Source organism: Levilactobacillus spicheri DSM 15429, from assembly GCF_001435095.1.
In the GTDB taxonomy this organism is placed as follows: Bacteria; Bacillota; Bacilli; order Lactobacillales; family Lactobacillaceae; genus Levilactobacillus; species Levilactobacillus spicheri.
This window is the reverse complement of record NZ_AZFC01000018.1, coordinates 19118-66854: the sequence shown is the minus strand read 5'-3', so window position 1 is coordinate 66854 and position 47737 is coordinate 19118. Positions and strand designations below refer to the sequence as shown.

Sequence of the window (47737 nt, the reverse complement as noted above, 5' to 3'; positions counted from 1 at the left end):
CTCGGCCTGATTGTAAGCCAGCAAAAGACGCTGACTAACAATCATTTCACCACGGGAAAAACGCCGACGCCACGTTGCTGGATGGCGACTAACCAGTACGACTGGTCGGTTGCGATGGTTCTGGCACCGGGACGTTACATGGCGGCTGCCTAAATGAGGTCGTTGCGGTGGACTGTCTTGTGAGACTTTATCGAAAGTGATACTCGCTTTTAACTAATCAGAGCCACCTGAACCGCCTTAACGGACGCGTCAGGTGGCTCTTTGCGTTCGGTGACCGGTTGACCAAAATTGGTTGGGAACGTCCTGGATATCAGGTTAGCCTGCTTACGGAATAGCCGATAATAGACGGTGGGGACAATAGGAGCAAATGGCACCGTCACTAGTCGCCAGATGAGTCCGTTGATGAGAACCAACTATTATATGAGCGCAACAGAGGCGACTTGATGACCGTGGTGAAATTGATGTTACCTGGCGTTTTGGGCCAGGTTACATCAAGGCCGAGCTTCGGAGACTCGTGGTTTTTCGAGGCTTCGAAGTCGTGCCCACCTCGGTCATCTTGCTCGCCGGCGTGGAGCGACCACCAACGACCAGCATAGCTGGTGCGAGTGGTTTGCTAGTGGTTGCGACTAATCCCCTCCCGAAAAAGATTAAAAAACCATTGCAATTCTCATAATTGGTGCTTATAATCAGTACCAATAACAAAATGACGTTGAAGAAAAAAGTAGCCAGCACGGCGATGCCCAGTGAGTCACGGTGAGTGAGAAGTGACCGTCTAGTGTGCGCGAAAATCATTTCTGAGTTCGGTGCTGAATTTGTAGGTTACCGTGGCAGCCACCATTACCAGGCTAGCGGATGTTGGTCCGTGATGAGTGTGGTGTCGCTGACGCCACAAAAAGGTGGTACCGTTCTACTGAAAGTGGAGCCCTTTTCCCGTTCGCGGGAGAAGGGCTTTTTGACGTTTACAGGACCTAAAGGAGGACGCAAAGATGGAACAAGCGACACAAACGAAACATAACTTTTGGCAATTATTAGTGGTGAGCTCCCTGATTTTCGGGATGTTCTTTGGGTCCGGTAACCTGATCTTCCCGGTCCACCTGGGGCAAATGGCCGGGCAGCACTGGTTCACTGCCGCGCTGGGGTTCGCGGTCTCCGGGTCACTGTTTCCCCTGCTGGCCATCCTGGCCGTGGTCGTGACCAAGAGTGACGGGCTCTACGACCTGGCCAAGCCGGTCGGTCGCCACTACGCCGCGCTGTTTCTCGTCCTGGTCCACCTGACCATCGGACCGTTCTTCGGCACGCCGCGGACCGCCGCAACCGCCTACCAGATGGCGGCGGAACCGTTCCTGCCCAAGGCGTGGGCAACGGCCGGTCAGTGGGCCTTTACCGCCGTCTTCTTCGGTCTGGCCTACCTGATTGCGACCCACCAGAACAGCCTGATCAAGTGGGTGGGGAAGTACCTAAACGCGGTCTTCCTGGCCCTGCTCGCCGTAATCTTCGTGGTCGCCTTTTGGCACCCGATGGGCGGGCTGAACCATACGCCCACGGCCGCTTACCAGAGTGGGGCGGCCATCAGCGGCCTGTTGGAAGGGTATAACACCATCGACGCCGTGGCCCTGTTGGCGTTGAGTGTGACCTTCGTCCACGCCGTGCGCGGGCTGGGCTACCACGACCGGGAGCTGACCCGGTTGACGGCCAAGGCCGGCACGCTGGCCATCGTCGTCGAGGTCCTGGTGTACTTCGGCTTGGTCCTGCTGGGCGCCTTTAGCCTGGGCGAACTGACCCTGTCGGATAACGGGGGCGCGGCGCTGTCGAAGATCGTGGGTCACTACTTCAGTAACTTCGGCACGGCCTTTCTGGGGGTCCTGGTCACGCTAGGAGTCTTCACCACGGCGCTGGGCCTGGTGACCTCCTTTGCCCAGGACTTCCACAAGCTGTTCCCCAAGGTCAGCTACCTGAGCTGGTTACGGGTCACCACCGTCGCGTCGTTTCTGGTTGCCAACGCTGGGTTGGACAACATCATCGCCTGGTCGTTACCAGTTCTGATGCTGCTGTACCCGCTGTCCTTGGCGTTGATCCTGGTCTCCCTGACGGTCGCCAAGTGGACCTATGCCGGGGTGGTTTATAAGCTGACCATCGCCTTTACGGTGGTGCCAGCCGTCCTGGATATGCTTGCTAACTCACCAGCTGTCGTGACCCACTGGGCACCGGTCGCCAGCCTGCTGCACGTGTACCACACGGTGGTGCCGCTGGCGAGCCTGGGCCTGGGGTGGCTGGTGCCGACCTTGGTCGGGTTCGTGCTGGGCATCGGCGTGGGTTACCTGCGCGCGGTCTCCCAACGGACCACGGAAGAGGTTTAATGAGAAAAGGAGGAACGGGCCCCGCAGCTAGCGGACGGGGTGCTCTCAACAGATTCAGGGTGACGGTCACGTGACGTGGCGGTCACCTATTTTAGGCCGTGGCAGCTTTTTGGAAAAAGGGTCCCGTTTCTCGCCAGTCAGCGTGCGTTTCGGGTACAATGGAAGAAACGATTCTGATGGAGGGAACATCATGGCAAAAAAGATGGTCGATGAGATGTGGGCTGGCTTTCGGCAATCCCCGGCGGATTGGACGCCCGTGGCCTGGCAGGACTTCGGGCAATGGCTACGGTCCACGGGGCAAGCGGACATGACGGAAAGCGCCGTGACCCTCTTGACCCAGCTGGCGACCATGCTGATCGACGAGCGGACCCCCACCCGGGACAAGGGTGAGCAGTTGATCCGGGCCATTCAGGACGACCCGGCGCCGCAAACGGGCAACGTGCTGTCCTTCAAGGAAGCGCAGAAACGTAAGCGGCGGTAGCTCGATTTTGCTGAAAATGGTCGTCATCTATTAAACAGTATTATGATAATTAGGGATGGACACGATCATTATCGGGTCCATTTTTTATGAAAATGATTATATTGCGCTAGACGCTAGTTGGTTATCTTACTAAAATGGTGATAACAAATCATTTTTGGTGAAACGAAAGGCGAAAAAACGTATTTAACCTTTTAGAAGCGTCGCGTTTGTCCTCATTCTTCTATATACTGAAAGGGATTAGTGACGCCTCGTAAGCCTGTTAATAGAAAGTGGGAGAGTTAGATGCCTCAATATAGTGCGACACTAATCGGATACTCTTTTTGGTTCAAGGAATTTAGTCAGTACATCGCCCTGCTCAATCAAGGCGTACAACCAGACGACATTCGTGAGATGGGCCTGGAAGAAAACTATTTTCAGGAACAGACAACTTCTCGCGTTGTAAAGATGCTGCAATCGGTGCAGCGTCGGGTGGAAACGTTAGACGCGGACTATTTGGACCTATTTCCAATGTTAGATTTAGCCAACCAAAAGGTTTTAAACTTGCTCACCGTGATGTTTTCGGACCAACTATTTAACGAGTTTATGTATGAGGTGTATCGCAGTGAGCTATTGTTGGGCGATGCAAAGCTGCACCCGTACGAAATTGAGGCTTTTTTCAATCGTAAGCAACTAGAGAATCCACAGATCGCGCATTGGACGGTCCAGACGGTTCACCGCCTGGAATCTGCTTTTCAGAGTTTCTTGCGGGAGGCTGGTTTGTTGGCAAAAAATGATGATTACGATTCGGTACAGCGGGTCTTGCTAGATACACGGCTGGTGATGTTACTACGGGCTAAGCACGCTAATCGAGAATTGGCGGCACTATTGGGGAGATAAGAATGATTGAAACAGCAACTAAATTAAAGCATCTGCGGGAGAAAATTCAGGACCCGGAATTTCAACAAAGCCGGGGACTTTCGAATGAAGTGTCCTACTATATTCTGGCCTTTGATCCGCAAGACCAGCCACTGGTAACAGAGGAAGTTAGTCGGATGGAACGGCAATTTAACCGTGATACGGTGGGGGTCGACATCGTCGAATTTAATCTCTACCAAATCATGTGGGAACTATTAGCGGATATGGGCATTCAGGATGACGTACTTGCCATGGAAGAATCAGATGGCATCGATTATCTGACGGAACAGCTCAACAATGCATTAGAGATGACCAGTTTAAATAATCCGTTCATCACCTACATGCAAAGTCGGATTCCCAATGATCAAACCATCGTTTTTGTGACGGGAATCGGAGAAATCTTTCCGTTAATTCGGGCACACAAGGTGCTAAATACGATGCATCAGGTTATCACAAATGTTCCCGTGATTTTCTTCTATCCGGGCGTTTATGATAGCCTGAGCTTGACGATGTTTGGAGAATCTAAAGAAGATAACTATTATCGGGCATTTCAACTGAACTAAGGGGAGTGGTAGCGAATGAAGATTAAAGATATTTTTGCGAAATCCATTGATCGGGATATCAAGGGTGTTATTACAATTGGGGACGAACAGGATGCGGATGTTAAGCAGGAACTAGAAGAGTACGTGGTTACTAAGGAGTTACGCACCCATTTTAAGGACTTTTTCGCAGCGTATGCTAACGGTATCAATCACGAGACCACCAAAATGGGTGTTTGGATTTCGGGATTCTTCGGTTCTGGGAAATCGCACTTCTTAAAGATCTTGGCGTACTTATTGGAAAATCGAGAAGTTGCGGGGAAGCGCGCCTTAGATTACTTTATCGATGACCACAAGATTAGCGATGAAGCGACTCTGGCCAATATGCGTTTGGCTACAACGGTTCCCAACGAGGTGATGTTATTCAACATTGACTCAAAGGCTAAGAATGGAAATAAATCCCAAAAGGATGCGATTCTAAACGTCTTTTTGCAGGTCTTTAACGAACAATTAGGGTTGTTCGGCGCCGACTTTTGGATTGCGGACATGGAACGGGACCTGATTGCCCAAGGGAAATATACAGCCTTTCAACAAAAATTCCAAGAATTGGATAAGCAACACCGTGACTGGCACTCTGCGCGGAATGCGTACGCCTTTTTGAAGGGGACGATTCGAGAGACTCTGGTGGCGATTGACTATATGTCACCTGAGAATGCAGATGGTTTCATCGACCAGTTACGCACAGAGTATCCGGTAAGTGTGGAGAGCTTTGCCAAGTTGGTCAACCAGTACATAGAGTCTAAGGGTCCCAATTATCATATGGCCTTTCTGGTCGATGAAGTGGGGCAATACATCGGGGGAAGTCAACAACGCATGCTGAACCTGCAGAGCATCGTTGAGGACTTAGGAACCTACACCCACGGTAAGGCGTGGGTCATCGTTACCAGTCAGCAAGCGATTGACCAAGTGACGGATCATCTCAATGGGCAAGACTTTTCTAAGATTCAGGGCCGGTTTAACACCCGAATTGCGATGTCCTCTGCTAACGTTGACGAAGTGATTCAAAAACGGTTGCTGGCGAAAACAGCGGAGAGCCATGAATTATTGGAACAAACGTTCACTGACAACCAGCATACGATTAACAACCTGATTAGTTTTGATGGGAAAGAAGAACGTAAACGGTATGAGAGTGCGCAATCCTTTGCGGACCTCTATCCGTTTGTGCCGTATCAAATCTTCCTACTTCAGGACACCCTGACGGCCATTCGAGAAAATGGGTCCGATGGTAAGCACTTGGCCAACGGGGAACGGTCAATGCTGGCGGTGTTCCAGGAATCCGCACAGCGGCTGGAAAACCAGGATACCCGGACGTTGATTCCGTTTAGCCTGTTCTTCCAGGGCCTCAGCCATTTTCTGGACCATACGCATATGATTGTGATTCAACGGGCCCAGAGTAACGACTTGATTAACCCGAATAGCGAAGAGCATCCCTTTGCAGTTCAGGTCTTAGAAACGTTATTCATGGTGAAATACGTACAGGACTTCGATGCGACGTTGAATAATTTGGTGACGCTGATGATTGACTCAATCGACGTGGACCGAATCGACCTGGAAAAACGCGTCAAGGAGGCCTTGCAGACGTTGCAGGACCAAAACATCGTGGAAAAAACGACCAGTGGGTATGAATTCTTAACAGATGCCGAACAAGACATCAGTAAGCAAATTCAAAAACAGAGTGTGGATGCAAGCGAAATTTCACAGGCGATTGGGGATTTCTTATTCAGCCCAACTGCCATTTCACGGCGCTATACGTACCCGAAGCTCAATCAGCAGTATAACTTTACGTTTAATCAGTGGGTCGATGATCGACCTATTGGACAGATCAATCCAGGGATGGGTCTAAAGCTAGTGACGCCGGAAAGTGAAGCTAGTCAGGACGACTTGATTTTACGGCAACTGTCGAGTTCGCCAGATCAGCCGCAAATTGTAATTAATCTACCCAATAATCGAAAGTACATTGATGATCAGGAACAAGTCTTACGGATTGAAAAATTCATTTTAAACCCACGGGAGCAGGCAAAGGATGCCCGGTCACAACAGATTATTGATGTGAAAAAAATCGAGTTAAACGCGTTGAAAGAACAGGTTGCTCGAGAACTGGAGACGGCATTACAGGCTGCAGACATCTATGTTCAGGGCGAAAAACTAGCGGCTTCGAAGAAAGACTTTTTCACCCAATTGGCACAAGCTCAAGAACGGCTGGTCGGGGAAGTTTATCGAAACTTGAGCTACATTGAAGCGGTTAAGCAAGAAAACGATGTAGTGGCCTTGTTCAAGCAATCTTCTGAGATGGTAAAGGATGAGACAAACTCGCACGCGGCTCAAAAAGTCTTTGATCGGGTCAATAAAGGTTGTAGTGATGGACATGGTAAGGTTGCTTATAAATCCATTTTGGATCGGTTTAAGGGAATCCCATACGGATATCGAGAAATTGATACAGAATGGCTAGTGGCGAAACTTTTCGCTGATTCGAAGCTAAAAGTTTACGTGAATGGCGAACAGCTGAATCTTCGCGACAACTACTCAGCCAACGAATTTGCGAACTTCTTCTTGAAGCGAAGGATGATTCCAGCGGTGCAGTTGGAGCCGCGGCAGGCAATCAGCCTGCAGAAGCGGCAAGCTTTAAAGTCGGTGGCCCAAGACGTTTTTAACAAGCGAGTCTTTAGTGACGAAGAGGACGACACCCTGGTTAACGAATTACAGGATCGTATGCAGGACGAGTTGAAGACGCTGGAAATGTACTTGCGGAAGCCGGCCTATTACCCAGGGCGAAATTTCCTGGAGGATGGTCAAAAACTGATTCAGCCTCTGTTGGCCCAGCACGATCCGGAGCGGTTCTACGACTTGATTGCCCAAAAGGAAGAGGACCTGCAAGACTGGAACGATGACATGCTGGACTTTGGTATCAATGAATTCTATCAGAGTGAAATACAACAGGAAATTTGGGAAGCGGCGCAGAAAAAGCTGGCGATTTACCAGGATTCAGAAGAGTTCTTGGTGGGGCACCAGATCAAGCAATTGAACGACCAGATTCAGGCGATTATGACGTTAAACAAGCCCGAAGGTAAGATGCAAGAGCTGAAGGCGTTGAATACACAGTTCAATGATGCGTACACGCAAGAGTTTGATTCGGGATTAGTAGAAGTTAAGGCATTTGTTCAAACGGAAAAAAAGACAGCTATGCGGTACAGTCAAGACTGCAATGTGACGGAAGACTATGCCCACCAGATTAACCGTAAGTTCGATACGCTCATCCAAAATGCGGAAAAGGCGCCAACACTGAATAACCTGTACGTCATTGAGCAACAAGCTACAAAACGGCGGAAAAGCATCACGCAAGCGATTGACCGGATGATTGCCCAACGAATCAAAGCTCAGCAGGCGCAAACAGAACGGACGAAAGGTGACGACCAAACACCTGCCCATTCATCTGATAATAAAACGGCCACGCCACCAACGACGAAGAAGCCGGTAGCGCCACGTGAAGTGCACGTCCAGACATTAGGAATCGACCAGACCTGGCAACTTGAAAATTCTGCGGACGTGGACGCCCAGTTGGAACGGTTACGGAAAGAGTTACTGGAAAAGCTACAGGAGAATGGTGGTAAAATTAACTTTACCCTGTAGGTGAGTCAGGGATGAGAGGATACTATGGATAAAACAGCGATTAAGAAATTTGCGGTCAACGCTCGCAAAGACATGATTGAACAAATCAAGTTAAAGGCCCGTTCCGTGGGAATCACGGCGGATGAAATTCGTCCTAAGACGGAAGCATCAACTCATGAGATTGAATACTACCGGTTAGATAAAACGGACGAACAAAACGCGCTTACGGGGAAGGACATTGTTAAGCGACAGAAGTTGGTCGCCGAACTACGTCAACGAGAGCAGAAGTCGGATCTCGCCACGGCGTTTAATGACCTGGTTGAAGAGGTTGCCTATACCTGGTTTAACCGGATTATTGCAATTCGATTCATGGAAGTGAATAATTACCTCCCTAGCCGAACCCGGGTGCTTTCGAGTACGTTAGACCGGCATGAACCAGACATTATGGTCATGGCGATGGAATCTAGCGCAGATTTGGAAGATAGCTTGGGAAAGTTTACGCCGGCTGAACGGCAATTGATTGCCCAAGCCCGGGAAACAGAACGGCCGGTGGACATGGATGCTCTGTATCGGATGTTGTTTATCAAGCAGGCCAACGCATTGAATGAAAACCTGCCTTATCTGTTTGAACCCACGGATGACTACGCCGAATTATTGTTCACGCCCAGCTATAACGACGGCGTGATTCACCATCTGATTACCGACGTTAGCGAGGACGATTTTAACGTTGCCGTTGGCGGACAGGTCGAGATTATTGGATGGCTGTATCAGTATTACAATACGGAACCTAAGGATCGCGCGTTCAAGAAGAGAAAATATACAGAAACTGACATCCCTGCAGTTACCCAACTGTTTACGCCTGACTGGATTGTAAAATACATGGTCGAAAATTCGCTAGGACACTATTGGGTACGAGTCTTACAAGCGAAGGGTGATGCCCGTAGTGAGCAAGAAATCGCTACAGCTATGGGATGGGATTATTTAATGCCAACGGCTAGTCAAACATCAGAGGTTGCGTTGGAAGTTAAAACCGGTTCATCCGACTTGACGGTTATTCAACCGGAAGATATCACTTTGATTGATGCCGCGATGGGGTCTGGCCATATTCTAGTTTACGCATTTACTATGTTTATGCAGATTTATAGCCAAGAAGGTTACTCACAACGAGACGCTGCGAAACTCATCATCGAAAAGAACTTGTGGGGATTAGATATTGATACGCGTGCCTTCCAATTGACGTATTTTGCATTAATGATGAAAGCTCGTCAGTTCAACCGACGTTTCCTAAAACTTGGAATTTGCCCTAACGTTTTTGATATTCCAGATTCACAGGGACTTTCCATAGATGATTTTCAAAGTCTCATTCGCGATGAGCAGGAAAAAGAAGATCTTGCGGCTGCACTCGGCCAATTTAAATATGGGAACGAGTACGGTTCGCTCATTATCCCGGATGCTACTATCAATTGGGATGAGTTACATCAGTTAGCGAGCCGTGAGTTGGCGAAGGGACAACTGTCCTTAGACTCAGCTTTGTTGACGGAAAAACAAGCGCGTTTAAAAGATATCGTAACCGTTGGGCAAGTTTTGAGTCGCCAATACACCATCGGCGCCATGAACCCACCGTACATGGGTTCTGGCAAGATGGATGCAACGTTATCCAAATACGTTAAAAAGCACTTTCCTAACAGTAAATCGGACTTATTCGCCGTATTTATAGAACGACTACGAGCGCTAACGATGCAGGACGGCTATTTTGCCATGGTCACCCAACACGCTTGGATGTTTCTTTCTAGCTTTGAGAAGCTACGCCAAACCTTACGTCAGGATATGCTTTTAAATATGGCCCATCTGGGAACACGGGCATTTGAGGAAATTGGCGGTGAAGTCGTTCAATCGACAACCTTCGTGTTTAAGAAACAGCAGATTTCAAACTTTGTGGGAACGTATGAACGATTAGTCAGCTTTGATTCGCAGAATAAAAAGGAACAAGCGTATCTTGAAGCAGTTAAAAATATGACGACCCCTTACCTTTATCGAACTAACCAAGCGAACTTTACCAAGATTCCGGGGATGCCAATTGCTTATTGGGCTAGTGAGAATTTGCTGCATGATTTTGAGATTGGAACCCGAATGGACGATGTAGCTAGCCCTCATGTTGGGTTGCAAACTGGTAATAACACTAAATTTTTACGGCAGTGGTTCGAAGTTCCTTTTGCTAAAATCGATTTCCACGCCAAATCGATTTCTGATGCTGAACAATCGGGTAAAAAATGGTTTCCTTACAATAAGGGCGGCTCGTATCGGAAATGGTATGGCAATTATGATTATGTTGTGAACTGGGAACATAATGGTCATGAAATTCGTAATTTTACTGACGCTAATGGCAAAGTTCGATCTCGTCCCCAGAACACTGATTATTACTTTCATGAAGCGATAACTTGGTCCGATGTAAATAGCGGCAAATTTTCATTAAGGTATCGTAGTGCAGGTAGTATACATGATGTTAAGGGAATGTCAGCATTTACTAAGAATCATAAAATGATTTTAGAGCTTTTAGGATTAATGAATACTAAAATTGGAAACTACATTTTTAATATGATCAACCCTACCATTTCTCTTCAAATTGGCAACTTTCAATCTTTCCCTGTAATTAAAAGCCACACGGCAAATACAAAAGTATCGGAAACTGCCATTCTTTTGGCCAAGTATGATTGGGATTCTTTTGAAACTTCCTGGGATTTTCAAAAGCACCCTCTACTTCTCCACATCGCTGACGAGAAGCAAAATGAAGTGGACGGTAAGCTGCAGAACGCCTTTAAGTTATGGCAAGATGAGACGCAGTCACGTTTTGATCAGTTGAAGGCGAATGAAGAGGCGCTTAACCGAATTTTTATTAATTTATACGGTCTGAACGATGAATTATCACCAGAGGTGGCTGACAAAGACGTCTCGGTTCGGTTATCCGATGAGACGCGAGATATTAAATCGTTCTTGTCGTACTTTGTCGGAGTTGTATTTGGACGTTATTCATTGGATACGCCAGGGTTAGCCTTTGCGGGGGGACAATGGGATGCAACTAAGTATCATTCGTTTATTCCCAACCAGGACAATCTTCTGATGTTGAACGATGCCGATTACTTTGGGGATTCACGTGATATTATGTATCGCTTGCGTGAGTTCTTGGCAGTGACATTTGGGGCAGATACTGTCGAAGAAAATCTGGCGTACATTGCTTCCGTCATTGGGAAGAAGGCCGATTCTGATGAAGCCGCCATTCGTAAGTACTTTGTTGACGACTTCTTTAAAGATCACAATAAGTTGTATCAAAAACGACCAATTTATTGGGAATTCTCAACTGGACGAAACGATGGCTTCAAAGCGTTGATGTACCTTCATCGGTACGACGCAAATGAGCTAGCAATGGTTCGGACAAACTACCTACATCCGTTGCAGGGAAAGTACGAGACCCGGTTGGCCCAAATCACGGAAATAGCTGCGAATGAACCAGTTATTAGTCAAAAGAAGCGTTATGAAAAGACACGTAAACATTTGGAAAAGCAATTAGATGAGGTTAGGAAGTACGACGCGCCGCTGCAACATTTAGCTAGTCAGCAGATTGAATTAGATTTAGATGATGGTGTGGTGGTTAACCATCAGAAATTGCAGAGCGATGAAAAGATTTTAACGAAATTGAAGTAAGCGAAAAACGGGTCTTCCAATCATGGGAGACCCGTTTTGTGCCAAAAGATGTGCCAACTATTTCGAGGCTTTTTCGAGGATGGAAATGATACGATCTTGGTCTTGAGTTTCAAGTTCTTTGATGATGTGCAAGTAGGTAGACTGCGTGGTCGTGATGCTACTATGACCTAGCCGACGGGACACGGAAAGGACACTAACTCCCTTGTAGAGCAGAATTGAAGCGTGAGTGTGCCGAAGGCCATGAAAAGTGATTCTGGGAATCTTAAGCGTGTGGAGAATTTCGGTCAGTGAGTGATTGATCTCGGCACTCACGAAAACATGACCCTCGGGTGTCATGAAGATTGGACGATGGGGTGTGGCGGGAAATTGCTGCAAATAGGTTTTGAGCATGGCGACAGTGGTAGCATCAATTGAAATGTCGCGAACGGAAGAAGGCGTCTTGGTCTTCATGAAGCCAGTTTTATACTTGTAGTCCCATGCCTTATTAACGCTGATTTTATGGTGTTGGCAGTCGATATCGGCAGCGGTTAGTCCGACTACTTCGCCGTAGCGCATGCCGGTAACGGCGGCGATATAAATAATCATGTGGTCGATTCTGGTGGCGGAAAGGTGTGTAATCAATCGTTGCCAGTCTTGATAACTCAAGACTTTTAGTCGTTTGGGGCGTTCGACACCGGTCACAACGGCTTTACGCGTGGGGTCAGAAATAATAATCTTTTCGTCTAGCGCTTCTAATAGGCAGGCCCGGAGTTGTTTATGGAAACAGGATACTGTTCGGCGGGCGTGGGTCCGGGCAAATTCGTTTAGTTTTTCTTGATAAATCAGTTTAGTTAAATCCTTCAACTTGAGATTACCAAAGAGCTCTGCGGCATGTTTGGCAGTGTTTTGGTATTTGTTATAAGTGATCGGGGTGACGGCTTCTTGCTTGTAAACCTTGATCCACCGGCGATAATAGGAGACTAGTGATTCACTTCCAGATTGAACCGTTGTTAAATTAGGGTGTTCGGCCTGAACTTTACTAGCAGCCAAAATGGCTTCTGATTTTAATAGAAAACCAGATTTGCGAAGCTTTTTGTAGTGGCCATTGATGTCTTTATAGGAAATTTCATACTGCCAGGCATTGCCACGTTTACGATAACTAACCATTATTTTCCCTCCATTGATGAGTAAGTTGGCACAATTTTGTCACAATCCAACTTGTTCGCCAATGGGAGAACGGCAGTGTGCGAGCTTCTCGTCAGCGATGTGGAGAAGTAGAGGGTGCTTTTGAAAACTCCAGGAAATTTCAAAAGCATCCCAGTCTCCTTTAGCCAGTTCAATACAGTTATCAACCAAAAACATATTACTTTTATTTCTTGGCTGAATTACTGGGAACATAGTTAAATTACCTATTTGAAGATTTATAGTGGGATTAACAATTTTAAAAATATAATTTCCAACTGGAGAATTCACCGCCCCTAAAACTGTTTTCAATTGGTCGGATTCATCAGAAAAGGCTGACATTCCAGAAACATCATGAATACTTCCGTAATTTCTATATCGCATACTAAAGTTTCCACTTGTTATAAGAGACCAAGTTATCGCTTCATGAAAGTAATAATCAGTGTTCTGGGGACGAGATCGAACTTTGCCATTAGCGTCAGTAAAATTACGAATTTCATGACCATTATGTTCCCAGTTCACAACATAATCATAATTGCCATACCATTTCCGATACGAGCCGCCTTTATTGTAAGGGAACCATTTTTTACCCGATTGTTCAGCATCTAAAATCGATTTAGCATGGAAATTGATTTTCGCATAAGGAACCTCAAACCATTGACGCAGGAATCGATTGTTATTTGCTGTAGCTAATCCTTGTTTCGGCGTTACTATTTCGTCCATTCGGGTTCCAATCTCAAAATCATGCAGTAAATTCTCACTAGCCCAATAAGCAATCGGCATCCCCGGAATCTTAGTAAAGTTCGCTTGGTTAGTTCGATAAAGGTAGTTAATCTGGGGATTCGCAATGGCCTCTAAAACTTTATCTTTTTGAACGTCCATCCCGCCCTTAAAGGCAGATAGTCGTAGATAAGTTCCAGGTTGTGGCTTATCCTCATTCTTCAAGACAAACGTGTTAATTGGCACCGTCGCTTCTTCAAATGCCGAATATTCCATTTGAATGAGGCTATCAATTTGCTGAGTATCGATGAGGTATTTCCGTAACTTCTCATACGTCTTAATAAACATCCAGACGAATGGTGTCATGAAGGCGGAGTAACCACCCGGCGTTACTAACTGGCTATTGTGATAAATAAATACCGAGAATAAATCACTGGAATAATTAGCGTAGTGTTGCTTAACATATTTCTTAAGTGCTGGATCCAGCTTGTTCATGTAGGGCGGGTTAGTAACGGCAATATCGTAAGGCGTCGTCATGACTTTTGCAATCGTTAACGTTCGTAGTACCGTATCCCTTTGGCGCTGTAAGTCAAAAAGGTCTAATGAGTCAATTGCCGTCGCCATGACCGCCTGCTTAAGCTGCTCCCAATCGTAATAATGATCTGTGAAGTCAATGATGGAGCCTAGTTCCCGGGCGTTGCTAAATTGAGTGACGATATCCCGAATGGCGTCACCGTTTTCTCCAGTAATTCGATTCAAGAAGTCGTCCGAAATGCTATCCGTATCTTCAAAAACGTAAACGTGAGGAGTGACTGATTCATCTTTTAAAATTCGACGGTTATACTGTCGTGCTTTCATCATGAGTGCAAAGTAAGCCAGTTGATAGGCACGTTGATCAATTTCTAACCCATAAAGGTTATTTTGCAATATAAGTTTGGCTGCTTCTCGAGACGAATACCCCTGCTCCAAATATATCTTCATCAAAACATCGAACGCGTAGACCAGAATATGACCGGATCCCATGGCATTATCAATGATTTTAATGTCTTCGGGCCGTTTATCATCTGAAACAACTTCAATTTGACTCGGTAGTAAGTAGGTCAACTGCTCCTTTAAAGAACTTTCGGCATGACGTTCCAGCCAATACTTACCCAAAGAATTATCGACCATGTATTTAACGACCCAGTCGGTTGTGAACAACTGGGTAGCTGCGGGGATATCTTGCTTTTTTACCGGGCCGCCACTGATATTAACTACCTGATTATGTGGTTCCGTATTGTAATACTGATACAGCCACCCAATAATCTCGACCTGTCCGCCAACGGCAACGTTAAAGTCGTCTTCGCTAACGTCGGTAATCAGATGGTGAATCACGCCGTCGTTATAGCTGGGCGTGAACAATAATTTGATTATTAATCACGGGTTGTATGCATTCGGCAGAACGGATAACATATACTTAACAATAGTCGATTCATTATTGATTTAGCGCCAAAGGGAGCAGACACATGGCAGATGTAGATAGTCAAAAAATTATTGAAACATTGAAACAACGGTTTACTGGGCCCAAGCAATTTATTTTTTGGTACGATGATCGCGGTGAATTTCAAGACCAGATTGAAGAAATTCGCCAAGGACTGCAGGGAACCGCACGGGTTGTCATCTTAACGATGGGCCACCAATTAAAAATTAAAAGAGACTTGTTGGCTTTGTCCCCGAACGAAAAGGCTCTGGTGTATTCACCAGAGCCGCAGCCTCAGTTAATCGAGGACCATTTACGAAATATCACGTTATATTCGGGCGCGTTTACCGCGGATTCCGTTGAGATTTTGCGGAAAGAGTTGGGGTTTCCGGAAAGCTTACGCCAGTTTATTAAGGACCATCAGAAATTCTTTGAGAGTAAGGAACGGCGGCAGAAGTTACTGAGATATGATCTCAAAAGTTATTTAGTCGTGCCGGAGCTTGCTATTATGGCCACTTTGGCCCGACTGAAGCAACCGATAGTCGATTTCTTTGATATTCTGCAACTGGTGATGGCTGCGGGGGTGACAGATAATCGGATTTTAGCGGAATTCGAAAAGTACCAGGTCAGTCAGCGATTTTGGGCGGAAATTCGCGCGCGCTTTGGTTATGCAGCGGACCAACCCCAGCTGCAAGACTTTGTAACGGGAATTTACTTGACAACGACCTATCAGCAGATGCACCAGTCGATGCCGAAAGGCCTGGCAATGTTCGATTTGAGCCAAGATTTGGCTAACGTCCAAACGCTGATTCAACAGTTTGGTAATCGCAATCAAGGGGCTACTCCGGACCAGTTTCAAGAGCTGGGCCAAGTTGTTTGGCAATATGTCCACGGGGCAACGTTGTTTGCATCGATGGATATTGACAGCATTGCAAAAGCGGATGTTTTTCCCCAGTTTGATGAAATGATTTTGGCGTGGATTCAAGACCGCCTAAGTTTAAAAGACGTCGACAGTCAGCTGAATGGCCAGTCGATCGAGCAACTCACGAAGTGGCGGGTCGACACCACCCACTATGGACAGACGTATCGGGCGCTTTATCAGATGATGCGCAAAGCCTGGTATTTGGTACGAGATACTTTACGAGACCGTAAAACAGACAAGAAGTTATCCGAGTTAATTGAGGATTACGTGACGTCGGGGTACAAGACGGATACTGATTATCGTAAATTTATTCGTGACTATCAGCGTGTCAACATGCCGGATGCGTATTTGCCGACGAAACGCTTAATCGATTCGCTCTATGTGCAGGATAACCTGGACGACGCCATTCAGGCATGGACGGGGCAGCTAAGTGGGGGAACGGTTGACCCCACCCACCTTCAGCGGAATTTCTATAAGTATCATGTAGCGTCCGAGACCAACCGTATTGTCGTGATTATCTCGGATGCCTTTCGCTTCGAGGCGGCAAAGGAGCTGGAGAAACGGTTACGTCAGTCGGACCAAGTGACCGGACTGACGATGGATTACCTGGTAACCGGATTGCCGTCGGTGACCTATATGGGAATGCCAGCCATGTTACCTCATCGAGAATTGACGTTGACCACCAAAGAATTACTGGTGGACGGGCAGCCAGCGGTGAACCGGGAACAGCGGGCTGCGATTTTGCAGCAGCAGAATCCGGCGAGTGCAGCCTATGCGCTGGATGAGTTAAAGAATGCGCCTTCCGCGGAGATTCGCGAAAAGTTTGCTGGCAAGCAGGTCGTTTACATTTACCATAACCAGATTGATACCACCGCGGACAACCCAAAGAGTGAAGACAGCACGTTCCAGGCGACCGATGAGGCCATTGCCGAGATTCAGCAGATGATTCGGCGGTTGCGAACACTGAGCATTTCTCACGTCCTGGTCACGGCGGACCACGGATACCTATATCGGGATGACCAACTGACGGATAGCGATAAGATTGATATTCCGAAGACGACGGACGATATTAAGTCTCAGCGGTACCTAATTACAGGGCGGGAGATGACCACTCCCGGAATTGGCTGTCAGCGGTTGGGCGACCTCTTAGAAAACACGGATTCGCGGTATGTGTATTATCCGAAGACGTCCAAGACGTTTCGGGCACCGGGTGGCTCGAACTATACGCACGGGGGCGCGTCCCCCCAAGAAATGATTGTGCCACTGCTAGACGTGCGCACCACGACCAACCGCTCGGCGGCCCAGGACGTACAGTTAGAACTGGTTAACGCTACTAAGCGGATTACGTCATTAGAAGTTCCAATTGTGGTGCGGCAGTCGGAGCCAATTGGTGCGACGGTGATTCCAGCAACGTTTGATTTGTATTTTGTGGACGAGCAGAATCGGCATATCTCAGGCTTAGTTTCCATTAATGCCAATAGTCAATCGGCTGAGGTTCAGGACCGCATCCAGCATACGACCATTGTGTTGGCGGATCGGCACTACGATAAAACGGCCCATTATTATTTAGTCATCGAAAATCAGCAGAATCCTGACGAGCGCCAAAAGATTGCGTTTGTCATGGATATTGCCAGCTGGGATAATTTTGATCGTTAAAAAGACAATTCGTCCCAGTAAAAATCCCCGAAATCACTGCGTTGGTGAATTCGGGGATTTGTTTTAGAGTCGGTTGATCCAGTCATCCAACTGCCGCAAGCGATTCGACAGATACTGGGGGATGGCCAGGTGGGTCTTTTGGACGATCTGCTGTTGCGCCCAGATGGTCAGGGTGCCCTCGATCATCACGCAGCTTTTGAGGTGCTTCAGGCTGTCGGTGCGGTAAGTGCGCGCCAGCTTGACGACGATGTTCTTCGGGAGCGCCTCCAGCAGGTACTTGTCGTAAGCGCCGGGATTAAACCCCTCCGGGCGACCGCTGGCGACACTCCAGGTGAGCAGTTGCAGGAGCTGTGGCCGCACGTGCTGGTTGTTCATCTCGTTGGCATAAAGAAATTGCCCGCGCGCCAGCCCCTTGCCAACGTTGCCGATGCACCAGTAGAACTCGTTGAGCACGGCGTTGAACTGTTCCTGCGTCGGGGCACTCTGGCGGTGGGTGTGGTCGTCGGTGGCGCGCTGGGGAAAGGCGGCGTCGCGCGACCAGATGATCTTATTCAGCGAATCGTTGGCGAGGTAGGCCGTGATATCACCAATCGGCGCGATCTTCAGGTCGACCCGCGCGTTGTTGACGAACTGGACCAAGTAGGTCTGCCAGTCGCTGGAAGGGGTGTGAAATAAGTTGAGGTGGCTACTGTGTTGGTAGATGGTCGGCACGCCGAGGCCCTGCGCCCAATCGTAAAAGTTGAACGGGTCGACATCACTGACAAAGTAGGTGACGTCGAGGTCTTGCCAAGAATCGTCGATAGCGTGGGCATCATTCGTCGACCCCTCGGTCCCCACGGCTTGAATAAAGTCGTGGTTTTGAGCATACTTAAGGATAGTCGTTAAGTCATCTGTCATGGTGGAGTCCTTCTATCTCAAATTTGGAATTTAGGCGGTCCCACCCGGTTGACAGGTGATAGGCTACCCAGTAACATTATAACCCTAAAAATTTTAATGAAGCGCTAAAAAGATATAACCATAACCTTTTAGGGGCATTGAGGAGAGATCAATCATGATGATTCGACAAGCAACGGCGGCGGATTTAGCCGCCATCACGGACATTCACCGCGCCACGACCGGGGAGCCGGACCCGGTCGACCGGCCCGCCTGGTTCGCCGCCCACGCGGCCAGTGACCGCTACGGCGTCTGGGTCGTGATCGAACACGGTCAGGTCCAGGGCTACGGGGCCGTGGGTGCCTACACGCTGGCCAACCAGCCGACCACGGCCGCGACCATCAGCTACGCGGTGGCGCCCGCGGTTCAGGGTCGTGGCTGGGGCGGCGAGCTCCTGGCCTTTTTGGTCGACTGGGGCACCAAGATGGGCTTCACTCACCTGATGGGGCAGACGATGACGGCTAACCTGGCCAGCAACCACCTGTTGACCCAAGCGGGCTTCGTCAAGTGGGGGCAGTCGCCGGACCTGATGCCAACGACGCCGCGGCCGACCTCCATGTCCTACTATGCCAAGGTGCTTAAGTAGCCTGATTGATAGCAGGAAGCCTGGGACCAAAATCTCGGGCGCTTTTGTTTTTCGTGCACCTGGTGCCGCAACGTGTGCCAGCCTTTTGGCCCCCTCTTTGCCATTGACAGCACAAAAGTCCACAAAATTCGGGAAAACGGTTGAATTTTAGGGACGGGAGGGTGATACTAGGGTTGGTTGGTTCACCCAACCATCAGCGAAATTTAGGCACCGCTTACAATACTTGTAATAGTAGTATTTGATTCCTAACAAGTTAGTTGGGAACTTACATAAGCCGACTTGATCGACTATTTTTAGGAGGGATTGTGTATGGTTCAGCGCAGTATGAATCGTAACCAGCTACATGACCAGAATTTAAAGCTGGTCCTGCAGCAGATTTTTAATAACCACCCAACCTCCCGAATCGAAATTTCTCATCAACTGAACTTGAACAAATCGACGGTTTCATCGCTGTACAACACCCTGATGGCCGATGGATACCTGTCTGAGTTAGGGTTGGGGGACGCTTCGACGGCGGGGGGCCGCAAGCCAACGTTGGTCGCCATTAACCAAAGTTACGGCTACACCCTGACGTTTGACCTGGGCTACCGGCACCTGCACGCCCTGGCGACCAACCTGAACGGCCACATCTGGAAGTACGACCGTATCGACACCAAGGGCCAGAGCATCCACGACATGATCGACCAGATGACGCAGTACATCGCTCAGTTGCAAACGGACGACACCACGGCCCACGGGCTGCTGGGCATCTGCTTCTCGATTCACGGGATCGTCGACCAGAACCGGGTACAGACCTCGCCCTTTATCGACATGGACGGCATCGACCTCGAAGAAGTCTTCCACAACGCCTACCACGTGCCGGTGGTGCTGGAAAACGAAGCCAACCTCTCGGCCATCTACGAGCGGGACTTTAACGGCGCGCGGCAGCTCAATAGCACCGTGACCATCAGTATCCACCGCGGGATCGGGGCCGGGGTCATCCTGCGGCGCGACCTGTTCCGCGGGGAACACGGGGACGCCGGGGAAATCGGGCAGACCGTCTTGACGGTCACCACCGACACCACGGGCCACGTCCAACCGATTCGCGCCGAAGATATCGGCTCCGAGGACGCCATCATCCGCGCGGTCGAGGCCAAGAAGGGTCAGGACAACCTGGACCGGACGGACATCGCCCGCCTGTACCAGCAGCATGACCCGGACCTGACATTGATTTTGCAACGGGCGACTATCGCCATCAGCAGTCTGATCTACAACACCATGCGGACCCTGGATCCGGACGCGTTCTTCCTGAACTCGCCGCTGATCGAAGAGGTGCCGGACCTGCTGGACCAGATTCGGGCCGGGTACCAGCAGTTGGCCCACAATGACGTGACCATCGACCTGACGACCAACGCCCGTCTGGCCACGGTCCTGGGCGGCTGTTCGGTGATTACCCACCGGGCGTTAGGCCTGGACGGCTACGAGCTGCGCTTTGAGCGCCCCGAAACACCGGCCAACGCCTAGAACGGGACGACGTTGGCAATAGCTGGCGCTTCCGGGTCCGGAAAAATCGGTCTGGAACGGGTGGGCACGACTTCAAGCCCTGAAACCCGGTCTTGAAGCTCGGCCTTTGTCTAATCCGGCTGAAAGACGCCGACTAAGACAAATTTCACCCCTAAGCCCATTTTTCCGGACCCGCCAGCTGACGGTGACGTTGGCAATAACATCCATGATCATTTTAAAAGCCTCCTATTAATCTGGCACGGTCGTCAGTTTATATAGAAGGCTTTTTGCGTTAGCCGGCGACATTGGTAAGTGGCCTGGCTGGGGGATAGCGGCGAAGAGGGGGCATCTCCGGCCAATCAGCTCGCTGATGTGGCGTGGAGGTACGGTGACGGCTTGAGCATGCTGGGGGTGCTACTTTTAAGCAAAATGTGCAACGTGTTGCGCAGCACCGCAGGCGGATCAAGGAGCGTAAAACTTTTTTGAAGCGGCTCACGCTTACGGCGCCTAGTTAACTCCGTGAATTCGGTTACAAAAAAACGTCATTTTTTCTCGAAAACGCTTGCACCGAAATGGGTTCCGTGTATAATAGGTTTTGTAAGTTGGTTGTAACAACGAACTAACCAAAAGGAGCTAATTAAATTATGGCAGAAGAATACTGGAAAGGCGTCGACAAGATTCAATACGTCGGCCACAGCGACAAAAAATCAGGTTTAGGTTTCCAATACTACAATCCGGACGAAGTTATCGGCGGTAAGAAGATGCGCGACTGGTTACGGTTCGCCGTTGCCTACTGGCACACGTTCGACCAACGCTTAGTGGACCCATTTGGTGATGGAACCGCACAACGTCCTTACGACAAGTACACCGACCCAATGGACTTAGCCTTAGCCAAGGTTGATGCCGCATTCGAATTCTACGACAAGTTGGGTGTGGACTACCTTTGCTTCCACGACCGGGACTTAGCACCAGAAGGCGACACGTTACGTGAAACCAACAAGAATCTGGACAAGGTTGTCGACAAGATTGTTGACTACCAAAAGACGACTGGCATGAAGGTTCTCTGGAACACGTCAAACATGTTCACTAACCCACGCTTCGTCGAAGGGGCCGCAACGTCACCATACGCTGACATCTACGCTTACTGTGCCGCACAATTGAAGCACAGCTTGGAAATTGGTAAGCGGGTCGGTTCTGAAAACTATGTCTTCTGGGGTGGCCGTGAAGGGTACGAATCACTCTGGAACACGAACATGAAGGAAGAACAAGAACACGCAGCGAAGTTCTTCCACATGGCAAAGGACTACGCTAACGAAATTGGTTTCGACGCACAAATGTTGCTCGAACCAAAGCCAAAGGAACCAACCACGTTCCAATACGACTTCGACGCCGCAACCACGATCGCCTTCATGAAGGAATACGGTCTGGACAAAGACTTCAAGTTGAACTTGGAAGGGAACCACGCCAACTTGGCTGGTCACACTTACCAACACGAAATCCGCGTTGCCCGTGAAGCTGGCCTGCTGGGCTCCCTTGACGCCAACCAAGGTGACAAGTTGATCGGCTGGGATATCGATGAATACCCATCCAACTTGTACGAAACCACTTCCGCAATGTACGAAGTCGTTGAAAACGGCTCAATCGGCCCTCGCGGTGGGTTGAACTTCGATGCTAAGCCTCGTCGTTCATCCTTCGAACCAAACGACCTGTTCTACGGCCACATCGTCGGCATGGACAGCTTCGCCGCTGGTTTGCGGGTTGCCGTTGCCATGAAGGAAGACGGCTTCTTAGACCAAATCAAGAAGGACCGTTACAGCTCATACGAATCCGGCATTGGTGCCGACATCGAAAGCGGCAAGGCAGACTTCAAGTCCCTTGAAAAGTACGCTATCGACAAGCCTCAATCCGAATTGTTGGCCGCAACGCACTCCGACCACTTGGAAGAAATCAAGGACACGATCAACCACTACATCATCGACACGTTGAGCAAGTAGTCTTTGACCTTAAACAGCTAAAAACAACTAAAATGGAGGACGGACGGGCAGTCCGTTCTCCATTTTGCGTAAGACGGGCCCCGAGCGACTTCTCGGGTGCTGAAACGCCGTGGGCACACCGTGCAAGTGCACAGCAAGCGATCACCTTCGCTCCAGACGCCTTTGGACTGGTCAGTCAGGAACAGTGAATCAGAGTTTTCTCGTCGTCATCTTTTGGATTTCCAGATCAACTTACACGAATTGCTCCGAAGCGACGTGGTTGAAGCTGATTCTGGACGAGTCATGAGGTGTCGAAGAAAGCGATCGTGCTCGCGGGGTTTCAGCATCCGAGTCGTGCGGCGACCGCCCGTCATCATAGGAGGAAAACGGTTATGGGAAAGTATGTATTGGGGGTCGACCTGGGCACCAGTGCCGTCAAGGTTTCCGCCCTCGACCACAGTGGTCAGATCGTGGCCCAAGAGAGTTTCGACTACGACCTGATCCAGAAGCAACCCGGTTATAACGAACAGAATCCCGAGGACTGGGTCTCCGGGACCACGGTCGCCATCGTGCGGCTGATTTTAAACGACCACCTGGCCGCCGAGGACATCGAAGGCCTGAGCTTCTCCGGGCAGATGCACGGGATGGTCCTGCTGGACGCCAACAACAAGGTCCTGCGCCCGGCCATTCTCTGGAACGATACCCGCAGCACGCCGCAGCGGGAAGAGATCGAAGCCAAGATGGGCGACGAGTTCGTCGACATCACCCGCAACCAGCCGCTGGAAGGCTTCACACTGACCAAGCTGCTCTGGGTGAAGGAAAATGAACCCGACATCTGGAAGCAGGCCAAGACCTTCGTCTTACCGAAGGACTACGTGCGTTACCGGATGACGGGCAACCTGGCCATGGACTATTCCGACGCCACCGGGACGGTGCTGTTGGACGTGGCCAAGGGCGAGTGGAGCCAACGCATCTGTGACGTCTTCGACATCCCGATGAGCATGTGCCCACCGCTGATCAAGTCCATCGACTTGGCCGGAACGGTCACGCCGGCGTACGCTGAATTCTCCGGTTTGACCACCGCCACCAAGGTCTTTGGTGGGGCGGCCGACAACGCTGCCGGGGCGGTCGGTGCCGGGATCTTGCACCCGAACATGGTGCTGTCCAGCATCGGGACGTCCGGGGTGGTTTTGAAGTACGAAGACAACGCCGACGTCAACTACCACGGGGTCTTGCAGTTTGAAGACCACGCGATTCCGGACAAGTTCTATTCCATGGGGGTCACCCTGGCCGCCGGCTACTCGCTGAGCTGGTTCAAGAAGACCTTTGCCCCGGCCGAAGACTTCACGGACTTCGTTGCCAGTGCGGCCAAATCGACCGTCGGGGCCAACGGACTGCTCTACACGCCGTACATCGTGGGTGAACGGGCACCGTACGCCGACGCCGACATCCGGGGAAGCTTTACCGGGGTCGACGGGACCGACCAGCGCCACGACTTCGTGCGCGCCGTGCTGGAAGGCATCGTCTTCTCGTTCCGCGACCTCTTCGACATCTACGAGGAAAATGGCGGGGACTTTGACACCGTCGTTTCCATCGGTGGGGGGGCCAAGAGCCCACTCTGGTTGCAGATTCAAGCCGACATCTTTAACCGCAAGGTCGTCAGCCTGAAGAACGAACAGGGACCCGGCATGGGGGCGGCCATGATGGCGGCCACCGGTCTGGGCTGGTTCGACTCCCTGCAGGACTGCGCGGAGACCTTCGTGCACTTCGGCAAGGCCTACGAGCCAAATCCCGAGAACGTCAAGAAGTACGCGCAACTCCACAAGATCTACAAGCAGGTCTACCAACAGACCAAGTCGATCAGTGCGCAGTTGCTGGACTACCGGCGCGAAAACCTGTAATAAGAGTTATTGTCGCTCCCGGCCGCACCAAAATGGGCTGGAACGGGACGCAAAACAGGCGCTCCACGCCGGCGAGCAAGCCGGCCGAGGTGGGCACGACTCCGAAGCCCTGCAAAAAAACGCAGGTCTCCAGAGCTCGGCCTTGATGTAACCTGGCTGAGAAACACCAGGTAACATCAATTTCACCACGGCCAGCAAGTCGCCTCTGTGCCGCTTACCTAGTGTGGGATGGCTGCTAAACGGGCATCGCTGTCCAGCAGGGGTATTCGTGTGCGGCGGTGATCCGTGCGTAACCGGCAACAGGTTCCTTAGTCGGCGGTTTTAGTGCGGGTTAAAAGCGCGCTCGCCGTCGTGGAGCACAGAGAATCGACCAAGTTTTAGGCCAATTCAAGAGACATTAATCAACTAAATAGTTTGTCAAACGACCGGTTGAAAGACGATGAGACCGGCCTTTTGGCGTGCCGTCAGGGTGCTTGATGACAAATAGATGAATTTGTAAGAAAACGCTTCCAAAGAGAGGCAATCCATGCTAAACTTAGCCAAGTCGAGTTGGTTGTTACCGGCAACTAACCTGACGCCACCAACTTACACGAATCAATCTGCAAGACAACTCACCACACAGTTAGGAGTATCGCTATGCGAAAAGTATCTACCGGATTTGTTTATTTCTTTGGCGCGCTTGGCGGCTTGTTGTTTGGGTACGACACCGGGGTCATCTCCGGAGCCATCTTATTCATTCAACGCCAGATGCACCTGGGATCCTGGCAACAGGGTTGGGTCGTCAGTGCGGTCCTGTTAGGGGCCATCCTGGGGGCGGCCGTGATTGGCCCGTCCTCTGACCGCTACGGCCGGCGCAAGTTATTATTAGTTTCCGCTATTATTTTCTTTGTTGGGGCCCTGGGCTCCGCGTTCTCGCCGGAATTTTGGACGTTGATTATCTCCCGGGTCATCCTCGGGATGGCCGTGGGGGCCGCGTCAGCGCTGATTCCGACGTACCTGGCCGAATTAGCGCCCGCCGACAAACGGGGCACGGTCTCCAGTCTGTTCCAACTGATGGTCATGACCGGGATCTTCCTGGCCTACGTGACCAACTACACCTTCTCCGGGATGTACACCGGGTGGCGGTGGATGCTCGGGTTGGCCGCCGTGCCCGCCGCGCTGTTGTTCTTGGGGGGATTGATTCTGCCCGAGAGTCCACGGTACCTGGTGAAGACGGGGCATGTCGACCAGGCCAAGGCCGTGCTGGACACCATGAACCAGCACGACACGCAGGCCGTTGAGACCGAACTGAGCCAGATTCGCGAACAAGCCCAAATGAAGAGCGGCGGCTGGTCCGAACTCTTCGGGAAAATGGTGCGGCCATCCCTGATCATCGGGATTGGTTTGGCGATTTTCCAACAAGTCATGGGTTGTAACACGGTGCTCTACTACGCACCGACCATCTTTACCGACGTGGGCTTCGGGGTCTCGGCCGCGTTGATCGCCCACATCGGGATCGGGATTTTTAACGTGATTGTGACGGCCATTGCCGTGGCCATCATGGACAAGATCGACCGGAAGAAGATGTTGAACATCGGGGCCGTCGGGATGGGGATTTCCCTGTTCGTCATGAGTATCGCCATGAAGTTCTCGGCGGGGTCCTTTACCGCCGCCGTGGTCTGCGTGGTCGCCTTGACGGTCTACATCGCGTTCTTCTCCGCTACTTGGGGTCCCGTGATGTGGGTCATGATCGGGGAAGTCTTCCCGTTGAACATTCGGGGCTTAGGCAACTCCTTTGCCAGCGTGATCAACTGGTCCGCCAACATGGTGGTCTCCCTGACCTTCCCATCGTTACTGGACTTCTTCGGGACCGGGAGCCTGTTCATCGGCTACGGCGTCCTGTGCTTTCTGTCCATCTGGTTCGTGCAAAAGAAGGTCTTCGAGACCCGGAACCGCTCACTGGAAGAGATTGAAGCCACGTTACGCGACAAGGCGACGGGCCACGCGGCCGTTGCCGATACCGCTAAATAAGCATATCAACTATTTTAAGGCTGCTGGATGCAATGGGTTGCATGCGGCGGCTTTTTTTGACCGCCAAGCTGGGCCAAAGGTGGGAGGTACGTGTTCGTTACGGGGCTTTCCTGAAAAGGGACCGGTCAATAAAAATCCAGAAAGCGCTTACTCTTTCAGCTGAAAAGTGCTAAACTACTTTTAGTTGGTTGTCAGCACCAACCAACAGAAAGGCTGATTCAACCAACTTACACTTTGTCGATCAGTCATTCGAATCTAAAGGAGTTAAAAATATGCACAAAATTTCAACAGGCTTCGTGTACTTCTTCGGTGCCCTGGGTGGGTTGCTGTTCGGGTACGATACCGGGGTCATCTCCGGGGCGATCCTCTTCATTCAAAAACAAATGCACCTGGGTTCCTGGCAACAGGGCTGGGTCGTCAGTGCGGTCCTCTTAGGGGCCATCTTGGGGGCGGCCATCATCGGCCCATCCTCCGACCGGTTCGGCCGGCGTAAACTCTTACTGCTTTCCGCCATTATTTTCTTCGTCGGGGCGTTAGGCTCCGCATTCTCGCCGGAATTTTGGACGCTGATTGTTTCCCGGATCATCCTGGGGATGGCCGTCGGGGCCGCTTCGGCGTTGATTCCGACGTACCTGGCCGAATTGGCGCCCGCGGACAAACGGGGGACCGTTTCGAGCCTGTTCCAATTGATGGTCATGACCGGGATCTTCATCGCCTACGTGACCAACTACACCTTCTCCGGGATGTACACCGGCTGGCGTTGGATGCTCGGGTTCGCCGCAATCCCGGCGGCCCTGTTGTTCTTCGGTGGTCTGATTTTACCCGAAAGTCCACGGTTCCTGGTCAAGACCGGGCAGCTGGATGAGGCCCGGGCCGTGCTGGACAACATGAACCAGCATAACCAACAGGCCGTTGACCAGGAAATGACGCAGATTCAGAAGCAAGCCCAAATCGTGAGCGGCGGCTGGTCCGAACTCTTCGGCAAGACCGTTCGGCCCGCACTGGTGATTGGGATTGGCCTGGCCATTTTCCAACAAGTCATGGGCTGTAACACGGTGCTGTACTACGCGCCAACCATCTTTACCGACGTCGGCTTCGGAGTCTCCGCGGCCCTCTTAGCCCACATTGGGATCGGAATCTTTAACGTGATCGTGACGGCGGTGGCCGTGACCATCATGGACAAGATCGACCGGAAAAAGATGCTGATCATCGGGGCCATCGGGATGGGGATTTCCCTGTTCATCATGAGTTTTGCCATGAAGTTCTCCGGCGGCTCGTTCGCGGCGGCCATCGTCTGTGTCATCGCTTTGACGGTCTACATCGCGTTCTTCTCGGCCACTTGGGGTCCCGTGATGTGGGTCATGATCGGGGAAGTCTTCCCGTTGAACATCCGGGGCTTAGGAAACTCCTTTGCCAGTGTCATCAACTGGACGGCTAACATGATCGTGTCGTTGACCTTCCCGTACCTGCTGGACTACTTCGGCACCGGGAGCCTGTTCATCGGTTACGGTGTGCTGTGCTTCCTGTCCATCTGGTTCGTGCACAAGATGGTCTTCGAAACGCGGAACCGGTCGCTGGAAGACATCGAAGCCACGTTGCGGCAACGCAGCGGGGAAGCCGATGCCGCGACCACGACCGACTTCAGCACCACGCAAAAGTAGGATTCACCCGCTACTCGGCTGGACTGGGTAGCGATTAAAAAAGATAGATGCGGGCCGCTCCTGTGAGGGCGGTCCTTTCTGTTGTCATGGTTTTTAACGGGCGGCTGAGTGGGAGTCAGCGCTTCCGGGGCAGACAAAAATCGGGCTGGAACGGGGTGGGCGCGGCTGAAAGCCCAAAGAGCAGGTCTTTCAGACCGGCCTTTGTCTAAGCTGGCCCAAAACACCAGCTAAGACAAATTTCACCCCTGAGCCCATTTTTGTCTGCCCCTCCAGCTGATGCAAGCGTTGGGGGCACGTTGGGTGGTGGCCGCAACCGTCACTGTACTGGTTCGGGTTAAGCCACCGTCATCATGGAGGAGGTGGCCAACTGGTCCCGTTGAGAATGGGTCACCACACTAAGTCAGCGCAACAGAGGCGACTTGATGGTCGTGGTGAAATTGATGTTACCTGGCGTTTTTTGCCAGGTTACATCAAGGCCGAGTTCCGGAGACCCGTGGGTTTCGGGGCTTCGGCATCGTCCCACCTATACGGCCAGCTTGCTCGCCGGCGTGGAGCGGTTGTTATGATCCGTTGAAGGATTACCAGGCTTTGGGGGCTTTAGAGAGGCGGCGCGCAGGCACACATTATTACCTGGTGTAAGCGTTCTCTTAGACGGTTAACTGTGTTATGATTTAAGTAAATAAACGAGTTAGTTTTTCTTTGAACTAGTTAGGAATGGTTGGAAATAGGTCACAAATTAACAAATTGGTTAGTCCACAGTGAAGGGTGATGGATGAAATTGACTAATGATTTTGTGGCGATTCCAAGTCTGGAATCGAGTATCCGCTTGTTTGGGGGCCACATGCGCACGGTCGCAGGTGGTTGGCAGTTCTTCGGTCAGCAGCACCAGTCGTTCGAACTCATGTGCATCGTCGATGGGTACCAGAAGACGGAAATGAAGAACGTTCCACCGATGGTCTACGGGCCGGGGGAGGTGCTGATCATCTCGCCGGGGACCTGGCACGTCAACGAAAACGCCAGTCAGACGGCGCCGATGACCTACATCACGTGTCACTTCGACATGGAGAACCTGACCCTGAAGTCCGAGCTGATCAGCTACGTCGCCAACTCGGTCTACCGGGCCGACAGCGGCTTCGCCCAGATGGCGTCCGAGACCGCCCACGCCTTCATTCGCATCAGTGAGAACAAGGCCTTCACGGCGGAGGAACAACAGTTACAGCTGCAAATGGTCTTCCTGAAGTTCCTGTATGCCATCGTGCACAACGCCGATAAGTTCAAGAAGGCCGAACGAAGCTACACAGAGCGGGAGGCCCAGTTGGCCCGCTCGATGGCGACCCTGATCACCGACGACCTGAAGTCCGACCAGCCGGAACTCAGCAGTTTTGAGGACGTTTGTCGGCGGTTGACCATCAGTACCGGGTACGGCCACCGGGTCTTCCGCAAGGTCTACGGCATCACGCCGCTGCACTACCTGGAGGATAAAAAGTACGGCAAAGCCAAACTGCTCTTGGGGTCCCCGGACCACAGCGTCGAGCAGGTCTCCCACATGATCGGGGCCAAGAGCGTCTCGGCGTTTAGTAAGCAATTTAAAAAATGGTCGGGATTGACCCCCAGCAAATACCAGCAGCAAGTGCGGCAAAAGCGCAGTGTGCGGACGGTTAAGGGCAGTGGGTACTTCGAATGAAAGGCCCAATTTTTTCGTGAAAAAGGTCACGATTTGACAAAAAGGCGTCACTTCTGAATCTATCTTTTTCATGTGTAAGCGATTACACTATCTGTAGTGATTCAAACATAGCTATTACAATCATGGTCACGAGTTGTTCGGGAAGGCGCATTTCCGGGCGACACCATACTTAGAGGTTATTTTGAAGGGAGTTCATACAGATGGCTGCAAATACAGATTCAGCAACAACCAAGTCGGCAACGACAGATGAATTTGCAAAACTATCCTGGCGTGAACGAATCAGCTACGGTGCTGGGGATTTGGCGCAAAACCTGATCTTCGGAACGGTTGGTTCCATGTTACTGTTTTACCTGACCACGGTGTACGGCATCTCAGCTGCCGCCGGGGCAACGATCTTCTTAATTGTTCGGTGGGTCAACGTCTTCTGGGATCCATGGGTGGGGGCCTTCGTCGACAAGCACAACTTCCGGGCCGGCAAGTACAAGCCTTACCTGATCTACGGGGGGATTCCCCTGACGGTCATGACGGCGATGCTCTTCCTGCCGAGTGCCAGCTTACGGGGCAACGTGATGTACGCCTTTATCGCGTACCTGTTGACCGCTTTGATCTACTCGTTCGTTAACATTCCTTACGGGGCGCTGAACGCTTCCCTGACGCGGGATAACGACGAAGTTTCCACGTTGACCACGGTCCGGATGACCGAAGCCAACATTGGGAACCTGTTAGTTTACACGTTCTTGCCATTATTTGTTCAACTGGCTTCACCAAACCCAACGTCCAAGGATATCGGGATGTTCGGGATTCACCTGAACTTAGGGGATTATACATCTCCTAAGGCCGGGAAAGCGTACTTCATGGTCATGGCCATCTACATGGTCATCGGGTTCATCATGTTGATGGGGACCTACACCGGAATCAAGGAACGGGTCTTACCGACTGAAGAAGAATCCGACGCCGTTAAGTACTCCGACCTGTGGTACGAATTCAAGAACAACAAGCCGTTACAAGTTTTAGGCTTCTTCTTCCTGATTGGGTTCACCTTTATGTTCTTCGGCAACACCGTTTGGCCATTCTACATGCAATACAACATCGGCCACTCCGAATGGTTGGCTTCCATCAACCTGATCGGGTCGATCCCCGGCATCTTCTTAGTCTTCCTGTGGCCAATCGTCCGCAAGAAGATCGGGAAGAAGCAGTTCTTCTACATCTTCCTGACGCTGTTCGTCATCGGGACCTTGATTCTGTGGGTCTGGTCCTTACCAGCCTTCAAGAACGCCATCGCCTTAGGGTACATCGGTCGGTTCTTGATGCAATGGGGGATCACCGCCGCAACCGGGTACATGTGGTCCTTAGTTCCCGAAGTCGTTTCTTACGGGGAATACCACTCCAAGAAGCGGGTCGCCGGAATGATCAACGCCATCATGGGGCTGTTCTTCAAGATTGGGTTGGCCTTAGGGGGAATCATCCCTGGGTACATCAACGCCTTCTTCAAGTTTGACGGGACCAAGGCCGTTCAGAGTGCCGGCGCCTTAGCCGGAATCCAGTGGTCCATGATTTGGTTACCGATCGTCTTGGCCTTCGTGGCGATGTGGGTCATGAGCCGTTACCCATTGAGCGATGCTGAAGTGGTGCGGATCAACCAAGCCATCGAAGCCGAAAAGAAAGCGAACCAACTTTAATTGCAAACTTTAGACTGAAAGGATGCTTTTTAAGATGAAAATTCAAAATCCCGTTTTACCTGGTTTTAACGCCGACCCAAGCTTCATCCGGGTCAACAACACGTACTACATCGCCAACTCGACCTTCGAATGGTTCCCTGGCGTGCGGATTCACGAATCTCAAGACCTCGTTCATTGGAACCTGTTGCCATCACCCCTGTCCACCACGACGCTGCTGGACATGAAGGGTAACCCGTCGTCCGGTGGTATCTGGGCCCCAGACCTGTCCTATGCGGATGGTAAGTTCTGGCTGGTCTACACGGACGTGAAGGTCACCGAAGGACCGTTCAAGGACGTGCAAAACTACCTGACCACGGCGACCGACATTCACGGCCCGTGGACGGACCCCATCAAGTTGAACAACTTAGGGTTCGACGCCTCCCTGTTCCATGACCAAAACGGGCGGAAGTACCTGGTCCAACAGACCTGGGATCACCGTGAATACCGTCATCCATTTAACGGGATCACCCTGACCGAATTCGACACCAAGACCATGAAGCTCAAGCCGGAAACGGCCCGGAACATCTACAACGGCGACGACGTCAAGCTGGTCGAAGGACCGCACTTGTACCAGATCAACGGGTACTACTACCTGTTCGCCGCTGAAGGTGGGACCGTCTTCACCCACCAGGAAGTGGTCGCCCGTTCTAAGACGCTCGACAAGCTGTCCTTCGAGGGCGAACCAGATGGCCCATTCATCACCAACATGGATACGCCGGACTTCTACCTGCAAAAGCAGGGTCACGGGGCCTTGGTCGACACGCCTGAAGGTGAATGGTACTACGCATCCCTGGTTTCCCGTCCGTGGAACCACGCAACGGAATCCTCCCATGATCCACGGGGCTGGAGCACGCTGGGTCGTGAAACCTCTATTCAAAAGGTTGAATGGGACGACCAGGGCTGGCCACGAATCGTTGGCGGCCACGGTGGCCAAGTCGAAGTGGACGCACCTAAGGGGGCCATCGAGACCAAGGCACCGAAGGACCACTCCCAACACGACGACTTTGACAGCGACAAGCTGGACCTGAACTGGAACACCTTGCGGCAACCGTTTACCGAGAAGTTGGGGACGGTGGGGAACGGCAAGTTGACCTTAGTCGGGAACCACTCCTTATCCAGCACGTTCGACGTGTCGATGATTGCCCGTCGTTGGCAAGCCTTCAATTTCGATGCGGAGACCAAGGTGAAGTTTGATCCCCAACGCTACGAGAACATGGCCGGACTGGTCAACTTCTACAACGACAAGCACTACTCCTGGATCTATATCACCCGGGACGAGGAACGCGGGCCGGTGATTGAGATTGCCCAAAACGACAATAACAACTACACGTCCTTCCTGAAGGACCACGCCATTCAGATCCCAGCCGGGACCGAATACGTCTGGTTCAAGACGTTAGTGCGGAAGCAATCATACACCTACGCCTACTCCTTCGACGGTGAGGACTGGCATGAGATCCCCGTAGAACTGGATGCGGCCATCTTATCCGATGACTACGTGCTGCAAAACTACGGTGGGTTCTTTACCGGAGCCTTCGTGGGCTTAGCCGCGGTCGATTACGCGGGCTACGGCCAAACCGCCGAGTTCGATTACTTCGACTACCAAGAATTACCAGATCCTGACCGGGAGAAAGAAGTGCACCCCAACCAGGCTGGTTAATCGCGATAACATTATGAAGTAACGGGTGGACCGTTACCCGCAAAGAGCCTGGGATGCTGATCCCGGGCTCTTTTGTGGTTCGTTCGATAAATTATCAAATGATTGACCGCGCGGGGATGGCCCCGTTGGTTGCGCTTTGCACAGCGGGCTTCTATGATGAGTGCGGGATGGCGGCGCTGATTGGGATTTAGCAACGGTGGGTGAGTGCTCTGCTGGTTGATGCCAATTAGTGGAATCAGTCTTAGCGGTGGTGGACGTCCCATCATTCTTCCATCGGCTGGCATTAGATGGAGAGTAGTGGCCAGTTTACCTCGTTTAGAAGTGGTCACCACACCAGGTAAGCGCAACAGAGGCGACTTGATGGTCGTGGTGAAATTGATGTTATTCGGCGTTTTGGGCCGGATTACATCAAGACCGAGTTCCGGAGACCCATGGGTTTCGGGGCTTCGGAATCGTGTCCACCACGACCATCTTGCTCGCCGGCGTGAAGCGCCAGCTTTTACAACTGAGGATTATCACAATGAACATAGAAAGGAAATGGCAACCATGCCAAATTATCGTTGGGGCATTATCGGCCCCGGACACATTGCGGAGAACTTTTGTCAGCAGTTTCCAGCGGGGCAGACGCTGTACGGCGTCGCCAGCGCCCACTCGCCGGAAAAGGGCCAAGCGTTCGCCCAGAAATTTCAGATTCCCCACGTTTACGCCGATCACGCCGCGTTGTTGGCGGACCCGGCAATCGACGTGGTCTACATCGCCACGACCAACAACGTGCACTTTGAGAACATCCGAGCCGCGCTGTTGGCGGGCAAGCACGTCCTGGCCGAAAAACCGGTGACGCTGAACACCGCACAACTCCGAACGTTAATGGCGTTAGCGGACCAGCGTCACCTGATTTTGATGGAGGCCCAGACCATTTACCACATGCCGCTGTACGACGAACTGGCGGCCCAGGTGCGCCAGCGTCAGTTGGGGCGGTTGCGGTCGCTACACGCCTCGTTTGGCCTGCACACCTTGCCCGACAATCCCACGGGGCGGCTGTTGAACCCGCAGCTCGGGGGCGGCGGTCTGCTCGACATGGGCATCTACGCGCTGAGCTTTGCCCGGCGCCTGATGACCGCCGCGCCACAACTGGAAAAGACGGTGATGGTGCCGACCGCGACCGGCGTGGACGACATAAGTGCCACCGTCATCGCCAACGCCCACCACGAACTGGGGACGTTCACGTTCAACCTGGTGCCGAATGCGCCGGAGATTGGCTACGCCGTTTACGACCGGGGGTACTTCATCGTGGACCACTACCTGCGGCCGGAACAGGCTATCTTCGTGGACGGGGCCACCGAGGAACAAAGCGTCATCCGTGCGGGCCACACCGACCAAGCGATGGGCTACGAGGTCACCGCAATGGGCCACGCCATCGCAACGGGGGAGAACCCGACGCAGGCCTGGACACTGGACACCATGACCTTAATGACCGCGATGCGCGCGGCCTGGGGACTCAAGTATCCGGAAGAACGGGACTAGGGATCTCCATCTGCTAAACGGATGTCTATCAAGGTATTTCTGTGGCGGGCTATCACATTCTCATATAGAAGAATTAATTACGTGATAGCGGCGCGTCCATTTCAACCAGAATGGTGATGAGCTATGGGAGCGGAACAGAGGCGACTTGATGACCGTGGTGAAATTGATGTTAGCTGACGTTCTTTGTCAGGTTACATCAAGGCCGAGCTCTGGAAACTCGTGGTTTTGGCGAGGTTTCAGAGTCGTGCCCACCTCGGTCATCTTGCTCGCCGGCGTGCAGCGAAGGCAGTGTGGGCCACCGCTTGATTGAATCAGCGTTTGAAATGTCGTGCTGAGAATCGGTTTAATGGATGCTTATTATTGTTGATATATCAAGGAAGGAATCGCTTTCAATTATCGCGGATTCTGGTAGAATAGGAGCTGTACTTAGGTTTTCTCTAACTTAAAGGAGGACTAGCATATGGCATCAAATGGAAAAGTAGCAATGGTTACCGGTGGTGGCCAAGGAATTGGTGAAGCCATTTCGAAGCGTTTAGCGCAGGATGGATTTGCCGTTGCAGTTGCTGATTTGAATTTAGACAATGCTAATAAGGTCGTCTCCGCGATCGAAGCCGCTGGTGGCAAGGCCCTTGCCGTCAAGACGGACGTGGCGGATCGGGACAGCGTGTTCAACGCGGTCAACACGACGGCCGACAAGCTCGGCGGGTTTGACGTGATCGTCAACAACGCCGGCCTGGGTCCAACGACTCCCATCGACACGATTACCCCCGAACAATTCGACACGGTGTACCACGTCAACGTGGCGGGGACGCTGTGGGGGATTCAAGCCGCTCACGCCAAGTTCAAGGAACTCGGCCACGGTGGCAAGATCATCAACGCCACCTCGCAAGCCGGCGTTGTCGGGAACCCGAACCTGGCCCTTTACAGTGGCACCAAGTTTGCCATCCGGGGGATCACCCAAGTGGTCGCCCGGGACTTGGCGGCGGAAGGCATCACCGCGAACGCCTACGCACCAGGCATCGTGAAGACGCCGATGATGTACGACATCGCCCACAAGGTCGGCCAAAACGCCGGCAAGAGCGATGAATGGGGCATGCAGACCTTCGCCAAGGACATCACCTTAGGCCGTCTTTCCGAACCGGAAGACGTGGCCAACGGGGTGGCGTTCTTAGCCGGGCCAGACTCCAACTACATTACCGGTCAGACACTCGAAGTCGACGGTGGGATGCAGTTCCACTAAGCACGACCATTACAATAACTTAAAAAATAGCCGTCGTCCCCCAAACGAGGACGGCGGCTATTCTGCTATACGGAGGAAAAACCATGAGTCCAGAATTTGAGCGTTACCTTGCCACCATTGATCAACCGGACCACCAACTGCGGGTCCGCAGCGTCCTGACGGGGGTCCAGGCGGCCTTTCCGGCACTGCACCAACGGGTCGCCTGGCATCAACCGATGTTTACCGACCACGGGACCTTCGTCATTGGTTTCAGCGTGAGCCAGCACCACCTGGCAGTCGCCCTGGAAGGCCCGACCATGGCGCACTTTCGGGACCGCTTGGTGGCGGCCGGGTACCATTCTGGCAAGCGCCTGGCACGCATCGGCTGGGACCAGCCCGTGGACCGCGCCTTACTGGCCGAGATCATCCAGTTTGTCGTGAGCGCCAAGGCGGACGTTTCCAGCTTCTGGTGGGCCTAGAAAAACCGGTCGGACCTGGCATGACCGCGGGTCTGGCCGGTTTTTGGCGTCTAAAGAGAGTAGAACAAAAGTTTCAGGTTCGTTTTTCGACTATCTGGTGTCGAAACGTGCGCCAAAAGGCAGCTGGTTCCGCTTAACACCGTCAGTCAGATAATCCAAAGTCGGGATTATCCGCCTGACGCCGTTAATGCTCGCCAGCTAACCGCCTTTTGTCCCACTCTTGACTGATTACAATTTCGGTTGTTCCTGGTTCTTGCTGGCGACTTGTTTCATGTCGATGGCGTGGCCGTCCAGGTCGGTCCGGACCACGAAAACGTCGATCTGGGCCATCCGGCTAACGTACGCCGTGACGGACCCCTCGACCATCCGGGCCACGGCACTCAGGCCGGTCGCCCCCAGCATGATCAGGTCGCTGTGGTGGTCGCGCACGAATTCATGGGCGATGACGGTCTTGGGATTGCCGAACCGCACGTGAATGGCCATGTCGTGAAAGCCGGTCGCGGCGGCCGTGGTCTCGACCAGTGAATTCAGGTACGACGTGGCGTCTTGAGTCAGTTCGTGAATCACGTCGCCGGGCATCGAGCCGCTGGCGTAGAAGCCGTAGTGGTTGATCCGCAGCACGTTCAGTAAGTCGACGTGGGCGTGGTTCTCCTGAGCAACGTTGACGGCCTTCTTCAGGGCCAGTTCGGCCTGAACGGAGCCGTCAACGGGGACTAAGATCCGTTGATAGTTTGATTGCATAGTCTACCTTCTTCTTTGGGATTAGACCCGCCCACGGAGCGTGACCGTGGCGGTGTCCAGCACGTGGCCGTTGATTTGGTGTAAGAGGTCGTTGAGCCAGAAGCCGTCCTCAAGGTCCAGGACGGTGTTCAGCGCGTAGACCGTCAAGCTGTAGTCGTGGTCCTTGTCGGGTGGGAACGGGCCCGTGTAGTTCTGAAAAATCGCGGGATCCGTGTTGCCGACCAGCGACCCGGCGTTACTGTTGCGGCCGTGCACGTGGGGAATCGCGTTGGTCCGCGAAACGTCCGCGGGAATCTCGCGGGTGGTCCCGGGGATGTTGGCGGCGACCCAGTGAATCCAGGGGAAGCCGCAGACGGGCACGGCATCGAAGTCGATGAGGTTCAGTGCCAGGGTCTTGGTCTTCTTCGGGAGCTTGCTGAGGCTGATGGGAAACGAGGTGACGGGCGTGTCGCCGTAGACGTTGTCGCCCTCGGCGTGCTTGCTATACTCGTCGGCTAAGAAGCCCTGATCAGTCGGTACAAAAATACGCATAAAATCCCTCCTAGTCATGTTGCCTATTCCTTATTATACCGCAGGCCAACGAGTCATCGCGAATTTCTCGGTAAGTTACCCGGATTGATTAGAAAGGGGAGGGGGGGCAGTGCCTCCCGGTCGGCCAGAATAGGGCTGGAACGTTGCCGGCACGACTTGAAGCCTTAGGAAATTCGCCTAAGTCTTCAAGCTCGGCCTTTCTGTAGGCCAGGAAAACCACCCGGCCAACAGAAACGAGGCAACTGAGCCCAATTCTGACCTCCCTCCCGGCTGACGGTGGTTATTTGCCAATAGATAACTTCTTCCAGTCAGCAGCCATCTTGAGTGAGGGCAGCATTCCCTGCCCCTCCAGCTGATCCGTGTGCAGGGTCACATCGGTGGTGGTCTTAGACATCAGCGTTTCAGTTTTAGGCCAAGCATCATCATCGGAGGAGGTCCCGTTTAGAACGGGTTATCACACCGTATCAGCGCAACAGAGGCGACTTGCTGTCGGTGTGAAGCGAGGGTGAGCGCCAGCGGAGCATATTTCCGTCTTAATATTCATAATAAATGTATAAAAATCCGAATTAATCCCATAATTAGCATATTTTTACGGAAAACGATTGATTTTTGAAAGGACAGGCGTATGCTAGGTAACAACTTAACGAATCTCGAAAGGATTGATGTTCCGTGACGCCCCAAGCTAAAATTGCCATTCTCCAAAAGCTGATTCAGATTCCGTCGGTCAACGACCACGAGGCCGCCGTCGCCGATTACCTGACGACCCTCTTTGCCCCGTACCCCCAGGCGACCGTCGAACGCCTGACCTACGCGCCGGGCCGGGATAACCTGGTGGTCACCATCGGCCAAGCGACCGGTCCGCGCCTGGGTCTGTCCGGTCACATGGACGTCGTGGCGCCCGGAGACACCACCGCCTGGCACCACGACCCGTTTGGCGGGGAAATCGTGGGGGACCAGCTCTTTGGCCGCGGCGCCTCCGACATGAAAAGCGGGCTGGCCGCGCTGGTCGTGACGATGCTGGAGTTTCTCGAGGCCGGCACTCCGTTACCCGGGAGCGTGCGCCTGTTGGCCACGGTCGGGGAGGAGACCGGTGAGTACGGAGCTGCGCAGCTGACTGATGCCGGGTACGCCGATGGCCTGGCCGGGCTGGTGATCGCCGAGCCCAGCGGCCTGGACAACGTGGTCTACACGGCCCGGGGCGTCATCGACTACAAGGTCGTGTCGACCGGGAAGAGCAGCCACAGCGCCAGTCCCGAAAACGGCATCAACGCCATCGACAACCTGATGAAGTTTTATAACGCGGTCGGTCCCCTGATGGCGCAGCACACGAAAACCGATCCCGTTCTGGGCGGCCTGTTACATAACGTGGACCTGATCTCCGGGGGTGAACAGATCAACTCGATCCCGGCCCACGCCGAGCTGATGGCCAACATGCGGACGATTCCGGCGTACCCGAACCAGGTGATTTACGACGAGCTGGAAAGGCTGGTGGCCCAACTGAACCAGCAGCCGGGCGTGGACCTGGCGCTGAGCTACAGCTACCCCGAAGAGGCGATTCCGGGAGACCCGAACGCGCCGCTGGTCCAGTTGGCCAAGCAGGTCAGTGACCAGGTCTGCGGTCACGACACCCACGTGGTCGGGTCCGGGGGCGCCAATGACGGCGCCGAGTTCTTGCGGGCCCAGGGCGACTTTGCCAGCATCGAGATCGGTCCCGGCAATGACACCTCCCACCAGGCCGACGAGTACGTGGACCTGCCGGAGTACCTCCAGGCTGTTGAGGTTTATGAACAGTTGATTCCGGTCTTTTTACGGCAGGTTGCGCATCAGTAAATCAGTACCAACCACGAAAGGACTTCCAATTAACATTGGGAATCCTTTTTTAATTAAAAATCTCATGAGAAAAGTCATTTAATGGTTGATTGGTTTACTAAATAGCGTGTATGATAGCGCTATCAAAAACAATTAACAGTTCAGTCTATTGGACGGTTTAATTTAGTCTGGACGCAACTGCTCACAATCAACTTTATGGGGGAAAACTTATGAACAGCAAACTTACCATGGGATTACTGTTGACCGGCCTGCTGATCGGCGGCGGGCAACTCCTGGCACCGGACGCCACGACACCCGCAACGGCCGTCGTGGCCCACGCGGCGACCAAGGCCGCCACGGTCGCAAGCGGGACGGTCGGCACCAGTGACTGGAACGTAACGGACGACGGGGTCCTGCATGTGGGCGCCGGGGACCTGCCGGAAGCCGTCAAGACCGTCTACAGTCCGCTCTACGATCCGGTCCAGGAAGCCGCAGCCCAGGGCGTGACCGTGACCAAGGTGGTCTTTGAGGGGACCGTTCGCACGGCGGAGCAGGGATCGTACACGTTTGGTCACCTGAATACGGTTGAGGCGTACGAAAACTTGGAGAACCTGGATACCAGCCGGAGCACCAGTCTGGCGGGGCTCTTTGCGGCCAACGAGAGCTTGCAGAAGATTGACATCTCAAGCCTGGACGTCAGCCAGGTCACGTCGCTTGAGATGATGTTTGGCACCAATTACAAGCTCGCGTCTTTGAAGGTGGGGAATCTCGCGACCGCCAAGGTGACCAGCCTGTTGGCCACCTTCAGCAACCTGTACCAGTTGAGGGAGCTGGATCTGTCGGGCCTCGACGTCAGCGGCCTTGAGACCACCTACATGATGCTGACCAATGACTATCGGCTTCAGAAGTTGAACCTGGGGAACTGGCAACTCCCGGCTAGCAGTAAAATCTCCTCCGTCTTCGCGTTATCCAAGCAGTACGACCTGCGCGAGCTCACCCTGAGTGCCGACAGTCAGGTCGCGGCCGGGACCTTCCCGGACATCGCCGGCGGGGGGTACCCGTCGTATGACCAGACCATCTACACCGGTAAATGGGAGAACCAGGAGGACCAGTACTTGCCCGTCGGCACGGCCGGTAAACGGGTCTACACCAGTGCGGAGCTGAACAGTCTGTATGACGGGACCCACCAAGACGAGCTGAGCGGCAACGCGACCTACATCTGGGAGCCCCTGGAAACGCCGGAAGCGCCGGTCGTGGCACCGGTCACGGTCCACTACGTCGATCAGGCTGGAAAATCGATTCATCCGGATGACGAGCTGACCGGGGAGCTGGGCGCAGACTTTACCGCGAAACCGATCGCGATTGCGGGCTACACCTTCGAGAAGGCCGACGGGGCCACGAGCGGCACGTTTACGACCAGTGCCCAAAGCGTGACCTTCGTGTACCGGGCCAATGAGTCCGGTAATTCGTCCGGCGGGAACGCGGGGGGCGCGACCGACTCAAGCGACGCGTCTAATTCGTCGTCGACCGGACCGACCACCGATTCGTCGGCGAACGGCTCCTCGGACACCCAGGCCTCCGACGCCGGGGACACGGTGACCAACATGAGCGTGTCCAGCGTCAAGAAGATCGGGTTCTACCGTTCGGCGACCTTCACGGCGAAGAACCGGGTCCGCTGGTTCGCCAAGCAGCCGCAACAGAAGCGGCCGCAGTTTGTCGTCCTGAAGACGGCCGAATCCAAGCAGGGCCGGCTCCGTTACTACGTCAAGGACGTGACGCGTGGGTCGAAGACTTACGGCCAGAAGGGCTACATCACGACGAAGTCAGCCTACGTGCGGCCGACCTACGCCCAGAGTCGCCCGAAGGCCATCACGGTCATCAACGATAAGGGCTTGAACAGCTACAAAACGGCCAGCCTCAAGGGCAAGGTCCGCCACTACCGCAAGGGCCAACGCCTGACCGTGAAGAAGCTGGTGCGCCATAACCTGACAACCCGTTACCAGTTGACCAACGGCCAGTACGTCTCGGCCAACTTGAACTTTAGTCAAGCCGTTAAATAGTGCCGGCATCCGCCTGACGCACCGGCGTTGAGGTTGGCACCACCCAACAGAATAGAAGCTAAATGGGCGTCCGGGCAGGCTTGCCGGGCGCCCTTTTTAGCTGCCGGCATGGGGTGGGGGCCCCGGAAACGTTGCGAAGTCCTAAAGGTTTTTTCGAAATGCTTGGCAAGACGCGGTTGGCCGACTATATTAGAGCATGATCATTTTAATCTAGGGAGGGATTTCAGGTGGCACGACGTCAACAACATTGGTTGGTGGGCTATCACACGGCGGTCACGGTGCTGACCGTGGCCTCAATCATCAACCTGGGCCTGATACTGGGCCACTGGGGCAGCCGACCGGCCGAACTGCTGGTGGCCAACGGACTACTGGGCGTGTTCGCCGGGGATTACCTGGTGCGCCTGATCCTGGCGAAGGACCGCAAGATCTTTCTGATCCAGTCGGCCTTTGACCTGCTGGGCATCATCCCGATGCACCCGGTCTTCGCCATCTTTCGACTGGGGCGGCTGGTCCGCTTGGTGCGGTTCCACCACCTGTTCTGGCGGCTGGGCATCGCTGGTAAGTGGACCCGCAACTACCACCGGTTTATCTACAGCACGGGCTTCATCTACCTCTTCTCCATCAGCGTGGCCATCATCGTCCTCAGCGCCTTTTTGTTCTCCCTGTCCGAGAAGCAGACGCTGGCCAACTCCCTGTGGTGGGCGGTGACCACCGCCACGACCGTGGGGTACGGGGATGAGACGCCGCACACCGCGGTGGGCAAGGTCATCGCCAGCGTCCTGATGTTCGGCGGGATCGGCTTCATCGGGTTGCTGACCAGTACCATCACCGACTTCTTCACCAGTCGGACCCAGCAGGCGACTCCGGCGGCCACGGCACAGCAGCAGGTCGAGCTGACGACCCTGTTGGCCAAGATCGACACCCTGACCACCAAGGTCGACCGCCTGCAGGACCAAGTGCAGGCGCTGACCAAAAAAGACCCTCCGGACGATTAGGCCGGGGGGGCTGAGGCGCACGTTACCGCACGAATTGTAAATTGTAGTTTCCTTGGCCATCCGAGGTGATGGTGTAGGTCGAGTAACCGGCCTGTAACCACTGGCTCTTCGAGGCCTGGGCCCAGTTCTGTGCATCGCCCACCGATGAGAAGGTGTGGGTGGTGTCGAACGAAGTCGGATTCTGACTGCTGCTCTTCTTGGTCGAAGACGTGCTGTCAGCGTTGCTGCTGGTGTTGTCGCTGGAGCTGGTCGCCGACTGGGTCGTGGTGCGATCCAGCAGCTTCTGCTCGCGGGCTTGCACCGTCGCACTTTTTTCGTTGTTGATAATGGTTTGTAACGCTTGTTTTTGCGTGGCGGTAAGACCGCTGGCGCTATCGGTATAGGTGTCGAGCTTGGCCGAAAACTGGCTGTAGGCCGTGGCTTCGGAAGCCGACGTCGAGTGGGCCAGCACCGAGGAATTCGAGCTCGATGAGGCCGCTGAGTGGGTGGTTGCCGACTTATGGCCGTTGATGGCCATGACCAGCAGGATGGCGACGGCTAACGTGATCAGCGTCATGAGCCAGGGCCACCACCGGCGTTGACGGCGGCGGTGCCGTGGTGGTCGCTGGTCGTCGGCGTTAAAGTTATACCGTTGCACGCGTGATTTTGGTTCTTGGTTGTTCAACTGAAAAACCTCCATGTTCAGAACGGTGTGAAAAAATGGGTTTGTCACCGAATGACAAACTACCACACCCTTCATCATAACGCAAAAGTGCCCCGGGGAAAAATTAAAAGGCCCTGTTTCTGGAAAAACCGGGTCTTCCCTGACCGGAGCCGGGGAGATTATTGTATGATAGAACCGTAACCAAGTTTGAAAGGTGGTTTTTTGACATGCATAATGATATTCCCAGCTTACCACTCAACAATGGTAACCAGATTCCCCAACTCGGCCTGGGCGTCTTCCAGGTCGACGACGCCACGGACACCAAGAACGCCGTTAAATGGGCGCTGAAGGCCGGTTACCGCCACATCGATACGGCGGCCTACTACGGCAACGAACAGTGGGTCGGCGAGGCGATTCGGGAGAGTGGCCTCAAGCGTGAGGACGTCTTCGTCACGTCCAAGCTCTGGAACAGCGACCGGGGCTACGACCAGACCAAGGCGGCCTTTCAAGCCACACTGGACAAGCTCGGCTTTGACTACCTGGACATGTATCTGATTCACTGGCCGGCACCGGGCTACGCCGAAAGCTGGCGGGCCATGGAAGACCTGTACAAGGCGGGCAAGATCAAGAATATCGGGGTCTCCAACTTCCAACAATCGCAATTGGAAACGTTGATGAAGACCGCGACCGTTAAGCCGGTCGTTGACCAGATTGAGACCCACCCGTACTTCCAGCAAAACGACCTGCACGCTTACCTGGAAACGCAGGGCATCTTACACGAGGCCTGGAGTCCGTTGGGTGGTGGCAAGAACAACGCCCTGACCGACCCGATCATCACGGAACTCGCGGCGGCCCACGACGTCAGTGCGGCGCAGATCATCCTGCGGTGGCACGTGCAACGGGAAGAGATCGTGATCCCGAAGTCCGTCCACGAGGCACGAATCGCGCAGAACCGGGACATTTTCGCCTTTGGGTTGGACGAAGACGAGATGCACCAGATTGCGGACCTCGACGCCGGCAAGCGGGTTGGCCCGAACCCCGACGACGAAGCCTGGCTCAAGCAGTCCCAGAGCTACAGCGGCCGGAAGTAACCAACCGGTCAACTGAAGAAGCGCAAAACGACCACCCAGTCACAGTACCGGGTGGTCGTTTTTTTCTTTTTGAAGAGGGTCGTCGCCGGCTGACACACGCAGGCCACTCGTTGAAATCGGTGGCAGCTGCCGATGGTTTCCGCTCAGCTGGGATTTCTAATCAACTAGCAGAATGTGCAAATAGCACTTATCCTACTAGCGGGTGACGGGTGACGACCATTTGACTTGTTGTTGGTTATACACCATGTGAGCGAAACAGAGGCGACTTGATGGTCGTGGTGAAATTGATGTAATCGGGCGTTCTGTGCCCGATTACATCAAGGCCGAGTTCTGGAGACCTGTATGAATTTCACAGGGCTTCAGAATCGTGCCCACCACGACCATCTTGCTCGCCGGCGTGGAGCGCGGATACCAGCCCAATTTTTTGTCCGCCCCGGAAGCGCTGACCCGCCCCTATTTATAAGGCGGGATGTTGGCCTGCTGGGCCTGGGGTTCCAGTTGGTCGGTCAATTCGTTGACCACCGTGATGGGCACCTTGGCGAAGGGGCTGAAGAAGTTCGGCTTGTCGGGGTCGGGCACGTCCTGGGTCTCCTTCAACTTGGGAACCATGGCCTTCAGGTCGTCCTTGTGCAACCCCAGCTTTTGGGCGTAGTACACGACTTCGCGGTAGCTGACGTTCTTGAAGTAGAAGTAGTAGGCGAGCCCGGCGCCGCAGAAGTACCAGAAGATGGTCCATTGCAGGCCGACCTTGCTGGGATCCAGGAAGCCGGTGGTGATGGCGGCGATGACAAACACGATGTAGAGGGCCACCGAAAGCAGGGCCCAACGCTGTTTGTGCGTCAATTTAATCATCTCAATTCTCATAATAGGTTGCCCCTAGTGTACGGGGTTTTCCGGGGGGATTTCAAGCGATTTTATAAAATTGCGAGGTGCAGCCCTGCATTTATGGACAAATCGTGTATAATAGCACAGTATTATAGGGATTATCGTTGCGAGCCGCTATGAGATTGAGAGGTATAAACTGTGAATTTAAGCTTTGAAACGATTCAACCGACGGATTATGACCAGGTCGATGAACTGGTTGCCCAAGCCTTCGCGCCAATCGACGAAAGCGACGGGTCCGAAGTGGACCTGATTCATCAATTACGGACGTCCTACGACTACCAGCCGAGTCTGGAAATGGTGGTCAAGCCCGGTCACGGAGAAATCGTGGCGCACGGGTTGCTGACACCGGTGACCATTCGCGGAGACCGCCACACGACCAGCGTCTTGGCCCTGGCGCCGTTGGCCGTGGCCCCGGGCTATCAACGGCAAGGCATCGGCAGTCAGCTGATGGTCGAGCTGGAATCCCGGGCCCAACTGGCCGGCTACCCGGCCATCAGTGTGGTGGGGAACTCGACCTATTACGGCCGGCACGGTTACGTGATGGCCGAAGATTTTGCCATCCACAATACGTTGCCGGTACCGATGGGCAATCACCTCATCAAGGCCTTGAAGCCCGGGGCTTTAGCTCACGTGGGCGGGATGCTGGAATACCCGGCGGCCTTTCATAAATTTTAAATTAAAGGTTGACGGTGTTTTCTCATCGTGCTATCATTCAAGTCAATCAAATATTGAACGCTAACTTCCATTACCAAGTAGCGGATCATCTGGGTGTCAGAAAGTCGGTGGGTGCTGCGAACCGATCAGGGTGATTTCGACGAAATACAGTGGAACGTCCTGGTCCGCCAGGCGGAAAACCTAGAACCGTTACTGTCTAGAGAGTGGAATAACTGGGCCTTTAGGCGTCCAGTCTATTCAAGCTGGGTGGTACCACGGTCCTTAAATTCGAGAATCGTCCCTGTTGCAAGACTTCTTGCGGCAGGGACGATTTTTATTTAGAGAGAAATTAAGGAGTGTGATTGGTATGAAACAAGCAAAGCAGTGGCAACCCGTTCAGTTAGGTGAGGCGCTTATCGTCTTACTGGTGATGTTGGTGATTATGGGAACTGGGGTCATCAAGTTTGGTTTGTCGCCCCAGACACCCGTGATGTTGGTCATCGCGTTGGTCATGTTGTGGGCCAAGGTGCGCGGGGCCAGCTGGGATGACATCCACGGCGGCATCATCGACGGCATCAAGACCGGGATCATTCCCATCTTTATCTTTATCCTGATTGGGGCCTTGATCGGTGTTTGGATTCAAGCCGGGATCATTCCATCCATGATGGTTTTCGGGTTCCACATGATCTCCGCTAAATGGTTCGTCCCATCCGTCTTCTTGGTTTGTGCCATTATCGGCTCCTCCATCGGGAGTGCCTTTACCATTATCTCAACGGTCGGGATCGCCCTCTTCGGGATGGGGACGACCATGGGGATGAACCCCGCGTTAGTCGCCGGGGCCATCATTTCCGGGGCCATCTTCGGGGACAAGACGTCGCCGCTGTCCGACTCGACCAACCTGGCGTCGGCCATCGCCGAGTCTGACCTGTTCAGTCACATCAAGAACCTGATGTGGTCCACGATTCCCGCCTTCTTAGTTTCCCTGGTTCTCTACGCTATCATCGGGTCCGGTGCCGCGAGCGACGCCGGCATGGGCAAAATCGACACGACACTGGCTGTTTTGAACCAACACTTTACCATTAGCTGGTGGGCCGCCTTGCCGTTGGTCATCATGTTGGCCTGCGCCTTACTGAAGGTGCCCGCCATCGCCACGTTGTTCCTGAACATCGGGGTCGCCATCGTCATGATCTTCATCGAACAACCGAAGACTTCGCTGGCGGGATTGGCCGCGACCATCGAATCCGGGTTCGTTTCCAAGACCGGAAACGCCGGTGTCGACGCGCTGTTATCCCGTGGGGGTGTGAGTGCCATGATGGGGACGGTCTCCCTGATCATCCTGACGTTATCCCTGGGGGGCCTGTTAATGAAGTTTGACCTGATTCAAACGGCCATGACGCCGCTGGTCAAGCGCCTGACCAAGTCCGGGTCGCTGGTCACCGCCGCAATTCTGGCCGGTGTCGGGGTCAACGTCTTCGTCGGGGAACAATACTTATCCGTCATCTTACCCGGGAAGGCCTTCAAGCAGGTCTTCAACCAACGCGGGTTGGCCAACCTGGCACTGAGCCGGGTCTTGGAAGATGGTGGGACCGTCATCAACTACCTGATTCCTTGGGGGGTTGCTGGGGCCTTTGCCGCCAACACGTTAGGCGTGTCGACGCTGGCTTACCTGCCATTCTGCTTCTTCAGCCTCCTGTCGCCGGTCTTCTCGATCATCAGCGGCTTCACGGGAATCGGTCTGAAGCGTCAGGCCCCAACGTCCAGCGCCACGACCGCGACGCAAGCCGTCGCTCCCGATGCAGCGGAAGCGGCTGGTCGGTAGTCTGATCAACCTAAAATGAACTGAACTAGCCTCTGTCAGTGGATTGCTGATGGGGGCTTTTTGTTGTCCGATGAAACTGACACAATAGTTGAGGGCAAGCGCTCCACGCCGGCGAGCAAGCCGGTCGA

General features: G+C 53.1%; 32 protein-coding genes. 25 read left to right on the top strand and 7 right to left on the bottom strand.

Annotated features, from left to right (window positions below; genetic code table 11):
* Window positions 1-986 precede the first annotated feature (986 nt).
* The 6 genes from brnQ to pglX (FD37_RS07295) all read left to right on the top strand — a co-directional run bounded on the left by brnQ (window position 987) and on the right by pglX (FD37_RS07295) (window position 11636).
* Window positions 987-2357 carry a branched-chain amino acid transport system II carrier protein gene (brnQ, locus tag FD37_RS07320; RefSeq protein ID WP_056964476.1) on the top strand — a complete coding sequence of 457 codons (1371 nt, stop codon included), beginning with the start codon at window positions 987-989 and terminating at the stop codon, window positions 2355-2357.
* A 190-nt stretch (window positions 2358-2547) separates the two neighbouring features.
* On the top strand, window positions 2548-2838 hold the full coding sequence (locus FD37_RS07315; RefSeq protein WP_056964474.1) for a hypothetical protein: 291 nt from the start codon (window positions 2548-2550) through the stop codon (window positions 2836-2838).
* A gap of 282 nt (window positions 2839-3120) precedes the next feature.
* A complete protein-coding gene (locus FD37_RS07310; protein WP_056964472.1) occupies window positions 3121-3714 on the top strand; it encodes a DUF1819 family protein in 594 nt (197 codons plus the stop codon).
* A 2-nt stretch (window positions 3715-3716) separates the two neighbouring features.
* Window positions 3717-4295: a DUF1788 domain-containing protein gene (locus tag FD37_RS07305; protein WP_082605151.1), complete on the top strand. Its 579-nt coding sequence runs from the start codon at window positions 3717-3719 to the stop codon at window positions 4293-4295.
* 15 nt (window positions 4296-4310) lie between these two features.
* Entirely contained in the window at window positions 4311-7958 is a 3648-nt protein-coding gene (brxC, locus tag FD37_RS07300; RefSeq protein ID WP_056964468.1) for a BREX system P-loop protein BrxC, read from the top strand.
* Between the two features lie 24 nt (window positions 7959-7982).
* The gene (gene pglX / locus FD37_RS07295) at window positions 7983-11636 is read left to right on the top strand and encodes a BREX-1 system adenine-specific DNA-methyltransferase PglX (protein WP_056964467.1); all 3654 of its coding nucleotides are present in this window, start codon (window positions 7983-7985) and stop codon (window positions 11634-11636) included.
* A 57-nt stretch (window positions 11637-11693) separates the two neighbouring features.
* Here the strand turns inward: pglX (FD37_RS07295) and FD37_RS07290 are convergent, their stop codons facing one another.
* Together FD37_RS07290 and pglX (FD37_RS07285) are read right to left on the bottom strand one after the other, a co-directional pair.
* Window positions 11694-12782 carry a tyrosine-type recombinase/integrase gene (locus FD37_RS07290; RefSeq protein WP_056964465.1) on the bottom strand — a complete coding sequence of 363 codons (1089 nt, stop codon included), beginning with the start codon at window positions 12780-12782 and terminating at the stop codon, window positions 11694-11696.
* 39 nt (window positions 12783-12821) lie between these two features.
* Window positions 12822-14891 (bottom strand): BREX-1 system adenine-specific DNA-methyltransferase PglX, encoded by a 2070-nt coding sequence (gene pglX, locus FD37_RS07285; protein WP_235807861.1) that lies wholly within the window; start codon window positions 14889-14891, stop codon window positions 12822-12824.
* Between the two features lie 131 nt (window positions 14892-15022).
* Here pglX (FD37_RS07285) and pglZ point away from each other — a divergent pair, with 131 nt between their 5' ends.
* Window positions 15023-17554, top strand: coding sequence for a BREX-1 system phosphatase PglZ type A (pglZ, locus tag FD37_RS07280; RefSeq protein WP_056964461.1), 2532 nt, complete (start codon window positions 15023-15025; stop codon window positions 17552-17554).
* A 63-nt stretch (window positions 17555-17617) separates the two neighbouring features.
* On the opposite strand, the gene FD37_RS07275 is transcribed toward pglZ, so the two are convergent.
* Complete coding sequence (locus FD37_RS07275; RefSeq protein ID WP_056964459.1) at window positions 17618-18451, bottom strand: aminoglycoside 6-adenylyltransferase; 834 nt, start codon at window positions 18449-18451, stop codon at window positions 17618-17620.
* Between the two features lie 154 nt (window positions 18452-18605).
* Between FD37_RS07275 and FD37_RS07270 the strand changes: the two genes are divergently transcribed.
* The 12 genes from FD37_RS07270 (at window position 18606) to FD37_RS07215 (ending at window position 36381) form a co-directional block, all read left to right on the top strand.
* Window positions 18606-19073 (top strand): GNAT family N-acetyltransferase, encoded by a 468-nt coding sequence (locus FD37_RS07270; protein WP_056964457.1) that lies wholly within the window; start codon window positions 18606-18608, stop codon window positions 19071-19073.
* A gap of 309 nt (window positions 19074-19382) precedes the next feature.
* Complete coding sequence (locus tag FD37_RS07265) at window positions 19383-20576, top strand: ROK family protein (RefSeq protein WP_056964455.1); 1194 nt, start codon at window positions 19383-19385, stop codon at window positions 20574-20576.
* A gap of 623 nt (window positions 20577-21199) precedes the next feature.
* Complete coding sequence (gene xylA / locus FD37_RS07260) at window positions 21200-22549, top strand: xylose isomerase (protein ID WP_045806282.1); 1350 nt, start codon at window positions 21200-21202, stop codon at window positions 22547-22549.
* 371 nt (window positions 22550-22920) lie between these two features.
* Complete coding sequence (xylB, locus tag FD37_RS07255) at window positions 22921-24429, top strand: xylulokinase (protein ID WP_056964454.1); 1509 nt, start codon at window positions 22921-22923, stop codon at window positions 24427-24429.
* Window positions 24430-25065: 636 nt separating this feature from the next.
* Window positions 25066-26439: a sugar porter family MFS transporter gene (locus FD37_RS07250; RefSeq protein ID WP_045806284.1), complete on the top strand. Its 1374-nt coding sequence runs from the start codon at window positions 25066-25068 to the stop codon at window positions 26437-26439.
* Window positions 26440-26711: 272 nt separating this feature from the next.
* The gene (locus tag FD37_RS07245) at window positions 26712-28100 is read left to right on the top strand and encodes a sugar porter family MFS transporter (RefSeq protein WP_056964452.1); all 1389 of its coding nucleotides are present in this window, start codon (window positions 26712-26714) and stop codon (window positions 28098-28100) included.
* Window positions 28101-28872: 772 nt separating this feature from the next.
* Complete coding sequence (locus tag FD37_RS07240; RefSeq protein WP_045806286.1) at window positions 28873-29784, top strand: helix-turn-helix domain-containing protein; 912 nt, start codon at window positions 28873-28875, stop codon at window positions 29782-29784.
* Window positions 29785-29984: 200 nt separating this feature from the next.
* Window positions 29985-31463 (top strand): MFS transporter, encoded by a 1479-nt coding sequence (locus FD37_RS07235; RefSeq protein WP_056964450.1) that lies wholly within the window; start codon window positions 29985-29987, stop codon window positions 31461-31463.
* A 34-nt stretch (window positions 31464-31497) separates the two neighbouring features.
* The gene (locus tag FD37_RS07230; protein WP_056964448.1) at window positions 31498-33159 is read left to right on the top strand and encodes a glycoside hydrolase family 43 protein; all 1662 of its coding nucleotides are present in this window, start codon (window positions 31498-31500) and stop codon (window positions 33157-33159) included.
* 546 nt (window positions 33160-33705) lie between these two features.
* Window positions 33706-34683 (top strand): Gfo/Idh/MocA family protein, encoded by a 978-nt coding sequence (locus FD37_RS07225; protein WP_056964446.1) that lies wholly within the window; start codon window positions 33706-33708, stop codon window positions 34681-34683.
* 460 nt (window positions 34684-35143) lie between these two features.
* The gene (locus FD37_RS07220; protein WP_045806290.1) at window positions 35144-35923 is read left to right on the top strand and encodes a (S)-acetoin forming diacetyl reductase; all 780 of its coding nucleotides are present in this window, start codon (window positions 35144-35146) and stop codon (window positions 35921-35923) included.
* An 83-nt stretch (window positions 35924-36006) separates the two neighbouring features.
* Window positions 36007-36381 carry an iron chaperone gene (locus FD37_RS07215; protein WP_056964444.1) on the top strand — a complete coding sequence of 125 codons (375 nt, stop codon included), beginning with the start codon at window positions 36007-36009 and terminating at the stop codon, window positions 36379-36381.
* Window positions 36382-36609: 228 nt separating this feature from the next.
* Here the strand turns inward: FD37_RS07215 and FD37_RS07210 are convergent, their stop codons facing one another.
* Together FD37_RS07210 and FD37_RS07205 are read right to left on the bottom strand one after the other, a co-directional pair.
* On the bottom strand, window positions 36610-37122 hold the full coding sequence (locus FD37_RS07210) for a universal stress protein (protein ID WP_056964442.1): 513 nt from the start codon (window positions 37120-37122) through the stop codon (window positions 36610-36612).
* Between the two features lie 21 nt (window positions 37123-37143).
* Entirely contained in the window at window positions 37144-37653 is a 510-nt protein-coding gene (locus FD37_RS07205; protein ID WP_056964440.1) for a YbhB/YbcL family Raf kinase inhibitor-like protein, read from the bottom strand.
* A 669-nt stretch (window positions 37654-38322) separates the two neighbouring features.
* On the opposite strand from FD37_RS07205, the gene FD37_RS07200 reads away from it, so the two are divergent.
* From FD37_RS07200 to FD37_RS07190, 3 genes are all read left to right on the top strand, one after another.
* Window positions 38323-39483: an ArgE/DapE family deacylase gene (locus FD37_RS07200; protein WP_056964438.1), complete on the top strand. Its 1161-nt coding sequence runs from the start codon at window positions 38323-38325 to the stop codon at window positions 39481-39483.
* A 209-nt stretch (window positions 39484-39692) separates the two neighbouring features.
* Window positions 39693-41522: a MucBP domain-containing protein gene (locus FD37_RS07195; RefSeq protein WP_056964436.1), complete on the top strand. Its 1830-nt coding sequence runs from the start codon at window positions 39693-39695 to the stop codon at window positions 41520-41522.
* A gap of 227 nt (window positions 41523-41749) precedes the next feature.
* Window positions 41750-42517: a potassium channel family protein gene (locus tag FD37_RS07190; RefSeq protein ID WP_056964434.1), complete on the top strand. Its 768-nt coding sequence runs from the start codon at window positions 41750-41752 to the stop codon at window positions 42515-42517.
* A gap of 22 nt (window positions 42518-42539) precedes the next feature.
* Here the strand turns inward: FD37_RS07190 and FD37_RS07185 are convergent, their stop codons facing one another.
* On the bottom strand, window positions 42540-43181 hold the full coding sequence (locus tag FD37_RS07185; RefSeq protein WP_056964432.1) for a hypothetical protein: 642 nt from the start codon (window positions 43179-43181) through the stop codon (window positions 42540-42542).
* A 206-nt stretch (window positions 43182-43387) separates the two neighbouring features.
* Here FD37_RS07185 and FD37_RS07180 point away from each other — a divergent pair, with 206 nt between their 5' ends.
* Window positions 43388-44251, top strand: coding sequence for an aldo/keto reductase (locus tag FD37_RS07180; RefSeq protein ID WP_056964430.1), 864 nt, complete (start codon window positions 43388-43390; stop codon window positions 44249-44251).
* A 453-nt stretch (window positions 44252-44704) separates the two neighbouring features.
* Here the strand turns inward: FD37_RS07180 and FD37_RS07175 are convergent, their stop codons facing one another.
* Entirely contained in the window at window positions 44705-45115 is a 411-nt protein-coding gene (locus tag FD37_RS07175; protein WP_225436335.1) for a hypothetical protein, read from the bottom strand.
* 159 nt (window positions 45116-45274) lie between these two features.
* Here FD37_RS07175 and FD37_RS07170 point away from each other — a divergent pair, with 159 nt between their 5' ends.
* Both FD37_RS07170 and nhaC read left to right on the top strand, forming a co-directional pair.
* A complete protein-coding gene (locus FD37_RS07170; RefSeq protein ID WP_056964428.1) occupies window positions 45275-45811 on the top strand; it encodes a GNAT family N-acetyltransferase in 537 nt (178 codons plus the stop codon).
* Between the two features lie 346 nt (window positions 45812-46157).
* Window positions 46158-47609, top strand: coding sequence for a Na+/H+ antiporter NhaC (nhaC, locus tag FD37_RS07165; RefSeq protein ID WP_056964426.1), 1452 nt, complete (start codon window positions 46158-46160; stop codon window positions 47607-47609).
* Window positions 47610-47737 lie beyond the last annotated feature (128 nt).

Coding starts and splice junctions, on each gene's coding strand:
- brnQ (WP_056964476.1), top strand. CDS start 987: ATGGAACAAGCGACACAAACGAAACATAACTTTTGGCAATTATTAGTG.
- FD37_RS07315 (WP_056964474.1), top strand. CDS start 2,548: ATGGCAAAAAAGATGGTCGATGAGATGTGGGCTGGCTTTCGGCAATCC.
- FD37_RS07310 (WP_056964472.1), top strand. CDS start 3,121: ATGCCTCAATATAGTGCGACACTAATCGGATACTCTTTTTGGTTCAAG.
- FD37_RS07305 (WP_082605151.1), top strand. CDS start 3,717: ATGATTGAAACAGCAACTAAATTAAAGCATCTGCGGGAGAAAATTCAG.
- brxC (WP_056964468.1), top strand. CDS start 4,311: ATGAAGATTAAAGATATTTTTGCGAAATCCATTGATCGGGATATCAAG.
- pglX (WP_056964467.1), top strand. CDS start 7,983: ATGGATAAAACAGCGATTAAGAAATTTGCGGTCAACGCTCGCAAAGAC.
- FD37_RS07290 (WP_056964465.1), bottom strand. CDS start 12,782: ATGGTTAGTTATCGTAAACGTGGCAATGCCTGGCAGTATGAAATTTCC.
- pglZ (WP_056964461.1), top strand. CDS start 15,023: ATGGCAGATGTAGATAGTCAAAAAATTATTGAAACATTGAAACAACGG.
- FD37_RS07275 (WP_056964459.1), bottom strand. CDS start 18,451: ATGACAGATGACTTAACGACTATCCTTAAGTATGCTCAAAACCACGAC.
- FD37_RS07270 (WP_056964457.1), top strand. CDS start 18,606: ATGATGATTCGACAAGCAACGGCGGCGGATTTAGCCGCCATCACGGAC.
- FD37_RS07265 (WP_056964455.1), top strand. CDS start 19,383: ATGGTTCAGCGCAGTATGAATCGTAACCAGCTACATGACCAGAATTTA.
- xylA (WP_045806282.1), top strand. CDS start 21,200: ATGGCAGAAGAATACTGGAAAGGCGTCGACAAGATTCAATACGTCGGC.
- xylB (WP_056964454.1), top strand. CDS start 22,921: ATGGGAAAGTATGTATTGGGGGTCGACCTGGGCACCAGTGCCGTCAAG.
- FD37_RS07250 (WP_045806284.1), top strand. CDS start 25,066: ATGCGAAAAGTATCTACCGGATTTGTTTATTTCTTTGGCGCGCTTGGC.
- FD37_RS07245 (WP_056964452.1), top strand. CDS start 26,712: ATGCACAAAATTTCAACAGGCTTCGTGTACTTCTTCGGTGCCCTGGGT.
- FD37_RS07240 (WP_045806286.1), top strand. CDS start 28,873: ATGAAATTGACTAATGATTTTGTGGCGATTCCAAGTCTGGAATCGAGT.
- FD37_RS07235 (WP_056964450.1), top strand. CDS start 29,985: ATGGCTGCAAATACAGATTCAGCAACAACCAAGTCGGCAACGACAGAT.
- FD37_RS07230 (WP_056964448.1), top strand. CDS start 31,498: ATGAAAATTCAAAATCCCGTTTTACCTGGTTTTAACGCCGACCCAAGC.
- FD37_RS07225 (WP_056964446.1), top strand. CDS start 33,706: ATGCCAAATTATCGTTGGGGCATTATCGGCCCCGGACACATTGCGGAG.
- FD37_RS07220 (WP_045806290.1), top strand. CDS start 35,144: ATGGCATCAAATGGAAAAGTAGCAATGGTTACCGGTGGTGGCCAAGGA.
- FD37_RS07215 (WP_056964444.1), top strand. CDS start 36,007: ATGAGTCCAGAATTTGAGCGTTACCTTGCCACCATTGATCAACCGGAC.
- FD37_RS07210 (WP_056964442.1), bottom strand. CDS start 37,122: ATGCAATCAAACTATCAACGGATCTTAGTCCCCGTTGACGGCTCCGTT.
- FD37_RS07205 (WP_056964440.1), bottom strand. CDS start 37,653: ATGCGTATTTTTGTACCGACTGATCAGGGCTTCTTAGCCGACGAGTAT.
- FD37_RS07195 (WP_056964436.1), top strand. CDS start 39,693: ATGAACAGCAAACTTACCATGGGATTACTGTTGACCGGCCTGCTGATC.
- FD37_RS07180 (WP_056964430.1), top strand. CDS start 43,388: ATGCATAATGATATTCCCAGCTTACCACTCAACAATGGTAACCAGATT.
- FD37_RS07175 (WP_225436335.1), bottom strand. CDS start 45,115: ATGAGAATTGAGATGATTAAATTGACGCACAAACAGCGTTGGGCCCTG.
- nhaC (WP_056964426.1), top strand. CDS start 46,158: ATGAAACAAGCAAAGCAGTGGCAACCCGTTCAGTTAGGTGAGGCGCTT.